This is a genomic window from Massilia sp. LMS1-1-1.1 (assembly GCF_040815535.1).
Classification (GTDB): domain Bacteria; phylum Pseudomonadota; class Gammaproteobacteria; order Burkholderiales; family Burkholderiaceae_D; genus Janthinobacterium; species Janthinobacterium aestuarii.
The window spans coordinates 112,082-167,808 of the sequence record NZ_JBFPNG010000065.1; the positions used below are offsets into that span (position 1 = coordinate 112,082).

The 55,727-nt window shown below is 62.8% G+C and carries 55 protein-coding genes and 1 riboswitch (2 of these 56 running past the window's edge); of the genes, 35 read left to right on the forward strand and 20 right to left on the reverse strand.

Translation table 11 applies throughout. From position 1 onward, the window contains the following. The 11 genes from MRBLMS1_RS27460 to MRBLMS1_RS27510 form a co-directional block, all read left to right on the forward strand. Positions 1–407, forward strand: the final stretch of a protein-coding gene (locus MRBLMS1_RS27460; protein WP_485883475.1) for a PAS domain-containing hybrid sensor histidine kinase/response regulator. The gene continues 1,498 nt to the left of window position 1, outside the view; 407 of the gene's 1,905 nt are visible here — the last part of the coding sequence; its start codon lies beyond the left edge, outside the window; it ends in the stop codon at positions 405–407. Between the two features lie 28 nt (positions 408–435). Beyond that, entirely contained in the window at positions 436–1,242 is an 807-nt protein-coding gene (locus MRBLMS1_RS27465) for a response regulator (protein ID WP_485883477.1), read from the forward strand. Between the two features lie 39 nt (positions 1,243–1,281). Next, positions 1,282–1,539, forward strand: coding sequence for a hypothetical protein (locus MRBLMS1_RS27470; protein ID WP_485883479.1), 258 nt, complete (start codon positions 1,282–1,284; stop codon positions 1,537–1,539). 83 nt (positions 1,540–1,622) lie between these two features. Next, positions 1,623–1,738: riboswitch (TPP riboswitch) on the forward strand. Between the two features lie 79 nt (positions 1,739–1,817). Next, positions 1,818–3,731 (forward strand): phosphomethylpyrimidine synthase ThiC, encoded by a 1,914-nt coding sequence (gene thiC / locus MRBLMS1_RS27475; protein ID WP_485883481.1) that lies wholly within the window; start codon positions 1,818–1,820, stop codon positions 3,729–3,731. Positions 3,732–3,742: 11 nt separating this feature from the next. Then, on the forward strand, positions 3,743–3,955 hold the full coding sequence (gene thiS, locus MRBLMS1_RS27480; RefSeq protein WP_485883483.1) for a sulfur carrier protein ThiS: 213 nt from the start codon (positions 3,743–3,745) through the stop codon (positions 3,953–3,955). Between the two features lie 15 nt (positions 3,956–3,970). Continuing rightward, entirely contained in the window at positions 3,971–4,762 is a 792-nt protein-coding gene (locus MRBLMS1_RS27485; RefSeq protein WP_070305799.1) for a thiazole synthase, read from the forward strand. 8 nt (positions 4,763–4,770) lie between these two features. After that, entirely contained in the window at positions 4,771–5,526 is a 756-nt protein-coding gene (locus tag MRBLMS1_RS27490) for a hydroxymethylpyrimidine/phosphomethylpyrimidine kinase (RefSeq protein ID WP_485883486.1), read from the forward strand. A gap of 10 nt (positions 5,527–5,536) precedes the next feature. Beyond that, on the forward strand, positions 5,537–6,148 hold the full coding sequence (thiE, locus tag MRBLMS1_RS27495; protein WP_139091724.1) for a thiamine phosphate synthase: 612 nt from the start codon (positions 5,537–5,539) through the stop codon (positions 6,146–6,148). A gap of 78 nt (positions 6,149–6,226) precedes the next feature. Continuing rightward, positions 6,227–6,859: an ANTAR domain-containing response regulator gene (locus MRBLMS1_RS27500; RefSeq protein ID WP_034749164.1), complete on the forward strand. Its 633-nt coding sequence runs from the start codon at positions 6,227–6,229 to the stop codon at positions 6,857–6,859. Positions 6,860–6,952: 93 nt separating this feature from the next. Further along, on the forward strand, positions 6,953–8,059 hold the full coding sequence (locus tag MRBLMS1_RS27505) for an S-(hydroxymethyl)glutathione dehydrogenase/class III alcohol dehydrogenase (RefSeq protein WP_152284325.1): 1,107 nt from the start codon (positions 6,953–6,955) through the stop codon (positions 8,057–8,059). A 183-nt stretch (positions 8,060–8,242) separates the two neighbouring features. Beyond that, the gene (locus MRBLMS1_RS27510; RefSeq protein WP_485883489.1) at positions 8,243–9,097 is read left to right on the forward strand and encodes a hypothetical protein; all 855 of its coding nucleotides are present in this window, start codon (positions 8,243–8,245) and stop codon (positions 9,095–9,097) included. Here MRBLMS1_RS27510 and MRBLMS1_RS27515 read toward each other — a convergent pair. Beyond that, positions 9,094–9,369: a hypothetical protein gene (locus MRBLMS1_RS27515; protein WP_485883491.1), complete on the reverse strand. Its 276-nt coding sequence runs from the start codon at positions 9,367–9,369 to the stop codon at positions 9,094–9,096. The genes MRBLMS1_RS27510 and MRBLMS1_RS27515 overlap by 4 nt on opposite strands. 108 nt (positions 9,370–9,477) lie before the next feature. On the opposite strand from MRBLMS1_RS27515, the gene MRBLMS1_RS27520 reads away from it, so the two are divergent. Next, positions 9,478–11,781: a UvrD-helicase domain-containing protein gene (locus MRBLMS1_RS27520; protein ID WP_070305791.1), complete on the forward strand. Its 2,304-nt coding sequence runs from the start codon at positions 9,478–9,480 to the stop codon at positions 11,779–11,781. 171 nt (positions 11,782–11,952) lie between these two features. Here MRBLMS1_RS27520 and MRBLMS1_RS27525 read toward each other — a convergent pair whose 3' ends face one another. The 3 genes from MRBLMS1_RS27525 to MRBLMS1_RS27535 form a co-directional block, all read right to left on the reverse strand. Beyond that, on the reverse strand, positions 11,953–12,744 hold the full coding sequence (locus tag MRBLMS1_RS27525) for a BPSS1780 family membrane protein (protein ID WP_485883494.1): 792 nt from the start codon (positions 12,742–12,744) through the stop codon (positions 11,953–11,955). Positions 12,745–12,746: 2 nt separating this feature from the next. Next, on the reverse strand, positions 12,747–13,703 hold the full coding sequence (locus MRBLMS1_RS27530; RefSeq protein ID WP_485883496.1) for a homoserine kinase: 957 nt from the start codon (positions 13,701–13,703) through the stop codon (positions 12,747–12,749). 83 nt (positions 13,704–13,786) lie between these two features. After that, the gene (locus MRBLMS1_RS27535) at positions 13,787–14,182 is read right to left on the reverse strand and encodes a hypothetical protein (RefSeq protein WP_034749142.1); all 396 of its coding nucleotides are present in this window, start codon (positions 14,180–14,182) and stop codon (positions 13,787–13,789) included. 292 nt (positions 14,183–14,474) lie between these two features. Here MRBLMS1_RS27535 and polA point away from each other — a divergent pair, with 292 nt between their 5' ends. The 4 genes from polA (at position 14,475) to MRBLMS1_RS27555 (ending at position 21,268) form a co-directional block, all read left to right on the forward strand. Next, positions 14,475–17,237, forward strand: coding sequence for a DNA polymerase I (gene polA / locus MRBLMS1_RS27540; RefSeq protein WP_485883498.1), 2,763 nt, complete (start codon positions 14,475–14,477; stop codon positions 17,235–17,237). A 141-nt stretch (positions 17,238–17,378) separates the two neighbouring features. Continuing rightward, positions 17,379–18,263 (forward strand): dienelactone hydrolase family protein, encoded by an 885-nt coding sequence (locus MRBLMS1_RS27545; RefSeq protein WP_485883500.1) that lies wholly within the window; start codon positions 17,379–17,381, stop codon positions 18,261–18,263. Between the two features lie 246 nt (positions 18,264–18,509). Next, a complete protein-coding gene (locus tag MRBLMS1_RS27550; protein WP_046683425.1) occupies positions 18,510–19,268 on the forward strand; it encodes a ZIP family metal transporter in 759 nt (252 codons plus the stop codon). A 263-nt stretch (positions 19,269–19,531) separates the two neighbouring features. Next, on the forward strand, positions 19,532–21,268 hold the full coding sequence (locus MRBLMS1_RS27555) for an ABC-F family ATP-binding cassette domain-containing protein (RefSeq protein ID WP_485883503.1): 1,737 nt from the start codon (positions 19,532–19,534) through the stop codon (positions 21,266–21,268). Positions 21,269–21,313: 45 nt separating this feature from the next. On the opposite strand, the gene MRBLMS1_RS27560 is transcribed toward MRBLMS1_RS27555, so the two are convergent. The 3 genes from MRBLMS1_RS27560 to MRBLMS1_RS27570 are packed head-to-tail and all read right to left on the reverse strand — an operon-like array spanning position 21,314 to position 24,265. After that, a complete protein-coding gene (locus MRBLMS1_RS27560) occupies positions 21,314–22,168 on the reverse strand; it encodes a sulfurtransferase (protein ID WP_485883505.1) in 855 nt (284 codons plus the stop codon). Between the two features lie 13 nt (positions 22,169–22,181). Next, positions 22,182–23,105, reverse strand: a complete 924-nt coding sequence (locus MRBLMS1_RS27565) for a DMT family transporter (RefSeq protein WP_128141297.1) — start codon at positions 23,103–23,105, stop codon at positions 22,182–22,184. Positions 23,106–23,164: 59 nt separating this feature from the next. Beyond that, positions 23,165–24,265 (reverse strand): aromatic ring-hydroxylating oxygenase subunit alpha, encoded by a 1,101-nt coding sequence (locus tag MRBLMS1_RS27570; RefSeq protein WP_485883507.1) that lies wholly within the window; start codon positions 24,263–24,265, stop codon positions 23,165–23,167. Positions 24,266–24,672: 407 nt separating this feature from the next. Between MRBLMS1_RS27570 and MRBLMS1_RS27575 the strand changes: the two genes are divergently transcribed. The 8 genes from MRBLMS1_RS27575 to MRBLMS1_RS27610 all read left to right on the forward strand — a co-directional run bounded on the left by MRBLMS1_RS27575 (position 24,673) and on the right by MRBLMS1_RS27610 (position 31,363). Beyond that, positions 24,673–24,924, forward strand: coding sequence for an exodeoxyribonuclease VII small subunit (locus MRBLMS1_RS27575; protein WP_046683420.1), 252 nt, complete (start codon positions 24,673–24,675; stop codon positions 24,922–24,924). Then, positions 24,921–25,832 (forward strand): polyprenyl synthetase family protein, encoded by a 912-nt coding sequence (locus MRBLMS1_RS27580; RefSeq protein ID WP_485883510.1) that lies wholly within the window; start codon positions 24,921–24,923, stop codon positions 25,830–25,832. The genes MRBLMS1_RS27575 and MRBLMS1_RS27580 overlap by 4 nt, the downstream gene beginning before the upstream one ends. Next, positions 25,833–27,701, forward strand: a complete 1,869-nt coding sequence (gene dxs, locus MRBLMS1_RS27585; RefSeq protein ID WP_485883512.1) for a 1-deoxy-D-xylulose-5-phosphate synthase — start codon at positions 25,833–25,835, stop codon at positions 27,699–27,701. Positions 27,702–27,892: 191 nt separating this feature from the next. Next, on the forward strand, positions 27,893–29,959 hold the full coding sequence (locus MRBLMS1_RS27590) for an FUSC family protein (protein ID WP_485883514.1): 2,067 nt from the start codon (positions 27,893–27,895) through the stop codon (positions 29,957–29,959). Positions 29,960–30,233: 274 nt separating this feature from the next. Then, a complete protein-coding gene (locus MRBLMS1_RS27595) occupies positions 30,234–30,431 on the forward strand; it encodes a hypothetical protein (RefSeq protein WP_485883516.1) in 198 nt (65 codons plus the stop codon). A gap of 65 nt (positions 30,432–30,496) precedes the next feature. Further along, complete coding sequence (locus MRBLMS1_RS27600) at positions 30,497–30,877, forward strand: glutaredoxin family protein (protein WP_034749103.1); 381 nt, start codon at positions 30,497–30,499, stop codon at positions 30,875–30,877. Positions 30,878–30,908: 31 nt separating this feature from the next. Then, positions 30,909–31,088 (forward strand): hypothetical protein, encoded by a 180-nt coding sequence (locus MRBLMS1_RS27605; RefSeq protein ID WP_034749100.1) that lies wholly within the window; start codon positions 30,909–30,911, stop codon positions 31,086–31,088. A gap of 86 nt (positions 31,089–31,174) precedes the next feature. Next, positions 31,175–31,363 (forward strand): hypothetical protein, encoded by a 189-nt coding sequence (locus MRBLMS1_RS27610; protein ID WP_046683416.1) that lies wholly within the window; start codon positions 31,175–31,177, stop codon positions 31,361–31,363. A 64-nt stretch (positions 31,364–31,427) separates the two neighbouring features. Here MRBLMS1_RS27610 and MRBLMS1_RS27615 read toward each other — a convergent pair whose 3' ends face one another. Further along, positions 31,428–31,982 (reverse strand): cob(I)yrinic acid a,c-diamide adenosyltransferase, encoded by a 555-nt coding sequence (locus MRBLMS1_RS27615; RefSeq protein WP_070290065.1) that lies wholly within the window; start codon positions 31,980–31,982, stop codon positions 31,428–31,430. A 151-nt stretch (positions 31,983–32,133) separates the two neighbouring features. On the opposite strand from MRBLMS1_RS27615, the gene MRBLMS1_RS27620 reads away from it, so the two are divergent. Genes MRBLMS1_RS27620 through glcF form a run of 3 tightly spaced genes read left to right on the forward strand, consistent with a single transcriptional unit; the run spans position 32,134 to position 35,944 of the window. Next, positions 32,134–33,624, forward strand: coding sequence for an FAD-linked oxidase C-terminal domain-containing protein (locus tag MRBLMS1_RS27620; RefSeq protein ID WP_128141300.1), 1,491 nt, complete (start codon positions 32,134–32,136; stop codon positions 33,622–33,624). 16 nt (positions 33,625–33,640) lie between these two features. Further along, entirely contained in the window at positions 33,641–34,711 is a 1,071-nt protein-coding gene (glcE, locus tag MRBLMS1_RS27625; RefSeq protein WP_485883519.1) for a glycolate oxidase subunit GlcE, read from the forward strand. A gap of 6 nt (positions 34,712–34,717) precedes the next feature. Continuing rightward, entirely contained in the window at positions 34,718–35,944 is a 1,227-nt protein-coding gene (glcF, locus tag MRBLMS1_RS27630; RefSeq protein WP_485883521.1) for a glycolate oxidase subunit GlcF, read from the forward strand. On the opposite strand, the gene MRBLMS1_RS27635 is transcribed toward glcF, so the two are convergent. The 4 genes from MRBLMS1_RS27635 to MRBLMS1_RS27650 form a co-directional block, all read right to left on the reverse strand. Continuing rightward, positions 35,937–38,045, reverse strand: a complete 2,109-nt coding sequence (locus MRBLMS1_RS27635; protein ID WP_485883523.1) for a putative bifunctional diguanylate cyclase/phosphodiesterase — start codon at positions 38,043–38,045, stop codon at positions 35,937–35,939. The two genes, glcF and MRBLMS1_RS27635, sit on opposite strands and share 8 nt — an antisense overlap. A 184-nt stretch (positions 38,046–38,229) precedes the next feature. Then, positions 38,230–38,715: a glutathione peroxidase gene (locus MRBLMS1_RS27640; RefSeq protein WP_128141304.1), complete on the reverse strand. Its 486-nt coding sequence runs from the start codon at positions 38,713–38,715 to the stop codon at positions 38,230–38,232. Position 38,716: 1 nt separating this feature from the next. Next, a complete protein-coding gene (locus tag MRBLMS1_RS27645) occupies positions 38,717–39,856 on the reverse strand; it encodes a PilT/PilU family type 4a pilus ATPase (RefSeq protein ID WP_181877967.1) in 1,140 nt (379 codons plus the stop codon). Positions 39,857–39,859: 3 nt separating this feature from the next. Beyond that, a complete protein-coding gene (locus MRBLMS1_RS27650; RefSeq protein WP_139091709.1) occupies positions 39,860–40,903 on the reverse strand; it encodes a type IV pilus twitching motility protein PilT in 1,044 nt (347 codons plus the stop codon). Positions 40,904–40,973: 70 nt separating this feature from the next. Between MRBLMS1_RS27650 and MRBLMS1_RS27655 the strand changes: the two genes are divergently transcribed. Then, the gene (locus MRBLMS1_RS27655) at positions 40,974–41,675 is read left to right on the forward strand and encodes a YggS family pyridoxal phosphate-dependent enzyme (RefSeq protein ID WP_485883526.1); all 702 of its coding nucleotides are present in this window, start codon (positions 40,974–40,976) and stop codon (positions 41,673–41,675) included. Positions 41,676–41,691: 16 nt separating this feature from the next. After that, positions 41,692–42,522: a pyrroline-5-carboxylate reductase gene (proC, locus tag MRBLMS1_RS27660; RefSeq protein WP_128141307.1), complete on the forward strand. Its 831-nt coding sequence runs from the start codon at positions 41,692–41,694 to the stop codon at positions 42,520–42,522. Positions 42,523–42,525: 3 nt separating this feature from the next. On the opposite strand, the gene MRBLMS1_RS27665 is transcribed toward proC, so the two are convergent. The 8 genes from MRBLMS1_RS27665 to MRBLMS1_RS27700 form a co-directional block, all read right to left on the reverse strand. Next, positions 42,526–43,242 (reverse strand): anti-sigma factor, encoded by a 717-nt coding sequence (locus tag MRBLMS1_RS27665; protein WP_485883529.1) that lies wholly within the window; start codon positions 43,240–43,242, stop codon positions 42,526–42,528. Beyond that, a complete protein-coding gene (locus MRBLMS1_RS27670) occupies positions 43,239–43,808 on the reverse strand; it encodes a sigma-70 family RNA polymerase sigma factor (protein ID WP_374106884.1) in 570 nt (189 codons plus the stop codon). Before MRBLMS1_RS27670 ends, MRBLMS1_RS27665 begins: the two co-directional genes overlap by 4 nt. A gap of 80 nt (positions 43,809–43,888) precedes the next feature. Continuing rightward, a complete protein-coding gene (locus MRBLMS1_RS27675; RefSeq protein WP_128141309.1) occupies positions 43,889–44,446 on the reverse strand; it encodes a DUF3455 domain-containing protein in 558 nt (185 codons plus the stop codon). A gap of 90 nt (positions 44,447–44,536) precedes the next feature. Continuing rightward, entirely contained in the window at positions 44,537–44,884 is a 348-nt protein-coding gene (locus MRBLMS1_RS27680; RefSeq protein ID WP_128141310.1) for a hypothetical protein, read from the reverse strand. Continuing rightward, positions 44,881–45,258 carry a phage holin family protein gene (locus tag MRBLMS1_RS27685; protein ID WP_485883532.1) on the reverse strand — a complete coding sequence of 126 codons (378 nt, stop codon included), beginning with the start codon at positions 45,256–45,258 and terminating at the stop codon, positions 44,881–44,883. Before MRBLMS1_RS27685 ends, MRBLMS1_RS27680 begins: the two co-directional genes overlap by 4 nt. A gap of 65 nt (positions 45,259–45,323) precedes the next feature. After that, positions 45,324–45,680: an ElaB/YgaM/YqjD family protein gene (locus MRBLMS1_RS27690; protein ID WP_072456840.1), complete on the reverse strand. Its 357-nt coding sequence runs from the start codon at positions 45,678–45,680 to the stop codon at positions 45,324–45,326. Positions 45,681–45,788: 108 nt separating this feature from the next. Then, a complete protein-coding gene (gene ubiA, locus MRBLMS1_RS27695; RefSeq protein ID WP_070305742.1) occupies positions 45,789–46,643 on the reverse strand; it encodes a 4-hydroxybenzoate octaprenyltransferase in 855 nt (284 codons plus the stop codon). A 58-nt stretch (positions 46,644–46,701) separates the two neighbouring features. After that, on the reverse strand, positions 46,702–47,640 hold the full coding sequence (locus MRBLMS1_RS27700) for a hydrogen peroxide-inducible genes activator (RefSeq protein ID WP_128141311.1): 939 nt from the start codon (positions 47,638–47,640) through the stop codon (positions 46,702–46,704). Between the two features lie 134 nt (positions 47,641–47,774). Between MRBLMS1_RS27700 and MRBLMS1_RS27705 the strand changes: the two genes are divergently transcribed. The 6 genes from MRBLMS1_RS27705 to MRBLMS1_RS27730 form a co-directional block, all read left to right on the forward strand. Further along, a complete protein-coding gene (locus MRBLMS1_RS27705; RefSeq protein ID WP_485883535.1) occupies positions 47,775–48,014 on the forward strand; it encodes a DUF3717 domain-containing protein in 240 nt (79 codons plus the stop codon). Between the two features lie 49 nt (positions 48,015–48,063). After that, positions 48,064–48,546: a D-glycero-beta-D-manno-heptose 1-phosphate adenylyltransferase gene (rfaE2, locus tag MRBLMS1_RS27710; RefSeq protein WP_035824719.1), complete on the forward strand. Its 483-nt coding sequence runs from the start codon at positions 48,064–48,066 to the stop codon at positions 48,544–48,546. 127 nt (positions 48,547–48,673) lie between these two features. Further along, on the forward strand, positions 48,674–50,158 hold the full coding sequence (locus tag MRBLMS1_RS27715) for a hypothetical protein (protein ID WP_485883538.1): 1,485 nt from the start codon (positions 48,674–48,676) through the stop codon (positions 50,156–50,158). Further along, the gene (locus MRBLMS1_RS27720; protein ID WP_139091702.1) at positions 50,155–51,624 is read left to right on the forward strand and encodes a hypothetical protein; all 1,470 of its coding nucleotides are present in this window, start codon (positions 50,155–50,157) and stop codon (positions 51,622–51,624) included. The genes MRBLMS1_RS27715 and MRBLMS1_RS27720 overlap by 4 nt, the downstream gene beginning before the upstream one ends. Positions 51,625–51,669: 45 nt before the next feature. Continuing rightward, positions 51,670–52,110: a hypothetical protein gene (locus MRBLMS1_RS27725; RefSeq protein WP_070305732.1), complete on the forward strand. Its 441-nt coding sequence runs from the start codon at positions 51,670–51,672 to the stop codon at positions 52,108–52,110. A gap of 34 nt (positions 52,111–52,144) precedes the next feature. After that, positions 52,145–55,727, forward strand: partial view of a tubulin-like doman-containing protein gene (locus MRBLMS1_RS27730; protein ID WP_485883540.1) — the 5' portion only. It continues 116 nt past the right edge of the window; the window shows 3,583 of its 3,699 coding nt (coding positions 1–3,583); its start codon is at positions 52,145–52,147; its stop codon lies off the right edge, out of view.

The window sequence follows — 55,727 nt, forward strand, 5'->3', positions numbered from 1 at the left end:
GCACCTTGCTGTACGTGGAAGACAATCCCGCCAACCTGGCGCTGGTGGAGCAATTGATTGCCCGCCGCAGCGATTTGAAGCTGCTCACGGCCATCGATGCGCACCTGGGCATCGACCTGGCGCGCACGTATCAGCCGGACGTGATCTTGATGGACATCAACCTGCCCGGCATCAGCGGCTTTGGCGCCCTGCATATCCTGCACGACGATCCGCTGACGAGCCATATTCCCGTGATGGCCCTGTCGGCCAATGCTGTGCCGCGCGACATCGAGAAGGGCCTGGAAGCGGGCTTCTTCCGCTACCTGACCAAGCCGATCAAGGTCGTCGAATTCATGGATGCGCTCGACGTGGCCCTGCACCATGCGGCCGCGCACGGCCTGGCCGACGACATTCACGCAGTACGCTAATTCAGCATTTATTTTTAGGAATACCGCCATGCTTCAAGCCACCGAGATCCTGAACGCCAGCATCCTCATCGTCGATGACCAGGAGGCCAATGTCATGCTGCTGGAACAGGTGCTGCGCAATGCCGGTTATACGCGCATCACGTCCACCATGGACCCGCAAGCCGTGCGGGCGCTGCACCAGCAGCACCGCTACGACCTGATCCTGCTCGACTTGCAGATGCCGGAAATGGATGGCTTCGAAGTCATGGAAGGCTTGCGCGACATCGAGGCGGGCAGCTATCTGCCCGTGCTGGTGATCACGGCCCAGCCCGGCCACAAGCTGCGCGCGCTGCAAGCGGGCGCCAAGGATTTCGTCAGCAAGCCGTTCGACCTGGTGGAAGTGAAAACGCGCATCCACAACATGCTGGAAGTGCGCCTGCTGTACCAGAAGCTGGCCGAATACAACAAGTCGCTCGAGCAGATGGTGGAAGAACGCACGGCGGAGCTGCGCGAAAGCGAAGCGCGCTTCCAGCGTTTCACGGAACTGTCGTCCGACTGGTACTGGGAACAGGATGCGCAGGGCAATCTGACGCGCTTTTCCGGTCCCGTGGCTGAAATGCTGGGTATCGGCAGCGAGGCAGAGCCGCAGCGCTGGAATGCCGCCGAGCGCGCCTTGCTCGACGCAAAAATTGCCGCGCGCGAACCGTTCCTCGATTTCATCTACAGCCGCGCCAACCTCGACGGCAGTACGCAGTACCTGCAAGTGAGCGGCGAACCGATGTTCGACAATGGCAGCCGCTTCATCGGCTACCGCGGCATCGGCCTCGATGTCACGGAGCGCCATCGCGGCGCCTGATTTATACTTGCTGCTATCCATATCCACTAGGAAAGCATCATGGCTGACAAATTAACGCCGCAATACTGGTTCCCCGCCAAGACCTATGGCTGGGGCTGGGGCTTGCCCATCACGTGGCAGGGCTGGCTGGTGTTCCTGGCCGCGCTGGCGCTGTTCGCCTGCGGCGCCTTCCTGTTTCCGCCGCAAACCATGCTGGTCGGCTACATCGTGTATGAAGTGGCCATCGTTGCCGTGCTCATTTTCATCTGCCAGCTGAAAGGCGAACCGACCAGCTGGCGCTGGGGCAAGAAGAAGTAGAGCGATGTACAAAGACGACACCTGCAAGAAATCATCTGGCCGCGCGGCGTGAACCGCGTATAATTGGCTCGCTGCCGCAAGGCGGCAAACGCTAGGGGTCCTGCCTTTCGCTGTGGAAACACAGTGCAAGCGCGGGTGAGAAATACCCTCCGAACCTGATCTGGATAATGCCAGCGAAGGGAAGCTTTAGGATGAACGCACCCCGCCTTTCCGCGTGCGCGCAGCCGAACCTCCTTAGCTGGCTCCAGGCTTAAAAATAGTCTAGCCAAGGAGCCAAAATGAACGCCAACCCGAAATTCCTCTCCGCCACCGCCACGGTCGACGAAGCCGCCATCGCGCCGCTGCCCAATTCGCGCAAGATCTATGTTGAAGGCAGCCGCCCCGACATCCGCGTGCCCATGCGCGAGATCAGCCAGTCCGACACGGAAGCGTCGTTCGGCGGCGAAAAGAATCCGCCGATCTACGTCTACGACACGTCCGGCCCGTACACGGACCCGGACGTGCAGATCGACATCCGCTCGGGCCTCGATACGCCGCGCCTGCCGTGGATCGTCGAACGTGCCGATACGGAAGAATTGCCGGGCCCGACCTCCGACTATGGCATCGCCCGTCTGGCGGACCCAAAACTGGCCGAGCTGCGTTTCAACCTGCACCGCAAGCCGCGCCGCGCCATTGCCGGCAAGAACGTGACGCAGATGCATTACGCGCGCCAGGGCATCATCACGCCGGAAATGGAATACGTCGCCATCCGCGAAAACATGCGCCGCCAGGAATATTTGCGCGAGCTGAAAGCGTCCGGTCCCATGGGCGAGCGCCTGGCCGACCTGATGGGCCGCCAGCATCCGGGCCAGTCGTTCGGCGCCAGCATCCCGGCCGAGATCACGCCGGAATTCGTGCGCGAGGAAATCGCCCGCGGCCGCGCCATCATCCCCGCCAACATCAACCATCCGGAAGTCGAGCCGATGATTATCGGCCGCAATTTCCTCGTGAAAATCAACGCGAATATCGGCAACTCGGCCGTCACCTCGTCGATCGGCGAGGAAGTGGAAAAGATGACCTGGGCCATCCGCTGGGGTGGCGACAACGTGATGGATTTGTCCACAGGTAAACATATCCACGAGACGCGCGAATGGATCGTGCGCAACAGCCCCGTGCCGATCGGCACCGTGCCCATCTACCAGGCCTTGGAAAAGGTCAATGGCAAGGCCGAAGACCTGACGTGGGAAATCTTCCGCGATACCCTGATCGAGCAGGCCGAGCAGGGCGTCGACTACTTCACCATCCACGCGGGCGTGCTGCTGCGCTATGTGCCGATGACTGCCAAGCGCCTGACGGGCATCGTGTCGCGCGGCGGCTCCATCATGGCGAAATGGTGTCTGGCGCACCACCAGGAATCGTTCCTGTACACGCATTTCGAGGAGATTTGCGAAATCATGAAGGCGTACGACGTGTCGTTCTCGCTGGGCGACGGCTTGCGTCCCGGCTCCATCTACGACGCCAACGACGAGGCGCAGCTGGGCGAACTGAAAACCTTGGGCGAGCTGACGCAAGTCGCCTGGAAGCACGACGTGCAAGTGATGATCGAAGGCCCGGGCCACGTTCCGATGCAGCTCATTAAAGAAAACATGGACTTGCAGCTGGAACAGTGCGGCGAAGCGCCGTTCTATACCCTGGGGCCATTGACGACCGATATCGCTCCCGGCTACGACCACATCACCTCGGGCATTGGCGCGGCCATGATCGGCTGGTATGGCACGGCCATGTTGTGTTACGTGACGCCGAAGGAACATCTGGGCCTGCCCAACAAGGCGGACGTCAAGGACGGCATCATCACCTACAAGATTGCGGCGCACGCGGCCGACCTGGCCAAGGGCCATCCGGGCGCGCAAATCCGCGACAACGCCCTGTCGAAAGCCCGCTTCGAATTCCGCTGGGACGACCAGTTCAATATCGGCCTGGACCCGGACAAGGCGCGCGAATTCCACGATGAAACCTTGCCCAAGGATTCTGCCAAGGTGGCGCATTTCTGCTCCATGTGCGGCCCGCATTTCTGCTCGATGAAGATCACGCAGGAAGTGCGCGAATACGCGGCCGGCATGGGCATCGCGGAAGACAAGGTGCTCAAGCAGGGCATGGAAATCAAGGCCATCGAATTCATCAAGAACGGTGCCGAGCTGTACCGCAAGGTCTGAGGGAGAGCGTGATGCCTGCATTCATCAACATCACGCTCAACGGCGCACCGCACCAGGTGCCGCCGGGGCAAACCCTCGACCAATTGATCGCCACCCTGTCGCTGGAAAACCAGGCGCTGGCGCTGGCCGTCAACCGCAATGTCGTGCCGCGCAAGGCGTGGCAGGGGCAGGTCTTGCAGGTACAAGACCAGGTTGAAATAGTACGCGCCATCGGCGGCGGCTGAACTAAGGAAAAAGCAATGAACAGTAATAACAACGACCTGCTGACCATCGCAGGAAAACAGTATCAATCGCGCTTGCTGGTCGGTAGCGGCAAGTACAAGGATTTGCCGCAGACGCGCGAAGCGACGGATGCGGCCGAGGCACAGATCATCACGGTGGCGATCCGGCGCGTGAATATCGGGCAAGACCCGAACGCGCCCAGCCTGCTCGATGTCGTGCCGCCCGACCAGTACACGATTTTGCCGAACACGGCTGGCTGCTACAACGCCAAAGACGCCGTCTACACCCTGCAACTGGCGCGCGAGCTGCTGGGCGGACGCAATCTGGTGAAACTCGAAGTGCTCGGTGACGAGAAGACCCTGTTCCCGCACATGCCGGAAACGTTGATCGCGGCCGAGGCGCTGGTCAAGGATGGTTTTGACGTGATGGTCTACTGTAGCGACGACCCCATCCAGGCGAAGATTCTGGAAGACATCGGCTGCGTGGCCGTCATGCCGCTGGCGTCCCTGATCGGCTCGGGCATGGGCATCTTGAATCCGTGGAATTTGTCGCTGATCATCGACCAGGCGAAAGTGCCGGTGCTCGTCGATGCCGGCGTGGGCACGGCTTCCGATGCGGCCATCGCCATGGAACTCGGCTGCGATGGCGTGCTGATGAATACGGCCATTGCCGGCGCGCGCGACCCCGTGCGCATGGCGCATGCGATGAAGCTGGCCGTGCGGGCCGGGCGCGAAGCATTCCTGGCGGGACGCATGCCCCGTAAATTTGCCGCGTCGCCGTCGTCGCCGATGGCGGGCCGCCTGGCGTGACGGTGCCGATGCGCCACACTGTGCTCGTGTTTGCCGGCGCCGATCCGTCGGGTGGCGCCGGCATCGCCGCCGATATCGTGGCCATTGCGGCGCAGGGCGCGCATGCCTTGCCCGTCATCACGGCGCTGACGGTGCAGGACAACGACAGGGTCTTTGGCGTCGAGCCGGTGGCGCCAGAATTGCTGCGCCGGCAGGCGCAGGCGCTGATCGACAAGATGGCGATTCATGCCGTCAAGATCGGCATTCCCGGCAGCGCCGCGAACGCGGCCGTCATCGCGCAACTGATCGCGCAATTGCGGCTGATTCGCTCAAGCTTGCCAGTCGTGCTAGACCCCGTGCTGGCCAGCGGCCATGGCGACGTGCTCAGCCGGGACGGCGCCGTGCTGGCGCTGGCGCCCTTGCTGCCGTTGACGACCATCATCGTACCGAACGGGCCGGAAGCGCTGGCTCTCGGCGGCGCAGACAATTTGCTTGCGCAAGGCTGTGAGAACGTGCTGGTGACGGGCGGCCACGGCGAAGGCGAGGTGATCGTCAACCGCTGGTTCGATGGTGCTGGCAGCGAGCGCGAGTGGCGCTGGCCGCGCCTGCCCGGCGAATTTCACGGCAGCGGCTGCACTTTGGCGTCTGCCATCGCGGCGCGCCTGGCGCAAGGCATGCCGATGCAAGAGGCGCTCGATGGCGCGCAACGTTATTGCCATGCGGCCCTGGCCGGCGCGTTTGCGATTGCGCCTGGTCAGTTGATGCCGCAACGATTCATTCAATAAGGAAAATATCATGCGTGGACTGTATCTGGTCACCCCGAACTGGGACGACACCGACCGCCTGCTCGACGTGAGCGAGCAAGCCTTGCAGGAGGGCGTGGCCTTGCTGCAATACCGCCACAAGAGCGCGGAAGCGGAGCAGCGGCGCGAGCAGGCGGGCGCCTTGCTGGCGCTGGCCCGCAAGTATGGCGTGCCTTTCATCATCAACGACTTCATCGAGCTGTGCGAAGAGCTCGACGCGGACGGCGTGCACGTGGGCGGCACGGATGCGTCCGTCGCGCAGGTGCGCGCGCGCCTGGGCAAGGACAAGATCGTCGGTGCCTCGTGCTATGGCGACATGGCCCTGGCACGGACGGCGGAGGCGGGCGGCGCCAGCTATGTGGCCTTCGGCGGCTTTTATCCATCGCTGGTGAAAAAGTACCCGGTGACGACGCCGCTCGACATCGTGCTGCAGGCGAAACGCGAGATCGCCTTGCCGTGTGTGGTGATCGGCGGCATGACGCCGGAGAACGCCGCGCCGCTGGCCGCGCGTGGGGCCGACATGGTGGCGGCCATCAGCAGCGTCTACCAGGCGGACGATGTAGATATTGCGGTGCAGCAATTCAATCATTTGTTTGCGGCATGAACAGTGGCGTGCAAGGCTGGATTGGGGGAATAATCGGCATATAATAAGAGCATCATTCATTACCGAGGTCCCCCACCCATGAGTCAGCCAGCCGCCGCGAAACGCCTTATCCTGATCGTTGACGATGACCAGCTCCTGTTGGAGTTCCTCGGCGAAGTCCTGCGCCATGCCGGCTACGAAACAGCCCTGGCCCATTCGGCCGAAGTGGCGCTGCAGCTGATCGCTCAGCGCGAGCCGGACCTGGCCTTGCTCGACATCCACATGCCGGGCATGTCCGGCCTGGAACTGGCCAAGCGCCTGCATGGCGAAACGGCCGTGCCGTTCATGTTCCTGTCCGGCAGCGGCGACAGCGAATCGGGCAAGCAGGCGGCCGCCTACGGCGCCGTCGGTTACGTGGTGAAACCCGTCGACGAGGGCCGCTTGATGCCGGCGTTCGAAGCGGGCCTGGCGCGCGCCGATGAAATCCGCCAGCTGCGCCGCACGGAGCTGAACCTGAACGCGGCGCTGGCCGCCGGCCGCGAAACGAGCCTGGCCGTGGGTTTACTGATGGGCAAGTTCCAGACGGACCGCAACACTGCTTTCGAAGTGCTGCGCGACCATGCCCGTTCCAGCCGCCGCAAGATCAATGAAATCGCCAGCCAGCTGCTGCTGGCCGAGGAAACCCTGAACGGCTTGCACGGCGCCTTTTTGAACCGCGCAAAAACCAAGTAAGCGTTTTCCTGGCGCCTGCTTTGCTATGATGTGGCGATACGGCGCGCTGGCGCGCCCGGTTCAACCATACACAGCACACACCACAGGACACACATGAAAACCAAAGCAGCGATTGCATGGAAGGCGGGCGCGCCTTTGACCATCGAGGAAGTCGACCTGGCCGGCCCGCGCGAGGGCGAGGTACTGGTCGAGATCAAGGCCACGGGCATTTGCCATACCGATTACTACACTTTGTCGGGCGCCGATCCGGAAGGTATCTTCCCGTCCATCCTGGGCCATGAAGGCGCCGGCATCGTCGTCGACGTGGGCCCGGGCGTGAAAAGCCTGAAAAAAGATGACCACGTCATTCCCCTGTACACGCCGGAATGCCGCCAGTGCAAATTCTGCCTGTCGCAAAAAACCAATTTGTGCCAGTCGATCCGCTCGACCCAGGGCCGTGGCCTGATGCCGGACGCGACCTCGCGCTTTTCTATCGACGGCAAGCCGATCTTCCACTACATGGGCACGTCCACGTTCTCGAATTACATCGTCGTGCCGGAAATCGCCCTGGCGAAGATCCGCGAAGATGCGCCGTTCGACAAGGTCTGCTACATCGGCTGCGGCGTCACCACCGGTGTGGGCGCCGTGCTGTTTACGGCCAAGGTGGAAGCAGGCGCCAATGTCGTCGTGTTCGGCCTGGGCGGCATCGGCCTGAATGTGATCCAGGCAGCCAAGATGGTCGGCGCCGACAAGATCATCGGCGTGGACATCAACCCGGCGCGTCAGGAAATCGCACGCAAGTTCGGCATGACGCATTTCGTCAACGCCAACGAGGTGGAAAATGTGGTCGACACCATCGTGCAGCTGACGGACGGCGGCGCCGATTACAGTTTTGAATGCATTGGCAACACCACCACCATGCGCCAGTCGCTCGAGTGCTGCCACAAGGGCTGGGGCCAGTCCATCATCATCGGCGTGGCGGCGGCCGGCCAGGAAATTTCCACCCGTCCATTCCAGCTGGTGACGGGACGCGTGTGGAAAGGTTCCGCCTTCGGTGGCGCACGGGGACGCACGGACGTACCGAAGATCGTCGACTGGTATATGGAAGGCAAGCTCAACATCGACGATTTGATCACGCACCGCCTGAAGCTCGACGACATCAACCAGGGCTTCGACCTGATGAAGAGCGGAGAATCGATCCGCTCCGTCGTGCTGTACTAATACATTACGCCGTACCACGGCGTTTTGCGGAGGCTGCGGCCTCCGTTTTTTTTGCCCGGCGTTCCATCCATCGTCCGTGTCTGCCATCCAGGCAGGTCTTTTTGCAGCCTGTCGCACCGCGCTGGAGCCGTGCTCCATCCGCCGCTAAAGTCAATGCTCTACTACTTTTGCGACGAGGCAGCCATGTCCACTTCCTACCGTTTGATCCTCAGCCTGGCCGGTATCCTGCTTGGCGGCAGCGCGCTGGCCGTGCAACCGCCGCAGCCGCCCGCGCCGCCTGCCCCGCCGGCCGCACCCAGCGTGCAGGTCAGCCGTTCGATCGACAAGGGCGAAAGCTATGCGCTCGTCGACGGCGCCACGGATAGCGAGGGCGTCATCGTCGTCGACAGCGATATTCACTCGCAGCAGGTGGAAAAGCTCAAGCGCTCGATCAAGGGACCGTTCCTGTGGTTCCGCGACCAGGGGCAGGCCTATGTGCTGCAGGATGCGGCCTTGCTGGGCAAGGTGCGTACGGCATGGCAGCCTTCGAAACAGATCGGCAAGGAGATGAGCGCGCTCGGCGATCAAATGGGCGCGCATGGCAAGGCCATGGGCGAAATGGGCCGCAAGATGGGCGCGCGCAGTCTGGAAAAAGGCAGCGCGCGCGAGTCGGAACAGCTGCGCGTGCTGGGCCGCCAGCAGCAGGAGCTGGGCCGCAAGCTCGGTGACGCCTCGCGCCGCCAGGCGCTGGCAACGAGCGACGCGGCGCGCCGCGCGGCCGAGCGCGACGTGGAGCGCCTGCAGCAGCAGATGGAAGATGCGCAGGAAGAGATGGAAGAGATCAACGACCGCATCGCCGACGTGCACGAGCGCGAGGCCGAGAAAGTGGAGCAGATGTCGCGCCAGATGGAGCAGCGCAGCAAGCCGATGGAAGCGCTGGGCAAACAAATGGGCGACCTGGGCCGCCAGCAGGAAAAAGTCGTCAAGATCGCCGACAAGACCACGCGCCAGGTAATCGCTCAGGCGCTCAGCGAAGGCAAGGCGAAGCTGGTGCGTTAGCCTCTATGCCAGGTGGCGGCCACGGCGCGGTATTGCGCCGGCAACCGCTCCCTGGCATCGTCCTCGCTGGCATGCACGTCATCCTGCACTGTTTCCCATTGCGCGTCGCAGCTGAAACGGTAGACGCGCGCTTCGTCTGCGTAGCGGCACACGGCCAGGCCGTGGATGGCGGTGGGGGCGCCACCATGCTCATTGGTGACATGGCCGAAGGGCTGGTCGGACCAGGCCCAGGCCAGTACGCGGGCGCCGTCGAGGTGGGGCGGTGGTGTCATGGTATACAGGCTGCGGTGTCGGGATGGTGATTGTAGCGCGCGTGGGTAAAATGCCGCGACCGCTGGACAAATGCACAGTATTTTTAGCCATGCCGGTATAATCACGGGATGCAAAATCTTCTTCACAACCTCAATCCCGAACAATTGGCTGCCGTCACCTTGCCGGCGCAGCATGCGCTGATCCTGGCGGGCGCCGGTTCGGGCAAGACCCGCGTGCTGACCACCCGCATCGCGTGGCTGATCCAGACCCAGCAGGTATCGCCGCCCGGCATCCTGGCCGTGACGTTTACCAATAAAGCCGCCAAGGAAATGCTCACGCGATTGTCGGCCATGCTGCCGATCAATACGCGCGGCATGTGGATCGGCACCTTCCACGGCCTGTGCAACCGCCTGCTGCGCACGCACTACCGCGACGCCGCCTTGCCGCAAACGTTCCAGATCCTCGATTCTCAGGATCAATTGTCGGTGATCAAGCGCTTGTTGAAGGCAAACAACATCGATGATGAGAAATTCCCGCCGAAGACGGTGATGTATTTCATCAACAACGCCAAGGACCAGGGCTTGCGCGCCACGGACGTGGAAGCGTACGACGCGCACGAGCGCAAGATGGTCGAGCTGTACCAGCTGTACGACGACCAGTGCCAGCGCGAAGGCGTCGTCGATTTTGCGGAATTGCTGCTGCGCACGTATGAATTGCTCAGCCGCAATCAACCGCTGCGCGAACATTACCAGGCCCGTTTCCGCCATATTCTGGTGGACGAGTTCCAGGATACGAATAACCTGCAATACAACTGGCTCAAATTGCTGGCTGGCCACGGCAGCCGCGATGGCGGCGCCCTGTTTGCCGTCGGCGACGATGACCAGAGCATCTACGCGTTCCGCGGCGCCAACGTGGGCAATATGAGCGCCTTCGAGCATGAGTTCCAGGTCAAGAACTTGATCAAGCTCGAGCAGAACTACCGCTCGCATGGCCACATCCTCGACAGCGCCAACGTGCTGATCGCGAACAACAGCAAGCGCCTGGGCAAGAATCTGCGCACGGACGCGGGCCATGGCGAGCAGGTGCGCGTGTATGAAGCCAGTTCCGACTTGCAGGAAGCGCAGTGGATCATCGAAGAGGCGAAAAGCCTGATCGCCGATGGCGCTTCGCGCAGCGAAATCGCGATCTTGTACCGCTCGAACGCGCAGTCGCGCGTGATCGAACATGCGCTATTTTCGGCCGCGATTCCGTATCACGTGTATGGCGGCCAGCGCTACTTCCAGCGCGCCGAGGTCAAGCACGCGATTGCCTATTTGCAATTGATGGACAATCCGCACAACGATTCGGCCTTCTTGCGCGTGGTCAATTTCCCCACGCGCGGCATCGGCATGCGCTCGATCGAGCAATTGCAGGCCGCCTCGGAACAGTACGGCATTTCGCTGTACGCCTCCGTGCCGTATGTGGCGGGCAAGGCGGGCAGCGTGTTGGCCGGCTTCGTCAAGCTGATCGAAGGCGTGCGCTTTGAAACGCAGCAATTGTCCTTGCCGGAAATGGTCAGAGTGGTGCTGGAAGCGAGTACCTTGCTCCAGCATTACCAGAACGAAAAAGAAGGCGCCGACCGCATCGAGAACTTGGAGCAGATGGTCAGCGCGGCCAGCCAGTTCATTTCCGAGGAAGGTTTCGGCCAGGGGGCACCGGCCCATCTGGGCCCTGCCGCCCAGGCGCAGTCGGGCGCGCCCGTCGTGAACCAGGATGGCATCGAAATCCTCGACGCGGACGCGCCGCTGCCGGCCGTGATGTCGCCGCTGTCCGCCTTCCTGTCGCACGCGTCGCTGGAAGCGGGCGATAACCAGGCGCAGGCGGGCCAGGATGCGCTGCAGATGATGACGGTGCACTCGGCCAAGGGCCTGGAATTCGACAATGTGTTCATTACCGGCCTGGAAGAGGGCCTGTTCCCGCACGAAAGCAGTTCGAAGGAAGACAATGGCGTGGAAGAGGAACGCCGGCTGATGTACGTGGCCATCACGCGCGCGCGCAAGCGGCTGTACATGAGCTTTTCGCAGACGCGCATGCTGCATGGCCAGACGCGCTACAACATGAAATCGCGCTTCTTCGACGAATTGCCGGAAGAATCGCTGAAATGGCTGTCGCCGAAGGTGCAGGCGAACTGGTTCGGCAACCGCAAGTCGGCCTGGGATGAGGCGCCACGTGTGGTCAGCCTCGGTTCGGATAATGCGATTGCGCAAAAGATCGCGCAAAAAGCCACGGGCGGCGGCTGGCGCATCGGCGAATCCGTGGCGCACGCCAAGTTCGGCGAAGGCGTGATCGTCAATATTGAAGGCGGCGGCGGCAATGCGCGCGCGCAAATCAATTTCGGACAGCACGGCATGAAGGTGCTGGACCTGGGGATTGCGAAGCTGGAACGGCTGTGACGGCCATCCGTCACCAACGCGGGCGCTAACAATGTTGTCGCATTACGCGTGGCCTTCGGCCCCGCTAATCCGACTTACTGGCCGGTCGCGTAGGTCGGATTAGCGAAGCGTAATCCGACACCATTGTCGGCCTCGCAGCGTCAGATTACGCGGCCGACCGGTGTCTGGCGATCACTCGCCGGTCTTGTCCAGCGACACCGTCTTGCTCTCATCGACGGGCAGGCCGAAGATCTGGCGGTAGGCGGCATAGAACGAGCAATGCATGATGATGGTGAGTATCATCGACAGCGGCATCATCAGTTGCATCATCAGCTGCGTGCGGCCAAAGATGACGGCCAGCAACTGGCTGGTGACGATGCTGATGGCGAACCAGGTGGCGGCGAAGACGATGAAGGCCGACAGCGAACGCCAGACGGCGAAAAAGCTGAAGAACAGGGCCTTGCCCAGGCTGACTTGTTTCCAGTAGATCAGCGGCGCGGCAAAGCAGAAGGCCATGGCGGCCGGCACGTACAGCACGATGGCCAGCAGGATGCCGAGGCCCAGGCGCGATTCGGGGATGGCGGCGCGTGCCGCTTCTTCCGTCAGTTGCCCGGTGACCAGTTTCCACAGCAAACCATCGTCCACCAGGGTCGAGGCGCCGATGGCAACGATGGCCATCAGGATGTACAGCACGCCCAGGCCGAACAGGGAAGGAAACGCGGGCTTGCGGAAGCCCGAGATCAGCAGGCTGGGCAGGACGCGCTTGCCCTGGTCGATATTCAGGCAGCCTTGCACGAAGGCGACGGAAAACACGGGGACCAGGATGACGGGCAGCAATTGGCCGAGCACGGGCACGATGCTGACGGCCAGCATGCAGAACATATAGCCGAGAAACAGCATCGACATGCCGCCAGGTTGCTTGCGAAACAGGCCAAAGCCTTGTTTCACCCATTGCCAACCTGTACTTGCAGGTAATTTTTCCATATTTAAAACAGTTCCGGAGCAGGTGTGGCGATACGTTCGCGCAGAATGCGTTCGAAATGCGTGGGATCGTGCGGGGTCAGCATTTCCGCTTCGCGCGGCTGGTAATAATCGTACAGGCGCGACAGCCAGAAGCGCAGCGCGGCGGCGCGCAGCATCGGTTGCCATGCCGTTTGTTCTTCGTGCGTAAACGGGCGTACGGCCTGGTAGGCGTCGAGCAGGGCGCGCACGCGCACCGTGTCGAGCACGCCCGTGGCCAGGTCCACGCACCAGTCGTTGACGGTGACGGCCACGTCGAACAGCCACGTGTCGCAGCCGGCAAAATAAAAGTCGAAAAAGCCCGTCAGTTGCTCGCCGTCAAACATGACGTTGTTGCGGAACAAGTCGGCATGTACGGGACCGCGCGGGATGGCTTTATACGTATCGCAGGCAGCAAAGGCGTCCTGGAAATGGATTTCCGCGCGCAGCAAGTGCGCTTTGGCATCGTCGAGGTGATGCAAGACCAGCGGTGTGGTGGAGTTCCACCAGTCCAGTCCCCGCAAATTCGGCTGCTGCAGGGGGAAATCCTGCGCCGCCAGATGCATTTTCGCCAGCATGGCGCCGACGGCCGCGCAATGCACGGCTTGCGGCGCCATCTGCGAGCTGCCGTCGAGTTTGCTGACGATGGCGGCCGGCTTGCCTTGCAGGGCCGTCACCAGTTCGCCGTCCGCATTGGCGATCGGCGCCGGCACCAGTACGCCCCGGTCCGCCAAATGGCGCATCAGTTGCAGATAGAACGGCAATTGCTCGAAGCTGAGGTTTTCAAAGATCGTCAGCACGTACTCGCCGCGCTCCGTGCTCAGGAAAAAATTGCTGTTTTCGATGCCGGACGCGATGCCCTTGAGCGCCAGAGGTTTGCCGAGTGGAAACTGCGTGATCCACTGGCCGATATCGTCCAGGTGTAGCGCGGTAAAAACTGCCATGGGAAAGAGGGGAATGGTCTAAAAGGTCAAAAAAAGCCGGCTGCCCCGCAGATGGCCGGGGCAGGGCAGAAGAGAGTGGCTGCTTACTTCGCTGGTGCGGGTGGTGCTGGCGCGTCCGCTGCCTCTTCATCGCGTTGTTTCTGTTTCTTCTTGCCCAGGTCAAATTCCAGCACTTTCCATTGCGGGCCGCGCAAGGCGTTGCCGTTGGCCTGGTCGCCACCGGCGGCCGGCTTCATGTAATAGGTGCTGCCGCCGCTCGTGACTTTGACTTCGGACGTCACGCCCGCTTCGCGTTTTTCGGTGATTTGCTGCTTGGCCGCCGCTGGCGCCACGGTGATCGGTGCTTCGCCCATTTCCTCGATACGTTCGAGCTGGGGTGGCGCGTCGCTCGGTTTGGCCGGCGTCTGGGCGCTGGCAATGGCTGAACATGCCAGCAGGGGCAGGGCGAGGAATGTCCAGAGTGTCGATGTACGCATCATGATGGGTTCGCTTCCATGTGTGGGGCTGCAGCGCGTGCAGTGGTGTAATGCCGTCAATTTATCTATAAGGCATTGTAACAAACTGGTAGGCAATGCTGTTTAATTGCGCCGAAATGGCTGGCAACGGCAGCCCGCGCGCCCGCACGGACCCGCCAGCTTGCTGAAAACGCCAGGAACGGCACGCGTGGCGGCCGGTGGCGCGGCCTTAAACTCTGCGATAATTGTGCGATATTCCGCCCGTCCGCCGCTGTTTCTTCCCGGCTGGCGCGGCTCACCTTATTTTATTGGCATTATGCAAAACACCCTGCTGTTAGTCGACGGTTCCAGTTACCTTTATCGTGCCTTCCATGCGCTGCCCGACCTGCGCAGCCCGGATGGCTATCCCACGGGCGCCATGCACGGCATGGTCAACATGCTGCGCCGTTTGCGCGCCGATTACCCGGCCGCCTACATCGCCTGCGTGTTCGATGCCAAAGGGAAAACTTTCCGCGATGACATGTATCCCGAGTACAAGGCCACGCGCGCTTCGATGCCGGACGACCTGCGCTTGCAGATCGAACCGATCCACGAAGCCGTGCGCGCCATGGGCTGGCCTATCCTGATGGTCGACGGCGTGGAAGCGGATGACGTGATCGGGACTTTGGCCGTGCAGGCGGCAGCGGCCGGCATGAACGTGGTGGTGTCCACGGGCGACAAGGACCTGGCGCAGCTGGTCAACAGCCAGGTGACCCTGATCAATACCATGAGCAATGAAAAGCTCGACGAAGCGGCCGTGCTGGTCAAATTCGGCGTGCCGCCGAACCGCATCATCGATTATCTGTCGCTGATCGGCGATACGGTCGACAACGTGCCGGGCGTATCGAAATGCGGTCCGAAGACGGCCGTCAAATGGCTGACCTTGTACGACAGCCTGGAAGGCGTGATGGAAAACGCGGCCAGTGTGGGCGGCGCCGTCGGTGAAAACCTGCGCACGGCCCTGCCATGGTTGCCGCAGGCGCGTGCCTTGATCACCGTCAAGACCGATTGCGATTTGTCCGGGCACATGACAACAATCGCCGATTCGCTGGTGGCGAAACACGAAGACAAGGAAGCGCTGCTGGCTTTCTTCAACCGCTACGGCTTCAAGGCCCTGCTGCGCGAACTGGGCGCGGCGCCGCCGCCGATGTCTCCCGTTGGCGCACCGACAGTTGCCGGTGCCACCATCGCGAATACGACGGGCGACATGTTCGCCGATGCCGCGCCAGCAGTCGAGGCCGTGTATGAAACCGTGCTGACGGATGAGCAGCTCGACAAATGGATCGCCCTGATCGATGCGGCGCCCTTGACGGCTGTTGACACGGAAACTACGTCGCTGGAACCGATGACGGCGCAGATGGTCGGCATTTCCCTCTCCGTTGCCGAACATGCCGCCTGCTACATCCCGCTGGCCCACGATTACGCGGGCGCGCCGGAACAGTTGACGCGCGAACACGTGCTGGCGAAACTGCGCCCGTGGCTGGAAGATGCAAACAAGCCCAAGCTGGGCCAGAACCTGAAATACGACAGCCACATCTTCGCCAACCATGGCGTGACCCTGCGCGGCATCGCCCACGATACTTTGCTCGAATCGTATGTGTTCGAATCGCACAAGAAGCACGACATGGACAGCCTGGCCCTGCGCCACCTGAACTACACGACGATCCCGTTCGAGGACGTGTGCGGCAAGGGCGCCAAGCAGATCACCTTCAATCAGGTGGAAGTGGAGCAGGCGGCGAAATACGCGGCAGAGGATGCCGACGTCACCTTGCGCCTGCACAATGCCATGTGGGGCAACGTGGCGGGCGATGTCAAGCTGACCTTCATCTATGAAAAGATCGAGATGCCGACGGCCGTGGTCTTGCAAAAGATCGAGCGCAACGGCGTGCTGATCGATGATGAATTGCTCAACATCCAGTCGGCCGAGTTGGCCGTGAAAATCCTCGAACTGGAAAAGAAGGCCTATGAACTGGCTGAGCAGCCGTTCAACCTCGGTTCGCCCAAGCAGATCGGCGAAATCTTCTTTGAAAAGCTGAAACTGCCGGTGGTCAAGAAAACCCCGACGGGCGCGCCTTCGACGGATGAAGAAGTCTTGCAAAAGCTGGCCGAGGATTATCCATTGCCCAAAGTGCTGCTCGAATACCGCGGCATGGCCAAGCTGAAGTCGACCTACACGGACAAATTGCCGAAGATGATCAACGTCACGACGGGCCGCGTGCATACGAACTATGCGCAAGCCGTGGCCGTGACGGGGCGATTGGCGTCGAACGACCCGAACTTGCAGAATATTCCCATCCGCAGCGCGGAAGGCCGCCGCATCCGCGAAGCCTTCATTGCGCCGCCCGGCAGCCACATCGTCTCGGCCGACTATTCGCAGATCGAATTGCGCATCATGGCGCATATCTCGGGCGACGAAGCCATGTTGCGCGCGTTTGCCGACGGCATCGACATTCACCGCGCCACGGCGGCCGAGATCTTCGGCGTGCCTGCCGCGGAAGTGCAAAGCGAGCAGCGCCGCTACGCCAAGGTCATCAACTTCGGCCTGATCTACGGCATGAGCGCGTTCGGCCTGGCCGGTAACCTGGGCGTGGACCGTACGGCCGCGCAAAGCTATATCGACCGCTACTTCGCGCGTTTTTCCGGCGTGAAACAGTACATGGAAGACACGCGCCAGCAAGCGAAGGCGCGCGGCTACGTGGAAACCGTGTTCGGCCGCCGTTTGTGGCTGCCGGAAATCAACTCGCCTAACGGCCCGCGCCGCCAGGGCGCCGAACGGGCGGCGATCAACGCGCCGATGCAGGGCACGGCTGCCGACCTGATCAAGCTGGCCATGATCGCTGTGCAAGGCTGGCTGGAAACGGACAATTTGCAGACGAAGATGATCATGCAGGTGCACGATGAGCTGGTGCTGGAAGTGCCGGATGCGGAACTGGAACTGGTCAAGCGCAAGCTGCCGGAACTGATGGCCGGCGTGGCCGCACTGAAGGTGCCGCTGACGGCGGAAGTAGGCGTTGGGCGCAATTGGGACGAAGCGCACTGATGCGGTGTCGGCTTACGCGGGGCATGCCCCGCTAAGCCGACCTACGTGCCGATCAAGAGTGACGAGCAGTGACCGTAGGTCGGCTTAGCGCGCAGCGCGTAAGCCGACATTTTTTGTCAACACATCCTTCAGGAGAAACGCATGAGCGACATGATCACCGATTGTGAAAGTTTGCTGGGCCAGAGCAGCTTGTCCGGGCCGGATGGCCGGCGTGGTTTCCTGAAAGTGGCGCTGGGAACGGGCTTTGCCGTGGCCGTGCTGCCCGTGGCGGCGCAAAACGTCATCAAGACGGATTCCGCCGGGCTCGTCACGGGCAGCATGTCGGTGATGGTCGATGGCCAGGCCGTGCCCGTGTACGCGGCCCAGCCGGAGGGTAAAACGGGTTTGCCCGTGGTACTGGTCATTTCGGAAATCTTTGGCGTGCATGAGCATATCGCCGACATGGCGCGCCGCTTCGCCAAGCAGGGTTATCTGGCGCTGGCGCCCGATCTGTTCGTGCGCCAGGGCGATCCGACCAAGGTGGGCAGCATTCCGGAGTTGATGAAAGGCATTATCGCCAAGACGCCGGACGCGCAGGTGATGACGGACCTCGACGCCGTTGTGGCGTGGGCGAAACAGAATGGCGGCGACACGAGCCGACTGGGCATTACGGGTTTCTGCTGGGGCGGGCGCATCACGTGGCTGTACGCGGCGCACAATCCGGCCGTCAGGGCGGGCGTGGCCTGGTATGGCCGCCTCGTGGGTGAGCCCACTCCCTTGCAGCCGAGCAACCCCATCAATATCGCTGCCACCTTGAAGGTCCCCGTGCTGGGCTTGTATGGCGGCAAGGACACGGGCATCAGCCAGGAATCGATCGCGAAGATGACGGACGCACTGGCCAAGGGCGGCAACAAATCGGAGTTTGTCGTATATCCCGATGCGGGTCACGCCTTCAATGCCGATTACCGCCCCAGCTATGTGGCGGCCGATGCGAAAGACGGCTATGCGCGTTGTTTAGCCTGGTTCAAGCAGCACGGCGTGGCGTGACGACGCAACAGAAAAACACCGCATTTCCCGGAAGTTAACGCGAAAGGCGCACCGGGCTGTAAAATGCCCGCTGCGCGCCAATGCAGTACAATTGCATCTTCATCGCGCGACGCTGCCGCCAAACGCGCAAAAAATTAAACAATAGATAACAACGCATTCATCAGGCCAGACGCCAGCATCGCGGGCGCCAGTGACCCGGCGCCATTTTGAGGTAAGAAAATCATCGATCCCGTCCTTATATCCATTTTGCTCGCGACCACGATCGCGGGCGTGTTGAGCATTACCGCGGCGGCGATCTTTTCGTTTGCATTCCTGTCCAAAGTGGTCGAGCGCATGGTCAGCTTGTCCGTTGGCATCATGTTGTCGACGTCCCTGCTGCACGCCTTGCCCGAAGCGTTCGAATCGCAGGCGGACCCGCGCACCCTGTTCGCCACCCTGCTGGCGGGCTTGCTGGCCTTCTTCATGCTGGAAAAATTCGCCATCCTGCGCCATTCGCACCACCACGAAGGCGATGGCCACCACCATGCGCACGGCCACGACAAGCACGAGGCGGGCAAGGCCGGCTGGATGATACTCGTTGGCGATGGCATGCACAATTTTACGGACGGCATCCTGATCGCCGCCGCCTTCCTGGCCGACCCGAAGCTGGGCCTGGTGACGGGCCTGGCCATCATCGCGCATGAAATCCCGCAGGAAATCGGCGACTTCATCGTGCTGCTCAACGCCGGCTTCTCGCGCCTGCGCGCCTATATCTTCAACCTGCTGTGCAGCCTGATGGCGGTGGCGGGCGGCCTGCTCGGCTATTTCACCCTGGACCGCGCCAGCAATCTGATTCCTTACGTGCTCGTGTTCGCCTCGTCCGGCTTCATCTACATTGCCTTGAGCGATCTGATGCCGCAGATGCAGCGCCGCGCCACCCTGCGCGAAACCATTCCGCAAGTGCTGTTGATCGCGCTGGGCGTGTGCATCGTGCTGTTCCTGACGCACAAGCGCCACGGCGGTTGATGTACTGACTGTGTGGGTGTAGTATTGCCTTTCTGACTAACTTGCACAGAAAGGAGGAAAATATAATGGAAGAAAACTTGTTGCTCGCCTTGTGGCGCGCACGCTCTTTAAGCGCATTTGTCCGCTCTTGCCCACGTTCTATCGCGCTGCGATAACCTGGCCAGAGCAAAGTTACCCTCCTAGACGAGTCCTTTCCTGGTACTCCGTTGTCGTTAGCGCTCCTGTTAACGCGGATGCTTGCATCCCGAACAAAGACAAGAGCCATGACTACCCTTATCTCGACACAAGCTTTACAGCTGGACACCCACGACGGTTTCCTGTTCAACGAACTCGCCTTTACCTTGCGCCAGGGCGACCGCATCGGCCTGATCGGCCACAATGGCTGCGGCAAATCCACCTTGCTGGGCTTGCTCAGCGGCACGCGGGAAGCGACATCCGGCACCATTCATTACGCCCGTGCCTGCCGCTTGCAGCACGTGGAGCAGCATTTGCCGTCAGAACTTGCCAGCCTGAGCCTGTACGACGCCTTGCTGGCGCCCGTGCTGGACCAGCCGGAACTGCATTGGCGTGTCGACAGCCTGCTGGCCGAACTGGGCTTCGACCAGGAAACGGCGCAAGTGCCCGTGCATTCTTTATCCGGCGGCCAGCACACGCGGTTATTGCTGGGGCGCGCCCTGCTGCAGGAGCCGAACGTGCTGCTGCTCGATGAGCCGAGCAATCACCTGGACTTGCCATCCTTGCTGTGGCTCGAGCAATTCCTGCTGGCCTGGCGCGGCGCCTTCATCCTCGTCTCGCACGACCAGCGCCTGCTCGACAACGTGGCCACGCGCAGCTGGATCTTGCGCGATAGCCGCCTCTACGACTTCGACCTGCCGTGCGGCCCCGCGCTGGCGGCGCTGGCCGAAGCGGATGTGGCCGCGGCCGCCCGCCATGCGGCCGAACAGAAGGAAATCGACCGCCTGGCCGTCAGCAGCACCCGCCTGGCCCTGTGGGGCAAGGTCTACGATAACGTCGGCATGGCGCGCAAGGCCAAAAGCATGCAGCGGCGCATCGACAAGCTGCAGGATGAACAGTCGTTCGTCAGCGAGGGCGCGCCCTGGCGCTTGAGCTTGCGTGGCAAGGCGCTGGCGGCCGACCAGCTGCTGGCGCTTGATGGCCTGGACGTGCGCGCCGTGCCCGCCTCGCCGCTGCTGTTCCACGTCGGCCAGCTGTGGCTGAAACCGGGCGACCGCATCGCCTTGCTGGGCGCCAACGGCAGCGGCAAGTCGTCCCTGCTGCGCCTGTGCTGGCAAGCGATACAGGCACAGGAGGAGCGCAGCGACTTGCGCTACCACCACGCCGCCAACATCGGTTACTACGACCAGTCGCTCAAGCAACTGGCCGATGACGCCGACCTGCCTGACGCCCTGTATCCGTTTGCCGTGCAAAACGAGGCCGCGCGCAGCCAAGTGGCGCGCAAGCAGGCCTTGATCTCGGCAGGTTTTCCCTATGCGCGCCATGGCCAGACGGTGGCGACCCTGAGCGGCGGCGAGCGGGCGCGGCTGCTGTTCCTGGGGTTGTCGCTGGCCAGCTACCATTTGCTGCTGCTGGACGAGCCCAGCAACCACCTGGACATGCAGGGCAAGGCGGAATTGGGACAAGCCTTGCGCGGCTTTGCGGGTGGCTGCTTGCTGGTATCACATGACCGCGACCTGATCGAGACGGCGTGCAACCGTTTTTGGGTGGTGGCCGATGGCCAGCTGGAAGAGTGGCCCGATGCGGCCAGCGCGTATGCACGGCTCAGTGTGGAAGATGGGCAGGCGTTGACGCCCGTGCCGCGCGTGGAGCATGCATCTGCGGTACTGGCGGACGTCGACGTGCAGCTGGAACGCTTGTGCGAACTGGAGCAATTGCTGGCGGAAGACCTGGCCCGCAAGCCGCGCCACCAGAAGCCGGCCAGCCAGCAGGCGTGGCTGGCGGAACTGGAACGCTTGAATCAGGCGCTGGGGATAACGTCGTAGTTATCCACTGGTAAAAGGTGGCGGACCATCTGGTCCGCCATTTTTTTATTCAGTGCCCGTCGCTACAGGCCGCGCCGGATCGGCGCACCATTCGCTCCACGAACCGGGATACAGGGCCGCGCCCGGCAAGCCGGCCACTTCCAGGGCCAGCAGGTTGTGGCAAGCCGTCACGCCGGAGCCGCATTGCAGGATGGCGGTTTGCGGTGAAGCGATCAATGCGCTGAAGTCGCGCTGCAGTTCCTCGGCGCTCTTGAAACGGCCGTCCGCTTGTAAATTATCTTTGAAGAAACGGTTTTTCGCACCGGGGATGTGGCCGCCCACGGGGTCGATGGTTTCGTTTTTGCCGCGATAGCGGTCGGGCGCGCGCGCGTCGATGACGGTCAACGCCTGGGTTTCCAGGTTGGCGATGACGTCTTGCACGCTGACCGTGCGCGTCAGGCTGGTTTTTTCCGTGATGTTACCGACAGGGCGGGGCGCTACCGGCGTGACTAGCGGCAAACCTTGCGCCTGCCAGGCGGCCAGGCCACCGTCGAGCACGGCGACGGCAGGATGGCCGAGCCAGCGCAGCAGCCACCACAGGCGGGCGGCGAACATGCCGCCCTGGCCGTCATAGGCGACCACTTGCGTGTCGTCATTGATGCCCCAGCCGCGCAAGGTGGCCAGCAGGGCGTTGCGGTCGGGCAAAGGATGGCGTCCCGTAAAGTCCGCTCCGCGCGCCGTCTTGGGGCCGGACAGGGCCGTATCGATATCGGCGAACTGCGCGTTCTGGATGTGGCCGGCGGCAAACGCGTCGCTGCCAGCATTGGGGTTAAGCAAGTCGTGGCGACAATCGAGGATCACCCAGTTGCTGTCGTTCAGGTGGCTGGCCAGTTCGCTGGCCTGTATCAAGGTGGTGTACATCGGGAACGCTCCTTTACACTTCGCTGGCAATCGGATCCGTGCGCGCGATCGCCGCGCCACGGGCCGTGTTGCGGGTATTGTAATAGGTTGCCGCGATGCCCGAAGCGAGAATGATACCGATGCCGGTCCAGCCGTGCCAGTCGAACAGGTCGCCGAAGATCATCACGCCCCAGAAGCTGGAAAAGACGATGCCCGTGTATTGCAGATTTGCAACCACGAGGGTCTTGCCCAGGCGATACGCGCGCGTCATGGCCATCTGCGCCATGGTGGCGCACAGGCCGATGGCGGCCAGCAAGCCGATGCCATAGGCGCTCGTGTGCGCATGCCAGACGACGGGGCCGCCGCCGGCGCTGGCCACGTGGCCGATCACGCCAGCGAGGAAATTGACGACCGAGAAATAAAACACGACCCTGTATTCGGGCTCGCCCAGCAAGCCCAGCTTGCGCACCTGCAAATAGGCGAGGGCAGACAGCATGCCGGAAATCAAGGCCGTAATGGCGCCGGCCAGCTGGTCCGTTTCGAACACCGGTTGCAGCAGCAGGGTCACGCCGACAAAGCTCATGGCAATGGCCGCCACCAGCGGCCACTCGACCTGTTTCATGCCTTTCCAGAAGCCGCCGGCCAGCAGGATCACGGCGATCCAGATGGGCGCCATGTAATTCAAGGTCATGGCCGTGGCCAGCGGCAGGATGGCGATCGCATAAAACCACAGCCACAGGGCGATCACGCCCACCACGCCGCGCCACAGATGCTGTCCCGGCATTGTGGTTTTGAAGCTGCCACCCTGGTAGAGGATGGTGCAGCTCATGACGATCATGCCGATGATGCCGCGGTACATGACGATTTCGGACGTCGAATACATATCCGACGCCAGTTTGACGCACACGCCCATGATGGCGAACATGAAACTGGCAAACAGCATCCATAACGATTGCATTGGATTCCCGGGAAATGAGAGGATAAAAAAAGGGCCGCGCAATGCGGCCCTTCTGCTAATTACAGCTCGATATTATTGCGGTACCACTCGTGGAAATGCTGCATGCCGTCTTCCATGGGCGACTGGTAAGGACCCACTTCGCTCACGCCGCGGGCCATCAGGGCCTTGCGGCCGGCATCCATGCGCAGGGCGATTTCATCGTCCTCGACGCAGGTTTCCATGTAGGCAGCCCGTTCCGCCTCGACGAAGTCGCGCTCGAACAACACGATTTCTTCCGGGTAATAGAACTCCACCACGTTGCGCGTCTTTTGCGGGCCATCGGGCCACAGGGTCGAGACGACCAGCACGTGCGGATACCATTCGACCATGATATTCGGATACAGGGTCAGCCAGATGGCGCCATACGGCGGCGCTTCGCCGCCACGGAATTGCAGCACCTGCTCCTGCCATTTCTTGTAGGCAGGCGAACCGGCCTGCTGCAAGCCGCGGTGCACGCCCACCGTTTGCACGCTGTAATCCTTGCCGAACTCCCAGCGCAGGTCGTCGCAGCTGACGAAGCTGCCCAGGCCCGGGTGGAACGGTTCGACGTGATAATCCTCGAGGTACACTTCGATGAAAGTCTTCCAGTTGTAGTCGCACTCGTGGATTTCCACGTGGTCGAACATGTAGCCGGAAAAATCGAGGTCTTTCGAGACGGACAAATCTTTCAATTTTTCCATCACGTTGTAACCGTTTTGCTCGAACAGCAAGCCATTCCAGCTTTGCAGCGGCGTTTTCGACAGGTTCAGGCACGGCGTCTCGGGGAAATGCGGCGCGCCGATCAGTTCGCCCTTGAGGTCGTATGTCCAGCGGTGCAGCGGGCAGACGATATGGTTCGCGTTGCCGCGGCCGTTGTACATCAGCGCCTGCCGGTGGCGGCACACGTTGGACAGCACTTCGATGCCGTTGGCGTTGCGCACGAGCATGCGCCCCTCGTTCTCAGACGCCAGGGTCGCAAAATCGCCGGTTTCCGGCACCATCAGCGCATGCCCGACATAGCGCGGGCCGGCTTGGAACAATTGCTGCATTTCACGCTGCAACAGCGTTTCGTCAAAATAGACGTGGACCGGAAGTTGCGCGTTTGAGCGCGCCAGCTTGGCGTGAGTAGCCAGATCGGACATCCCAACCCCCCATAAATGTACAACGGTCAGCAGTGCCCCAGGCCCTTGCCTGGACAACCGCTACAGAGAGAAAGAATCCGCAAAGACCTGAATTCAAATTTGTTGAAACGGTATTTCGGACAGAACCGGCGATTATAGCGCGTATCGGCCTCGGCATTGCCAAAACCCCCCGGTAAATAGGCTACTTTAATGAGAAACATTGTCATTTGGCGCGCAATACCCGGTAGAGAGGGGCGATTGCGCTAAAATCCACTGCCAATCTGGCAACGCTATTGACTTTGAGCGCGCTGATTGCGCTTTAGTTTTCACTTAATAGTGTGGTTTGTTCTAAAATAACGCTTCTATGCTGGCCGGGAGTCCCCGGCGTCTCCCTACAAGCCCCTCGTGCCACGAAGAGATCTGAGTCTATGTCGAAGAAATTAACTGCCGCTGCCGCAGCGCCGGCCTCGTTTGAAGAGGCGATGGCGGAACTGGCGCAGCTGGTAACGCAAATGGAAGCGGGCCAGTTGCCGCTGGAAGCATCGGTCGCGGCGTATCAGCGCGGCTCGGAATTGGTCAAGTATTGCGCTACCCAGCTCGATAGTGTCGAAGCGCAGGTGAAAGTATTGGAAGGCGACATGTTGAAACCGTTCGTGGATGCGGGCGAGGCCGCCCAATGATGGCCAGCGTATCGCAAGACGGCGTGACCTTCGGCGACTGGATGCAAGCGACTCAGTCCGGCGTGGAAAGCCGGCTCGACCAGTTCCTGCCGGCGGCGGAGGCGGTACCGCACAAGCTGCACGCTGCCATGCGCTATGCGCTGCTCGGTGGCGGCAAGCGCGTGCGCCCGCTGCTGGTGATGGCGGCAGGCGAACTGTTTGATGCGGATCAAGATACTCTCGCGCGCGCAGCTTGCGCGCTGGAAATGATTCACGTGTATTCCCTCGTGCATGACGATATGCCGTGCATGGATGACGATGCCTTGCGCCGTGGCAAGCCCACCGTGCACATCGCCTACGATGAAGCGACGGCCCTGCTGGTCGGCGACGCGCTGCAATCGCAGGCGTTCATGCTGCTGGCCGACGGCGCGGCCATTCCTCCGGCGCGGCAAATGGCCATGCTCAAACTGCTGGCGCATGCCTCGGGTTCGGCAGGCATGTGCGGCGGCCAGGCGATCGACCTCGACAGCGTCGGCCTGGCCTTGACCTTGCCGCAGCTGGAACAGATGCATCAGTTGAAAACGGGCGCCTTGCTGCGCGCGGCCGTGATCCTCGGCGCGCTGGCCGGCAAGGACTTGACGCCAGACGAGATGACGGCGCTGAACGCGTATGCGCGCGCCGTCGGACTGGCGTTCCAGGTGGTCGACGACGTGCTCGATGCCACGGCCGATTCGGCCACCCTGGGCAAGACGGCAGGCAAGGATGCGGCCGCCAACAAGCCGACTTACGTATCGATACTGGGGCTGGAACCATCGAGAGCCCTGGCAGAACAATTGCGGTGCGACGCCCATGCGGCGCTGGCGCCATTCGGGGACAAGGCACGCCGTTTGCGCGAGCTGGCGGACCTGGTCGTGCAGCGGAAGGCATAAATGAAACTGTTAGAAACCATCAATGAACCAGCGCAAGTGCGCAAGCTGGCCCGCTCGCAACTGGTGCCGCTGGCCCAGGAATTGCGCAGCTTCCTGCTCGACTCCGTTTCCAAGACGGGCGGCCACCTGTCGTCCAACCTGGGCACGGTCGAGCTGACCGTCGCGCTGCATTACGTGTTCAACACGCCGCACGACCGCATCGTGTGGGACGTGGGCCACCAGACCTATTCGCACAAGATACTGACGGGCCGCCGCGAGCGCATGCATACCTTGCGCCAGAAAGATGGCATTTCCGGCTTCCCGAAGCGCGACGAAAGCGAATACGACACCTTCGGCACGGCGCACTCGTCGACGTCGATCTCGGCCGCGCTGGGCATGGCGCAGGCCGCCAAGATCAAGGGCGACCCGCTGCACGCGATCGCCGTGATCGGCGACGGCTCGATGACGGCCGGCATGGCCTTCGAGGCGATGAACAATGCTGGCGTGCAGGAAGACGTCAACCTGCTGGTGATTTTGAACGACAACGACATGTCGATTTCGCCACCCGTGGGCGCGCTGAACCGCCACCTGGCGCGCTTGATGTCGGGACAGTTCTATGCTGCGGCGAAAAATGTCGGCAAATCGGTGTTGCCCGGCCCCGTGCTGGAACTGGCGAAGCGCTTTGAGGAGCACGCCAAAGGCATGGTCGTGCCCGCCACCATGTTCGAGGAATTCGGTTTCAATTACATCGGCCCCATCGATGGCCACGACCTCGATTCGCTGATCCCGACCTTGCAAAATATCAAGCAATTGAAGGGCCCGCAATTCCTGCACGTGGTCACCAAGAAGGGCCAGGGCTACAAGCTGGCCGAGGCGGAACCGATCCTGTACCACGGCACGCCGAAATTCAATCCGGCCGAAGGCATCAAGCCGGCCACGGCGCCGGGCAAGATGACGTACACGGAAGTGTTCGGCAACTGGCTGTGCGACATGGCCGCGCACGACAAGCGCCTGGTGGGCATCACGCCGGCCATGCGCGAAGGCTCGGGCATGGTCAAGTTCGAACAGCAATTCCCGAACCGTTATTTCGACGTCGGCATCGCGGAGCAGCATTCCGTGACCTTCGGTGCGGGCCTGGCCTGCGAAGGCTTGAAACCCGTCGTGGCCATCTATTCGACCTTCCTGCAGCGCGCCTACGATCAATTGATTCACGATGTGGCCCTGCAAAACCTGGACGTGACGTTCGCGCTGGATCGCGCCGGCCTCGTGGGCGCCGATGGCGCCACGCACGCGGGCAACTACGACATGGCGTTCCTGCGCTGCATCCCGAACATGGTCGTCATGGCCGCGTCGGACGAAAACGAATGCCGCCAAATGCTCACCACCGGTTACCATTATCCTGGTCCGGCCGCCATCCGCTATCCGCGCGGCGCCGGTGCTGGCGTGGCCATCGTGCCGGAACTGACCAGTATTGACATCGGCAAGGGCGAGATCAGGCGCCACGGCAAGCGCATCGCCATCCTGGCCTTCGGCTCCATGGTGGCGCCGAGCGTGGCGGCGGGCGACAAGCTCGACGCGACGGTGGCCAACATGCGCTTCGTCAAGCCGCTCGACGTGGCGCTGGTGAAACAGCTTGCCGCGGAACACGATTACCTGGTGACGGTGGAAGAGGGCTGCATCATGGGCGGCGCCGGCTCGGCCGTGGCCGAAGCCCTGGCTCTTGAAGCCATCGTCAAGCCGATCCTGATGCTGGGCTTGCCCGACACCTTCATCGACCACGGCGACCCTGTGCAGTTGCTGAAAAGCGTGGGCCTGGACGCCGCCGGCATCGCCGCGTCGATTGAGCAGCGCTTTGGCGGCAGCCAGCCGCGCCTGGCTGTCGTCAGCTAAGTTTGCCTGCATAAAGAGAAGCGGCACTGCGGTGCCGCTTTTTTTTCGTCGACAGGAATTTTACGCTGCACTGCAACATTTTCCGCCGGGGAATGCTACGATGACGCTTTGATACCCTTTCAAAGTTCAACTTGTATTTCAGGAAATTTCACCGCCGTTCGCGCGCACTGGTCGGCCGCTGGCTGACGGGCATGCACGCCTATACCGACAAGCTGGCGCAGCGCCGTCCCCTGTGGATGGTCAGCCTGGCCATCGATGAAACGAATCTGTCCGAGGGCTTGCGGGCCGCGTGCGCCTCGAGCGCCATGCTGCTGCTGGGCCTGCTGTTCGACCACCCCGATTTTTCCTGGGCCGCCATCGGCGCCTTCTGGACCTGCCTGGCCGACGCGGCCGGCACGCGGCGCATGCGCTTCGTCTCGATGGTGGGCTTCGGCTTGCTGTCGACGGTCGCTGGCGGCCTGACTGCGCTGGCGGCCGGCCATGGCGTGGTGGCGGCGGCCATCGCCGTGCTGCTGTTTTCCTGGGCCGGCGCGCTGGCGCGCATCTGGGGCGCGGCCACGGCGCAAGTGGCCATCCTGGCGGCCACGGCTTGCGTGGTGATGGTCACGCATCCATTGGAATCGATGACGCAGACGGCGCCTTTCCTGGGCCTGTACATGTTCGGCTGCCTGTTTGCCACCGTGCTCAGTTTTACGGTCTGGCGCATCCACCCGTTTAGCCCGGCCCGACGCGCCATCCGCGCCGCATATTCGCGCCTGGCCGGCATCGCGCGCGACAATGCGCGCTTCCTGGAACAGGGCCCGGCATTGCCGGACGCGGCCGCGCATGGCGCCAGCTACCGCTCGCAGGCGCGCGCCGCGCTGGAAGCGGCGCGCGTGGCGCTGGCCGCCGTGCCGCCCGCGCGCGCGGGACGCAGCGCCCTGTACGACAACCTGCTGCTGGCGCTCAGCGACGCCGAGCGCATCTTCGCCTATCTGATCGCCGTCACGCATACGTGCGAGCGCGAGCAGCAGCGCCTGCGCCAGGACCCGCGCGCGCGGCGCAGCCTGGAAGTGATGGCCGTGCTGCTGCGCCGCCTGGGGCAAGCCGTGCAGCGCCAGCCGGAAACGCCGCCCCTGGCATTGCAGCGCCGCCTGGCGGGCTGCGGACGGCGCCTGGAAGCGGCGCTGGGCGCCTTGCTGCCGCTGCGCCTGAACGTGGACTTCATGGAACTGGGCTTGCCGCGCGCGACACAGCTGCCGTGGCGCGAGGCGGCCTTCCTGGCGCTGGGGCAGGCGTGGCAAACGGCGAAAGTCAACGCCACGCCGCAGTCGCTGAGCTGGCGCCATGCGGCGCGCGTGTCGCTGGCGACGACGGCCGGCTTCCTGCTGGTCGAAGCCTTGCAGATTCCGTTCGGCTACTGGGCCACGATGGCGACGTTATTGATCTTGCAGCCATCCGTGTCGACCACCTGGCCGCGCGGCATCGAGCGGGTCGCGGGCAGCGTGCTGGGCGCCGTGCTGGCCGTGCTGATCGGCCTGTTCATTTACACGCCGCTCGGTATTTCGCTGGTGGTGTTTCCCCTGATCGTCGCCACCATGGCCTTGCGCCGTGTCAGCTACAGTCTGCACGTGCTGTTCATGACGCCCGCCTTCGTGCTGGTGGCCGACTATGCGGCGCCGGCCAGCGAGATGGTGTATGCGATGAGCCGCCTGGGCAACAATGTGCTTGGTTGCGTGCTGGCCCTGCTGGCCACGTTTTTCCTGTGGCCGGACCGCGAGGCGGACGACCTCGACCAGCGCCTGGCGAAAGCCGTGTCGGCCAACCTGAAATACCTGCTGGCCGTGCTGGCGGCGGGTGGACGCTGGGACAGCGCGATTGCGCGCCTGCGCCGCGAGGCGGGACTGGCCAGTAATAACGCGGAGCAAGTGCTGCAGCGCTTGCGTATCGAGCGCCGCCTGGACCGCAGCAGCGGCGTGGGCCTGGCGGCCCTGCGCACCTTGCCGCTGCTGCGCCGCGTGGCGGGCAGTACGGCGCGCATCAGTTTGAGTCCCCAGGCCGAGCCGGCGCCGCCCGAATTGCAACGGTGGATTGCCGCCGTCAGCGGGGAAATCGATGCGCTGCTGCGTGGTGAAGCCGATGCCAGCGCGCCCGGCCCGTGCGCGGCCGAGGGCTTGACGGCCCTGCAAGCCGATGCGGTGGCGCAGGTGCAGTTGCTGCGCGGCTTGCTGCGCGAGCATGTGCAGGCCGTCGATAGCGCGGTGACTTCTTCGCACTGAAGCGTAGCCGCTCGGCCGGTTGCGCCCGCAACCGGCCTTTTCCTGCTTGCGGCGCCAATATTGTATAGACGTTTGGCGCCTGCCAATCTCTCCAAAATCCACATTTCATGGGCTTTTCCAATATATTTTCCAAACTGGAAATTTATCGGAAGGAAACGTTGACTCTAAAATAAGTGCGGTCTATATTCGATTTCTCAGGATGTAAATTCTAAAAAGTAATAAGCATGCAATCGTAAGTGGCCTTCCTTTTTTCACGTCAATCGAAAGGTAGAAAATGTTCAAAAAGATCGCACTTTTCCTGTTCGCCGTCGGCATCAGCGCATCCTATTCGGTGGGGGCGGCCGGCAACAGCTTGAGCGACTGCCAGCGCGAGTGTTATGGCGCCTTTACCGATTGCCTCGATTCTGGCCACTCCAGCAACACCTGCAAGGCATTGTTAAATGCATGCAAGGCCGAATGCGGCGTGAATTAAGAAACCGGGTGTGCCGGGGTGGAACAATTGCCCCGGCTTGGAGGTAACGATGTCAAGGTGGCTTCATGATGCAAAAGAAAATTAAAACCATCGCCATGTATGGCTTGATACTGGCCGCCGGCCTGGGCAGCGGTTATGGCCTGTCCTTGTTGCCCGGCTTGCTCAAGTCGAATTACACCGAGGGCAATTACGCCGCGTATTTCCCGAATGCTCAGACGAAGGTGGTGCTGTACGGCACGGACTGGTGCGGCTATTGCGCCAAGACGCGCGCCTACTTCAAGGAAAACAAGATCGAATTTGTCGATCTCGATATCGAGAAATCCCCGGAAGCAAGAAAAGCCCATGAAGCACTGGGCGGCGGCGGCGTACCGGTGGTGTTGATCGGCAACCGCAAGATCCAGGGTTTCAATGCGGGCGCGCTGGAGGCAGCGCTGAAGAAAATCTGACGTTCCCACTTGTTAACTTGAAAGGCTGACCATGTTCAAAAAGATTGCCGCTTTCCTGTTTGCCGCCGGCACGGCCCTGTCCTTCAGTGTGCACGCGGGCAGCCCCGATTGCACCTTTGTCTGCGAACGCAACATGCTCGATTGCGTGGAGTTCGACCAGCCAGCTTGCATGCAGCAGTACAAGGAATGCCTGAACCAGTGCCTGCGCTAGGAACGCGCTGACGGAGTGTGGATGGCGCGTAAGAGACGGCGCGCCATGGATGTCCGTGATCGTCTGTCAATTCAACAGGAGTGCTTATGTTCAAAAAGCTCGGTTTCTTTTTGTTTGCCATGGGCGTCAGCGCCTCGTATGCCATGGCCAGCAGTACCGCCGACATTTCGGAATGCCAATCCGAGTGCTATATGGCACTCGATGCCTGTGTCATGGAATTCAGTGTTCCTTCATGTGTCCGTGCCAATAAAGCCTGCCTTCAGGCATGCGGTTAAGTCACAGCCTGTCAGCCGGATAGAGCACGGCGATGCTGTTTGACAGGCATCGCTTTTTTTCATCTCATCCCCGCGTGCGGTCATGCCGCCACAGCACGTCGCTGCCGCCGGCAAAGCGGTTGAGCACACGCGACAGCACGAACAGCAGGTCCGACAGGCGGTTCACGTACTGGCGCGGATGCTCGTGCAGGGGCTCCGCATTGGCCAGCGCAACGATGCTGCGCTCGGCGCGGCGGCACACGGTGCGGCACACGTGCGCGAGCGAGGCGGCGCGCGAGCCGGCCGGCAGGATGAATTCGGAGAGGGCAGGCAAGTCCGCATTGTATTTCGCCAGCAGGTCATCGAGGCGCAGCACGTGCTCTTCCTTGATCAGCTGGTAGCCGGGGATGCAGATTTCTCCGCCCAGGTCGAACAAGTCGTGCTGGATGGCCACCAGCTCCTCGCGCAAGGCGTCGGGCATGGCTTCGCACAGCAGCAAGCCGATATTGGAGTTCAGTTCGTCCACGTCGCCCATGGCGTGGATGCGCGCGCTGTCCTTGCTGGTGCGGCTGCCGTCGCCCAGGCCGGTGCTGCCATTGTCGCCCGTGCGCGTGGCGATTTTCGAAAGTCGGTTGCCCATGATGCGGATCCTGTAAAGAAGAATGGGGGCAGCATACGACACTGCGCGCCGCCCGGCGCCGGATTTGCGGGCAAATCGGACAAAAAATGTGGTGCGCGCCACTTTTGTGCTTACAATCGTTGCACGCCCATGCCCATTTGTCTCCCATCTTATGCTCAATGCTGCCCCTGAATCCGGATTGACCGCCGCGCGCCAGCAAGCCGTCGTCGCGGCCCTGCTGGCCGTGCTGCCGGCCCGCTGCGTGCTGTCCGACGCGGAAGACACGCGCCCGTACGAATGCGATGGCCTGGCCGCCTACCGCCAGTTGCCGATGGTGGTGACCTTGCCGGACACGGAAGAACAGGTTATCGCCATCCTCGGCGTCTGCCGCGAACTTGGCGTGCCGATCGTGCCGCGTGGCGCCGGCACGGGCTTGTCGGGCGGCGCCTTGCCCATTGCCGATGGCGTGGTGCTATCGACGGCGCGTCTGAACCGCATCGTGCGCGTCGATGCGTATGCGCGCACGGCCGTCGTGCAGCCGGGCGTGCGCAACCTGGCCATTTCCGAAGCGGCTGCGCAATATGCCTTGTATTACGCGCCCGATCCCTCGTCGCAGATTGCCTGCAGCATCGGCGGCAACGTGGCGGAAAACTCGGGCGGCGTGCATTGCCTCAAATACGGCTTGACCGTGCATAACGTGCTGCGCGTGCGGGTCGTCACCATCGATGGCGACGTGCTGGAACTGGGCGGCGAATGCCTGGATTCTCCGGGCCTGGATCTGCTGGCCGTCTTCATCGGCTCCGAAGGCATGCTGGGCATCGTCACGGAAGTGACCGTGAAACTGATACCGAAGCCGGCCACGGCGCGTGTCATCATGGCCTCGTTCGGCGACGTCGTCACGGGCGGCAATGCCGTGGCCAACGTGATCGCCGCCGGCATCATCCCGGCCGGGCTGGAAATGATGGACCAGACGTCGTCGCGCATGGTCGAACCGTTCGTCAAGGCCGGCTACGACATTGACGCGGCCGCCATTTTGCTGTGCGAGGCGGACGGCACGCACGAAGAAGTGGAAGAGGAAATCGCCCGCATGACGGCCGTGCTGGAAGGGGCGGGCGCCAGCGCGATCGCCGTCTCGCAGTCGGAAGCGGAGCGCATGAAATTCTGGTCCGGCCGTAAGAACGCCTTTCCCGCCGCCGGTCGCATCTCGCCCGATTACTACTGCATGGACGGCACCATCCCGCGCAAAAAACTGGCGGAAGTGCTGACGGGCATCGCCGCCATGGAAACGACGCATGGCTTGCGCTGCGCGAACGTGTTCCACGCGGGCGACGGCAATCTGCATCCATTGATTCTGTTCGACGCGAACATGCCCGGCGAATTCGAGCGCGCCGAAGCGTTTGGCGCGGACATCCTGGCCCTGTGCGTGGCCGTGGGGGGAACCATCACGGGCGAACATGGCGTGGGCATGGAAAAGATCAATTCCATGTGCGTGCAGTTTACGCGCGCCGAACTCGATGCCTTCTTTGCCGTCAAGCGCGCCTTCGATCCCCATACCTTGCTGAACCCGGACAAGGCGATTCCCACCTTGAACCGCTGCGCCGAATTCGGCAAGATGCATGTAACGGCGGGGCGTTTGCCGTTCGCCAACCTGCCCCGTTTTTAATTTTCCGGAGACCCCTTTGCAAGCGATAGCGGAACAATTCAGGCAGCAGATCCTGGCGGCCAGCGCGGCGGGCAAGCCCTTGCGCCTGCGCGGCGGCGGCACGAAGGACTGGTATGGCCAGCAGCTCGAAGGCGAGGTGCTCGACACGCGCGCCTATGCGGGCATCATCGATTACGAACCGACGGAGCTGGTGATCACGGCCCGCTGCGGCACGCCGCTGGCCGAGATCGAGGCGGCGCTGGCCGCGCGCAACCAGATGCTGGCCTTCGAGCCGCCGCACTTCGGCCCCGGCGCCACGGTGGGCGGCGTCGTCGCCAGCGCCTTGTCCGGCCCGCGCCGGGCCAGCGCGGGCGCCTTGCGCGATTTCGTGCTGGGCGCCGTGCTGATGGATGGCCATGGCGAACGCCTGGCCTTCGGCGGACAGGTGATGAAGAACGTGGCCGGCTACGATGTCTCGCGCCTGCTGGCGGGGTCCCTGGGCACCCTGGGCCTGATCCTGGAAGTGTCGCTGAAGGTGCTGCCCTTGCCGCTGCGCGAAGCGACGTTACGCGTGGCCTGCGCTGAAATCGCCGCCTTGCGCATGCTCAATGAATGGGCGGGCAAGCCGCTGCCGATATCGGCCAGCTGCTGGCACGATGGCGTCTTGAGCGTGCGCCTGTCCGGCGCCGAGGCGGCCGTGTCGGCGGCCCTGCAATCATTGAAAGGCGAAGTGCTGGCATACGATGACGCGGCCGCCTTCTGGCTGGCCGTGCGCGAGCAAACGCATGATTTCTTTGCGGGCGCGGGCAGCCTGTGGCGCTTGTCGCTGCCGCCGCACGCCAGCGCCATGATTTTAAAAGGGCGCCAGCTGATCGAGTGGGGCGGCGCGCAGCGCTGGCTCAAGCTCGACGGCGACGCCGATGCCGCCAGCAGCGCGCACATCCGCCAGGCCGTGGCGGCCGCGGGCGGCCATGCGACGCTGTTCCGTGGCGGCGACAAGGCCGTGAGCGTATTCCATCCGCTGGCGCCGGCCGTGGCCACCATCCACCAGCGTCTGCGGCAGGCTTTCGATCCGGCCGGCATCTTCAACCCGCACAGAATGTATTGAGCGCGCATGCAAACCAATCTCGCCGATTTCATCAAGAATACGCCGGCAGGCGACGAAGCCGAAGCCATCTTGCGCGCCTGCGTGCATTGCGGCTTTTGCACGGCCACCTGTCCCACTTATCAGCTGCTGGGTGACGAACTCGATGGCCCGCGCGGACGCATCTATTTGATCAAGCAAGTGCTCGAAGGCGCGCCCGTCACGGCCAAGACGCAGACGCACCTGGACCGCTGCCTGACCTGCCGCAACTGCGAGTCGACCTGTCCCTCGGGCGTGCAGTACGGGCGCCTGGTCGACATCGGCCGCAACGTCGTCGAGCAGCGCGTGCAGCGCCCCTTGCGCGAACGCGCCTTGCGCTTCGCGTTGAAGGAAGCCTTGCCGCGCCGCTGGCTGTTTACGCCCGTGTACAAGGCGGGACAGGCGCTGCGCCCGCTGCTCTCAAAAAGCTTGCAGGACAAATTGCGCCCGGGTGCGCAAGCCGGTGCATGGCCCGCGCGCCAGCACGCGCGCACCATGCTGCTGCTCGACGGCTGCGTGCAGCCGGCCATGTCGCCGAACATCAACGCGGCCACGGCGCGCGTACTCGATGCCTTGGGCGTGCAACTGATCGTCGCGCCGAAGGCGGGCTGCTGCGGCGCGCTGCGCCATCACCTGAACGACCAGGACGCGGCGCTGGACGACATGCGCCGCAATATCGACGCCTGGTGGCCGTATGTGGAAAGTGCGGAAGCCATCGTCATGACTGCCTCCGGCTGCGGCGCCACGGTCAAGGAATATGGCCATTTGCTGGCGCACGATGCGCAGTATGCGGAGAAGGCGCGGCGCATCGCGGCGCTGACGCGCGATCTGTCCGAGATCATGCCGGCGTTTGAAAACGAGCTGGTGGCGCTGCTGCAAGGGCGCATCGGCAAAAGGGTGGCGTATCACCCGCCGTGCACCCTGCAGCACGGCCAGCAGGTGCGCGGCAAGGTGGAGCAGGTCTTGCGCGCCGTCGGCGTCGACGTGCGCCTGTGCGCGGACAGCCATTTGTGCTGCGGTTCGGCGGGCTCGTATTCGATCCTGCAGCCGGCACTGTCGCAGCAGCTGCGCGACAACAAGGTGGCGAACCTGGAGGCGTGCGAGCCGGAGATGATCGTGTCGGCCAATATCGGCTGCCTGAGCCATTTGCAGTCGGGTACGGAGACGCCCGTGCGGCACTGGATCGAGCTGATCGACTCGGCCTTGACGCCTACATAGGCACTTCGCTGTACTGCGCGATGCGCCATTGGGGCGCCGGCACGAAGTTGGCGGCCCACTCCAGCACGGCGTCGGCCGGCATGGGGCGGGCGATGCCGTAGCCTTGCGCCAGATCGCAGCCCAGCTGGATCAATCGCGCGCCATGTTCGATGCTTTCCACGCCTTCGGCGATCACCGTCAGGCTGAAGGAGCGGGCCAGGCCGATGACGGCGCGCACCAGGTGCAGGTCGTCGCGGTCGTTGAGCATATTACGCACGAAGCTCTGGTCGATCTTGACGATATTCGCCGGCAGGCGTTTCAGGTATGACATCGACGAGTAGCCGGTGCCAAAATCGTCGAGGGCAAACGTGATGCCCAGCGCCTGGCAGGCGCGGATGATGCGGCGTACGTCTTCGATGTCGTGCAGGGCCGACGATTCGAGGATTTCCAGTTCCAGCATGCTGGCGCGCACGCCGGGAAATTCGCCGAGGATGGTTTCCAGGCGTGAGACGAAGTCCGGTTGCTGGAAGTGGCGCGCCGCGATATTCACGCTGACCACCCAGTGCTTGCCGCCAGCCACCCAGCGCTGCATCTGCCACAGGGCCTGGCGCAGCACCCATTCGCCGATGTCGATGATCAAATCCGTCTGTTCCACCAGCGGCAGGAATTGCGCGGGCGCCAGTATGCCGCGGCGCGGATGCTGCCAGCGCAGCAGCGCTTCCATGCCCACCACCGTGCCGGCGCGCATGTTCACCTTGGGCTGGTAGTACAGCCGCAGTTCGCCATTGATCAGGGCGTGGCGCACTTCCGTGCGCTGGTTGTGGTGGGTGCGCACTTCTTCATCGAGATTCGTGTCGAAGAAATGGTACTGGTTGCGCCCCGTCAGCTTGGCCTGGTAGACGGCGTGGTCGGCATGGCGCAGCAGGCTTTCCGTATTCAAGTCCTTGCCCGCGTAGACGGCGATGCCGGCGCTGGCCGTCATGTGCAGCGCCTGCTGGTCGCACTGGTAGGGGCGGCTCAGTTCCGCCATCAGCTGCGTGACGTTTTGTTCGATGCTGGCGATGCTGGCCTGGCCGCACAGCAGCATGACGAATTCATCGCCGCCCAGGCGCGCCGCGTAGTGGACCTGGCCCGTAAAGCCGTGCAGGCGGCCGGCCACCTGTTTGAGGATTTCATCGCCGGCCTCGGCGCCGTAGCGGTCGTTGATGGCCTGGAAGTGGTCGAGGTCGAACAGGCAGACGGCCAGCAGGCGCTGGCGTTCGCGCGCGAGGAACAGTTCCTGTTCGAAGCGGGCGGCCAGCGCGGCACGGTTGGGCAGACCCGTCAGCACATCATTGTAGTTTTGCCAGGACAGCTTTTGCAGCGCCTGCTGCATGTGCACGGTTTCGTTCAGTTGCTCGCCCAGCTGGCGCTGGCTGGTTTTCAGCGAGGTCAGCAGTTCTTCGATATCGCCGGCCATGCCATTGAACGACTGCGACACGGCTTGCGCCTCGGGTGTGGCGCCCGCCGCCAGGCGCACGGCGAAGTTGCCGTCGCGGAAGCGGTCGGTCGCTTGCACGAAGCGCGCCAGCAGCTTGCGGTGCGTGGCCAAGATCAAGCCCAGCAGCACGAAGACGAGCACGATATTGATGCCGCTGAGGACGGCCTGCTCGCGCACCCTGAGCCACACTTGCGCCAGTGGCAGGCCTGGCGTGTAGTGCAGGTCGAGGATGCCGTCGCCGCCGTCCGGCAGCGCCACCGTCAGGCGGCTGCGGATGGCCGTGATGCCGGCCAGGCGCGCGAACCATGTAGGCACCGTGGCCAGCGTGCCGGCCAGCTTGCTGTCGGCCAGTACTTCGACATGCCCGCCCGCCGTGTCCCAGCGCGCGGAAACGAGGCTGCGGTTCAGCGGCAGGGCGCTGCGCAGCACTTGCCGGACGCTGTCGTGCATCGCGTGGCTGTCCGCGTGCACGGCCAGCGGCAGCACGCTATTGGCGAGGAACAGGTCGAGTTGCCGCGCATCGCTCTGGTAGCGCGCATTGGCCAGCGCCGTTTCCGTGCCGAGCAGGGCGTGATAGCGAACGGCGGAAACGGCGAGTATCAGGAAGAAAATAGGAAGAAAGAGGCGGGAATAAATTCCCATCCGCATCCATGAAGATAATATTTTCCCAAAGACTGGCATCGTTTTTTGATCGATATCTGCGAATAATTATGCAAACATTATCACCGAAATTTGCTATTGGAAACACAATATTGATATCAAGCATGAAATAAGTGCGGATTGATTGATTTCGGCAATTATTGTTTTTAATCAAACCGTCAAATTGCTATTCCTGTAGCAATTGCCGAATGTCGTCCGCCAGGCTGGCCGGTTTGCTGGCCGTCGCGTAACGGCGAAATACGCTGCCATCCTTGCGCACCAAAAACTTGGTGAAATTCCATTTGATCGACTGCGTGCCCAATATGCCGGGCGCCGCCTGTTTTAATTGAGCAAATACGGGATGCGTATGCGGGCCATTCACGTCGACCTTGGCAAACAGGGGAAAGGTGACGCCGAAGTTTTTCTCGCAAAAGGCGCCGATTTCCGCATTCGATCCCGGTTCCTGCTGGCGGAATTGATTGCAGGGAAAACCCAGCACGACCAGCCCTTGGTCGTGAAATTCGCGGTACAGCGCTTCGAGCCCCTGGTATTGCGGCGTGAAACCGCAGGCGCTGGCCGTGTTGACGACTAGTAAAACCTTGCCTTTGTATTGCGCCAGGTCGACCGGCGTGCCGTCCAGCGCCTCGGCTTGGAAATCGTGGATGCTGGTCATGTCAGAGGAGTCCCAGTTTGGTGGCGCCCGTTTGCGGGGCGGGTTCCGGCGCCGTTGCGCCCTTGAGTTTGATTGTCAGGCGCAGATCGTTGACGGAGTCCGCATTGCGAAGCGCGTCTTCATAGCTGATGGCGCCCGCTTCGTGCAGGTCGAACAGGGCCTGGTCGAACGTCTGCATGCCGTGCTCGCGCGATTTTTTCATCAATTCCTTGATCTCGTGCACCTGGCCCTTGAAGATCAGGTCGCTCATCAGCGGCGAGTTGAGCAGGATTTCCAGCGCCGCCTTGCGCCCGCCGCCGTCCTTGTTGGGAATCAGGCGCTGCGAAATCATGCCCTTCAAATTCAGCGACAAGTCCATCAGCAACTGCTGGCGCCGCTCTTCGGGGAAGAAATTGATGATGCGGTCCAGCGCCTGGTTGGCATTGTTCGCATGCAGGGTGGCCAGGCACAGATGGCCCGTCTCGGCAAACGCGATGGCGTGGTCCATGGTGTCGCGGTCGCGGATCTCGCCGATCTGGATCACGTCGGGCGCCTGGCGCAGGGTGTTTTTCAGGGCCGTGGCCCAGTCGTCCGTATCGACGCCCACTTCGCGCTGGGTGACGATGCAGTTGCCGTGCGGATGGATGAATTCCACGGGGTCTTCGATGGTGATGATGTGGCCATGGCTGTGCGCGTTGCGGTGGCCCACCATGGCGGCCAGGGTGGTCGACTTGCCGCAGCCCGTGGCGCCCACCATGATGACGAGGCCCCGCTTGCTCATGACGATGTCTTGCAGGATGGCCGGTAAACCGAGCCCATCGAGGGTGGGGATGGCGGTATTGATCAAGCGCAAGACCATGCCTGCCTGACCCATCTGCACGAAGGCGGACACGCGGAAACGTCCGAGGCCGTCCGGGCTGATGGCGAAATTGGCTTCGCGGCTGGACGCGAACTCGGCCGCCTGGCGTTCGTTCATGACGGCGCGCACGTAGCCGGCCGCCTGCTGCGCGTCGAGCGCGCCGCCCGCCAGCGGCGTCAGCTTGCCGTCGAGCTTGATGGCGGGAGGAAAGCCGGCCGTGATGAACAGGTCCGAGCCGCCCCGTGCGCGCATCTGCGCCAGCAGCGCGTGCATGGCGCCATAGTGTTCGTGCGTCGTCTGCATGGCTTATCCGGGGAAGTTTTCAGGAGCCTTGGCGGCCGAGCGGGCCGTCTCGGCCGAGATCGTACCGCGCCGCACCAGGTCGGACAGGCACTGGTCCAGCGTTTGCATGCCCACGTTGCTGCCTGTCTGGATGGCTGAATACATTTGCGCCACTTTCGCTTCGCGGATCAGGTTGCGCACGGCCGGCGTGGCCAGCATGATTTCATGCGCGGCCACGCGGCCCATGCCATCTTTAGTTTTCAGCAGGTTTTGCGAAATGACGGCTTGCAGGGATTCGGACAGCATGGCGCGCACCATTTCCTTTTCCTCGGCGGGGAAGACGTCGATGATGCGGTCGATCGATTTCGCCGCCGACGAGGTATGCAGGGTGCCGAACACGAGGTGGCCCGTTTCGGCCGCCGTCAGCGCCAGGCGGATGGTTTCCAGGTCGCGCAATTCGCCCACTAAAATCACGTCCGGGTCTTCGCGCAGGGCCGAGCGCAGCGCGTTGCTGAACGAATGCGTGTGCGAACCGACTTCGCGCTGGTTGATCAGGCATTTCTTCGGTTCGTGCACGAATTCGATCGGGTCTTCGATGGTCAAAATATGGTGGTTCAGGCGCTCGTTGACGTGGTTCACCATGGCCGCCAGGGTGGTCGACTTGCCGGAACCGGTCGGCCCCGTCACCAGCACGAGGCCCCGTGGGCGCATGGCCAGCTCGCCGAAGATGCGCGGCGCGTTGAGGTCTTCCAGGGTCAGCACCTTTGACGGAATCGTGCGCAGCACGGCCGAGGCGCCCCTTTCCTGGTTGTAGGCGTTGACGCGGAAGCGGGCCAGGCCGGGAATTTCGAACGAGAAATCGCATTCCAGCGCTTCTTCATACGCCTTGCGCTGGCTGTCGTTCATGATGTCGTAGATCATGCTGTGCACTTCCTTGTGCTCGAGCGGGGGCACGTTCAGGCGGCGCACGTCGCCGTTGACCCGTATCATCGGCGGCAGGCCGGAAGACAGGTGCAGGTCGGAAGCCTTGTTGCTGACGGAGAAAGCGAGTAGTTCGGAGATGTCCATTTATAATCCCTGTGCCTGCATTGATGGGCTGGCGCACTGTGCCGCCGCCCCTATACACTAGAAAATGATTATGTCCACAATCGAACAGAACTTGCAAGCCGTGCGCGAGAGTATTGCGCAGGCCGCCGCTGACGCGCAGCGCGCCCCGGCCGACGTGACCCTGCTGGCCGTCTCGAAAACCTTCGGCGCGGATGCCGTGCTGGACGCCATGCGCGCGGGCCAGGCGGCGTTCGGCGAAAATTATCTGCAGGAAGCGCTCGACAAGATCGCCTTTGTGAAGGCGGCCGCGCCGCAGCACGCGCCGGCATGGCATTTCATCGGCCCCATCCAGAGCAACAAGACGCGCCCCATCGCCGAGCACTTCGACTGGGTGCATACGGTGGAGCGGGAAAAGATCGCCACGCGCCTGTCCGAGCAGCGCCCGGCCGGCTTGCCGGACCTGAATATCTGTCTGCAAGTCAATATCAGCGGCGAGGCCAGCAAGAGCGGCGTGACACCGGCCGAACTGCCGGCGCTGGCGCATGCCGTGGCGCAATTGCCCCGTTTGCGCTTGCGGGGCCTGATGGCCATCCCCGAGCCGGAAACGGAGCTCACGCTTCAGCGCGCCGCCTTTGCGCAATTGCGCGCGCTGTACGAACAATTGAAGGCCGAAGGGCTGGCGCTCGACACCTTGTCGATGGGCATGTCGGCCGACTTGCGCGCCGCCGTGCTCGAGGGCGCCACCATCGTGCGCGTGGGCAGCGCCATTTTCGGTTCCCGCAACTATTCCTGATGAAGAGAGAACAAGCATGACGACAGAATTGAATATCGCATTCGTGGGCGGCGGCAACATGGCCGCGGCCCTGATCGCCGGCCTGGCGGGTAAATTGACCCTGGGCGGCAACATCCACGTGATCGACCCGCACGCGCCGGCGCTGGAAAAACTGCAGGCGCAATTCGGCGTCACGACGGCCACTGCCGCCGGTGACGCGCTGCGCGGCGTGGACGTGATCGTGCTGGCGGTGAAACCGCAAAGCATGCGCGAAGTCGCGGCGCAATTGCTGCCCTTCCTCGACGGGGAGCGTGCGCCATTGATCCTGTCGATCGCGGCCGGCATCCGCGCGCAAGACCTGTCGCGCTGGCTCGGCGATTACCCGGCTATCGTGCGCTGCATGCCGAACACGCCGGCCCTGATCGGCATGGGCATCACGGGCATGGTGGCCAGCAGCGGCGTCAGCGAAGAACAGAAAAAGACGGCGGATGCCATCCTGCGCGCCGTCGGCCAGACGGTCTGGCTCGACGATGAAGCGAAGATCGACCCTGTCACGGCCGTGTCCGGCAGCGGTCCCGCCTATGTGTTTTACTTTATCGAAGCGATGCAGCAGGCGGCGGCCGAATTGGGCTTGACGCCCGAGCAGGGGACGCAGCTGGCGATTGCCACGTTTACGGGGGCGGCGCAGCTGGCGGCGAACTCCAGCGAACCGGTGTCCTTGCTGCGCGAGAGGGTCACGTCGAAAGGCGGCACGACCTACGCGGCCCTGACCAGCATGGAAGAGAGCGGCGTGAAGGCGGCCATCGTCAAGGGCATCAAGGCGGCCGCGCAGCGCGGACGCGAGATGGGGGACGAGCTGGGCAAATAAACGCTACATCACCTTGACGGCGCGGCCGATATACAGGATCGGCCCAGTCGGCCTGCCTGTCGGCGAGCCTGTTTGCGGTTCCAGCGTGATTTCAAACAGTTGATCGGGCTGCAGCGGCGGCAGCTTATCCAGGGTCAACTTGAGGCTTTGCCCCGGCTTGACCAGGCCCAGCGAGACGGGCGCGCCCCAGTCCTTGCCCTTGGTCCAGAATTGCAGGGCTTTTTGCTGCGGCACGGCAGTCGGACCCAGCGGGATCAGGCTCAGGTCGCGGCTCTTGCCGCCGCGTCCGCCCGCCTGCACGATCCAGCCCGGCGATTTATCCTGCGGCGCCACCAGCACCACCAGATAGCCGGGTCCGCTGGGCGCTTGCAATTGCGTAGTGACCAGCACGGCCAGCGCGGCCGTCGCCGCCAGGCCGCCGCCGGCCAGCAGTCTCCAGAAGGCCAGGCTGTTCCACCACGCTTGCCAGCCGCCCGCTTGCCGCACGGCTTTCGGCGTGAACAGGCTGGCACTGATGCGCGGCCACAGCTGGGTCGAAGGCGTTTCGGGCGGCGCCAGCGTGGTCAACGGCAGCAGACGCTGTTCCCAGGCATCGACGGCGTCGCGCAGGGCGGCGTCGCGCGGCAAACGCTGTTCCACTGCCGCGCGTTCGGCCAATTCCAAGGTGCCCAGCACGTATTCGCTGGCCAGCCGTTGCAATTCCTCGTCGCTGTTGATCATTGCATGCACTCCCGCAGGGCGGCCAGGCCCCGCTTGACCCAGGCCTTGACGGTTCCCAGCGGCGCTTGCAGGCGCTGCGCGATTTCGCTATGGGAACAGCCATCGACGTAGGCGTACAGGATGCTATTGCGTTTGGGCTCGTCCAGGTGGCCGAGGCAATCGTGCAGCTTGCCCAAGTCCGCCTGGTCGGCATAGGCCTCGCCCGTATCATGGCTTTGGCGTTCGTGCAGCAGGGTTTCCACGGTATCCTCGTCGGCTGACAGTTCATGGGCGCGGGCACGCGCCACGTCCAGCGCCTGGTGCCGCACCACCACATAGATCCAGCCCTTGCCGCTGCCGCGCGTGGCGTCGAAACTGCCGGCGCGGCGCCAGATATTCAGGAAGGCGTCGTGCAGCACGTCTTCGGCCAAGGCCCGCTGGCGCACGATGCGCAGGGCCACGCCCAGAAGATAGCGGCTTTCCTGCTGGTACAGGCCATGCAATGCTTGCTGCTCGCCCCTGGCGCAGGCGCGCAGGGCGGCATCGTAATCGTAAGGGGCGGCGTGGGCTGGCAAGGTTGGGGCAATCGTCAAGGTTTAACGGTTAGCAAGTTTTCAATGCCGAGTATAGGCCAGAAACCAGCTTGCCAACCGTCAACGCCAGGTATTTATACGGCTTTCCAGAAGATATAGTCGGCCTGGTAGGGCACCCATTGCTTGGCGCCGATCGACTCCATGCCGCAGGGGCTGCTTGGCGCCACGCCGCCGCTGGTGGCCACGCGCTGGATGTAGCTGACGCCCTGCATGGCGCCGCTGCCCGTGGCCGGGTTGGCTTTTACCAGTTGATACGGGATGTTGCCCGCGCCGGCCGGCGCCACGGCCACTTGTGTCGCCGTCACTTTCGAGCCATCGAGGTTGGCCCAGGTGGCAGGAGGACCGACATACGTACCCACTTTCATGCCGCTGCGGTCGTTCAGAGCCGCGTCCGGTCCCACGAAGACCCATTCATGGCCCGTCATGTCTTTCTTGGCCTTGCATTCGTAGGCGATCTTGCCCACGCCCACCGTCTGCATGGCCACCTGGTGGCCATCGGGCACTTTCACGGCGTTCGGCAATTGTTCCTGCGAATAGCGCGCGCTCATGGGGGCGCAGGCGGCCATCAGCAGGGCGGCGCACAGCACGGTGAGGGAAGGGGCGGTATGGCGTGGGGCGATGGTGGCAAGCATGGCAAACTCCTGGTAGTTGGCTCAACCGGCTGGTTGATACCATTACTACGCAGGGGTTTGCTATTTGGATGCAGCCAGGAAAAAAATATTTTATTCCGGTGTTTCTTTCTTGCTGAAACGCTGCGCCAGCGCCAGCACGACGGGCATGGCGGCCGTGGCGTGCTTGAGCAGTGCGCCGCTGGCCCGCATCAGCGGCAGGAAACGGCGCGGACGCACGAGCAGCAGGCCCAGCACGGCGCCCCCTATCATCAGGGGAATTTTGAAGCGCGTGGCCAGGGTATGGCGCAGATTGCCGCCCGTCAGCGGTTCCATCAATTGCCGCGTTTGCACGCTCAGAGCCAGGCGTTGCAGCGCGCATTCGGCCAGCAGCGCATCGCGCCGCTGCGCCAGGCTGGCGGCCGTATGGACGTGCGACAACTTGGTGGGATGCGTGGTCATGGCCGCTCCGATCCCCGGCGTGCCAGCAGTTGCAGCTCGTCCAGGTCTTTGTTCAGTTCGGAAAGTGTGAAGGACAGCAGTTTCGGCTTGCTGCGGAAACTGGCGCGCACGCCCAGCAGGGTGGCGATGGCGGCAATGATGAAGACGGCGGCCGTGATGGCGATGGCGGCGATGCGGTGCGTGTCCCAAAATAATACGATGACGAGGAACACGATCAATACCAGGCCGACGAACAGGCACAGCAGTGCCAGCATGGCCAGGGCCAGATAGGACAGGAAGCGCAGCGACTCTTCTTCCATTTCCACTGCCGCCAGGGCCAGACGGGTCTGGACGATGGCGGCGAGGGTCGCTGCGACTTGGGCGACATGGTGCATGATAGCCATATGCTGCCTTTCGCGTCAGGAGACGGCCTATGCCGTCGGTGCTGCGTCGGTACTAACTAGCGGCGTGACGAGGAAAGCAGCAGGCCGAACAGTACGCCCACGACGGCGCCCGCGCCCACGGCTTTCCATGGATTGTCCTGCACGTACTCGTCGGTGACCTTGGCCGCCTTCTTGGTCCGTTCGAGCAAGTCTTCTTCCAGCTTGATCAAGTCTTTCTTGGCCGTTTCCAGGGTGGCGATGAACTTGTCCTTGACGGCTTTCACATTCTCGCCCGTCTGATCCTTGGCGCCGTCGAGCCAGCCTTCCGCTTCATTGATGACGGTTTTCAAGTCGCCCGCCAGTTTGTCGCGGGCCTTGTCGGCGTCGGCGAGGATGCTGTCGCTGCTGGATTTTCCGGTATGTATCGAGCTCATGTATTACCTCATGGAAGTGAAACTGCACAGTGAAATACCAGTGTAGGCAGCTGCGGCCAGGCTTGTCTTGCGCCGCCTCAAGGGCTGCCGCGGCGCCAGAGTTATTGCTTAACGGAAAGCAAAGTCCAGCACCACGCCCGCAAACACCGCTGCTCCTAGCCAGTTATTATGCCGGAATGCCGCAAAACACGGCATACGCTCGCGTGCGCGGATCAGGGTGTAGTGGTAAACGGCGCATCCGGCCGCAACTACCAGGCCCGCGACGAACCAATAACGCAAGCCCAGGTACCAGCCGCAGCCCAGCCACAGCAGCAGGAAAACGGCATAGCAAAACATGACGATGGCCACGTCGTAGCGGCCGAAGGTGATGGCCGACGTCTTGATGCCGATTTTTAAATCGTCGTCGCGGTCGACCATCGCGTATTCCGTATCGTAGGCCACGGCCCAGAAGACATTACCTAGCAGCAGCAGCCAGGCGACGACGGGCACGGAATCCGTGATGGCGGCAAAGCCCATGGGAATGCCGAAGCCGAAGGCGATACCGAGATACGCTTGCGGAATGGCAAAGAAGCGCTTGAAGTAGGGATAGGTGCCCGCGATGATGACGGCGGCCACGGACAGTTGCTTGGTCAGCGCATTCAGGGGCAGGATCAGGCAAAAGGCCAGCACGGTCAGTACGCCGGCCACGGCCAGCGCTTCCTTGCCGCTGATGCGTCCGCTGGTGATGGGGCGCTCCGCCGTACGCTTGACGAATTTGTCGATATCCTGGTCGGCGTAGTCGTTGATGGCGCAGCCTGCCGAACGCATCAGGAAAGTGCCGAGAGTAAAGATGAGCAGCAGCCGCCAGTCCGGCACGCCCTGCTGCGCCAGCCACAGCGCGCACAGGGTAGGCCACAGCAGCAATACGGTACCGATAGGCTTGTCCAGCCGTATCAGGCGGAAATACAGCGCCAGCTTGTTCATGGAAGACTCGATCTTGTTGAAGAGAAAGGTCGATTATCGCAAATAGTATGTAAATGTACTATTCGTCGTCTTCGCACAAGGGAGTGATGCCAGGCAAGTTGCAGCTGGCGATGGCCGCGCACAGGGCGTCGATGGCGGCCTTGCGCGTAAAACTCTTGCGCCACAACATCACCACCCGGCGCGATGGCACGGGGGCGGCGAATGGCCGGTATTCGAGCATGCCGTCGGTGGCGTGCATATTGGCGACGGAGGCGCGCGGCAAGACCGTCAGGCCGATGCCGCTGGCCACCATGTGGCGGATGGTTTCCAGTGAGGAACCTTCAAACGTGCGCTGCATGCCGTTGCCGGGCGAGGAAAAACGCGCCATTTCGGGGCACACTTCCAGCACCTGGTCGCGGAAACAGTGGCCATTGCCCAGCAACAGCATGGTTTCCGATTTCAAATCCTGCGCGGCGATTTTGTCACGCGCCGTCCACGGATGCTGGCGCGGCATGGCGACGACGAAGGGCTCGTCATACAGTTCCTGCATCGCCATGCCATGGTCGGGCAGGGGCAGGGCCATGATTGCCACGTCCAGTTCGCCCTGGCGCAGCAATTCGAGCAGGCGAACCGTGAAGTTTTCCTGCAAGATCAAAGGCATCTGCGGTACCTGGTCTATCATGGCCTTGACCAAGGGCGGCAGCAGATAGGGGCCGATCGTGTAGATCACGCCCAGGCGCAGGGGGCCGGCCAGCGGGTCCTTGTTTTGCTTGGCGAGTTCCTTGATGGCGGCCGTCTGTTCCAGCACGCGTTCGGCTTGCGCGATGATCTGCGCGCCCAGGGGCGTGACGGAGATTTCCGCGCCGCCCCGTTCGAACAGGACGACGCCCAATTCGTCTTCGAGTTTCTTGATGGCCACTGACAGGGTGGGCTGGGCAACGAAGCAAGCTTCGGCGGCATGGCCGAAGTGCTTCGCTCGCGCGACTGCAACGATATATTTCAGTTCAGTCAGTGTCATAGGTTGATTGAAACACAGGAAGTACTTACTTGCAATGAATGAAAGGTGGCGCAAACGTGAAACTGTGGCGCCGATGGCGTATTGTAGCGGATCGCCCCCTATAATGCGGGACCGGGCGGCGGAGGGAGAGGGTGATGGAACTGCAGATGCAGACGCTGGAAGCGGCGATCAATTACTGGCGTGCCAGGCAACCGGCGCACGGCAATGAATATGCGCTGTCGCCGCCCGTCAGCCGTCTGGCCGGCGTGTATGCGCTGATGATTTACCACCGGCAAGATCGCATTGCCGAAGAGGACCTGGAACCGGCGATCCTGGCCTTGATCGATGCCTGGCGCCGCGATGCCGGCGGCATCCAAAGCGATAGCCACGCCTGATTGCGGCCCTTTTATTGCGACCCTATTAATAACCCAACAAGAGATATCCATGCCTGACTTTGAAAACAAACTGTGTGGTCGTGACGAACTGCGCGCCCGCGCCGCGGCCCTGCCGAAACCGGTGGTGGTGACGAACGGCGTGTTTGATATTTTGCACCGCGGCCACGTGACGTATCTGGCGCAGGCGCGCGCGCTGGGCGCTTCGCTGATCGTTGCCGTGAATACTGATGCTTCAGTGAAACGTCTGGGCAAGGGCGACGACCGTCCCCTGAACAACTGCGAAGACCGCATGGCCGTGCTGGCCGCGCTGGAAGCGGTGAGCCTGGTCGTGCCATTCTCGGAAGACAGCGCCCTGGAAGTGGTGCAGGACATCGAACCGGAAATCTATGCCAAGGGTGGCGACTACGACATGGCGGCCATTCCGGAAGGCAAAGCCGTGCTCGCGTATGGCGGCCAGGCTGTGGCCATCGATTTCGAGCATGACCGCTCGACCACCAAGCTGTTGACGAAAGTGCGGACGCAGCAGGGCTGAGGAAGCTCGTCAATGTTTCCATACAGATAAAAAGACGTTACTATGAGAACTGCCAGGGCTGCGACTTCGTTTCGACCGCCCCAGCACGTTACACCGTCTGATATGCATTGCTTGTCATAGAAAATAAATGGATCATAAAACTTCTGGGGATTGGCCACTGCCCTCCGGCGCCTGGTACGTCGATGACGAGGGCGCGTGGAGCATGCAGCGCAGCGCGGACGGCCAGAACGTCTCGCCCTTGGTGAGCCATGCCGATATCGGCAAGCTGATGCTGGCGCGGCGCCTGCCCGCTGCCGCCGACGCGCCCGTGCGCCAGTTTCCGCCCGAATTCTCGTTCGACCCCGTTTCGGGCGCGGCCTTGCAAGTGCCGCCCGACACTTCAATTACCCCGCCGTGGGTGCCGCCCTATGGCGCACACCCCGTCAGCGACGTGCCGCCGGCTGGCCCGGCCGGCTTGCGCCAGGCCAGCGTGCCGCTGAAACTGGCCGACCAGCGCGTCCGCGAAGAGCATGCGCAAGCCGATGCCTCGCTGCCCATGCCGCCGCCCGGCGAATACGAATTCTTTTCCGCCCAGTTCGGCACCAGCGCACCCGCGCTGCTGGCGCTCGACCCGCGCAAGGCCGTCCTGCACGCGTGGCTGCCCGCCTCGAAACGCTGGCTGGCGCTGGACCCCGACTATGGCAGCCTGCTGGCTGAATCGGATCTGGCCCACGGCGCCTGGCGCGCCGAGCTGGTGCCGGAGTTCAATAGCGTGCTGGTCTTGCCGACCAGCCACGGCCTCGCCTGCATCCGCCCCGACGTGCCGTCGCTGACCTACGTGGTCGAGCACGTGGGCGGCGCGCCGTGCATTGCCAGCCCCGTCTGGTTCCAGAACCGGCTGTGGGCACCGCTGCGCGACGACGATGGCCGCATCCGCTTCGTCAACCTTGACGCCGCGCAAAAGCCGGGCAGCGACGTGCTGCTCGACGGCATGGTCGACCTGGGTACCGTCAGCGCGCCCGTCGCCTACAACCGCATGGCCGTGTGGCCGTGCGCCAACGGCCAGCTGCGCTTGCAGCTGCAGCCGGACGGCAACGTGGCCGCCTCGTTCACCCCGTGGCCCGAAGGGCTGGTGCCGCATTTTGAATTCGGCAGCCCCTACGTGTCGCGCGACGGTGGCCTGTGGCAGCTGTGCTTCGAGCGCAGCCGCGGCACCTATGTCTACGTGAAACTGGGCGCGCAGGCCGAACGGGCCGACGCGCTGGCACCGCGCCTGTGTTCGGGCAGCTTCAATTACCGCTTCGCCACCAAGCTGAAAACGGCGCCGTGGGAAGAACCGGAACACGGCGACGATGGCGGCAAGAACCAGGCCGTCATGCCGCTGCTGGAATCAAGCGTTGGCAACAGCGTCTTTGGCGTGAAGTTCGCCACCAGCGCCGGCCTGTCGAGCGTGCTGCGCTCGAACGAGCGTCTGGCGGCGCAGCTGGTGCAGGACGACGAGTTGCGCGAAACCGTATTCCATACGTTCGCCGTCAGCGAGCCGTGGCGCTTGCGCCTGTTTGTCCATGAAGGCATGCTGTGGGCGTATCACCCCTTGCTGTCGCGCATCGATGGCTGGGCCTTGCAGGCATGAAAGCGCGCGTCCTGATTGCGGCCTGCGCCGCCTTTTTCGCCACCGCCAGCGTGCAGGCGGCCGGCATCCAGCAAGCCTTTCTCGTGCAAAACTCGGGCTGGATGGAGCCGTTTTATACGGATGAGCAGTCGCAACTGAAAGCCCTCGTGGGCGCCGTGGCGCAGGCCGCCACGAACCCGTCTGATAAAGTTTATACGCTGGCCTTCAGTCAGAGCAGCGGCAGCAATGTGTCGCCCGCGCTGATCGGGCAGGGACAGGGCGGCGCCGGCGTGGCGGGCCAGCTGGCCAATCTCGGCCTGGCGCGCAAGAGCGCCGGCGGCGCGCTGGCCGACACGGATTTCCAGGAAGCCGTCACCAAGACCATCACGGGCCCGTTCCAGTCCGCCTCCGGTATCGTGTGGATTTTTACGAATAACAAGAACAGCCCGAACAACGACAGCCAGACGGCCGAGCGCAACCGCGACTTTTACCGGCTGCTGCATCTGGAACCGTCGATCACCAAGACGGTGGTGTTTCCGCTGCGCATGCCCGTGCAGGGCAAGCTGTACAGCGCCAAGGGCCTGATGGTGTATGCGCTCGCGTATGGCCAGCCCGCGTCGGAGGCGTTGAACCGCATCCTGGCCGAAGGGCGGCTGTCGCAAGTGCTGACGCGCCCGCCCGCGCGCCTGAAACCGGTGGACCAGGATGCCGTGCGCATCGTGCCCCAGTCCGTCAAGAACAGCGCCAATGTGCACGCCAGCCTGGGCCGTGACGGGCGTACCATCGTGCTCGACGTCGATGCGGCGAAGCTGCTGCCGCAAGTGGTGCTGCAGGCGTCGCTGCAAAACATGTTTTTCCCGTACGTGATCGATAGCGCCAAGGTGCACGCCAGCCTGGCCGGCCAGAACGCGCCGCTGCATGTTGCGCCGGATCAAATCCGCCAGCTGCAGCCGGGTGCCAGCCAGTCCGTGCAAGTGCAGTTTGCGCTGCCGATGGCGCAGATTCCATCGCCGTGGTCGGCGCAGGCGATCGCCGCCATGGGCAAGCAGGTGATGCTGCCCATGCAGGCGCAAGTGGGCCTGTCGGAACAGCGGCTGGCGCTGGCGTCCAGTTTTGGCAAGGATTTGCAGGAACTGTTCCCTGGCGACCCGATCTCAAGCATGTTTACGCCGCCCGACAGCGTGCGCGCCTCGCAGGCAACGATACCGCTGCTGGTGCGCATCCAGTATCCGCTGCTGCCCGTGCTGGTGATACTGGGCGGCGTCCTGGCGCTCGTGCTGGGCTTGCTGGCGCTGGGCCTGGTCGGCACGCGCGCCACGCGCTACAAGGTGATGGCCGATGGCGTGCAGCGCCAAGTGCTGTTGAAACCATTCAAGAGTGTGCAGATCCGCGATGATGACGGCCGCGACATTGGCGACCTCAAGCGGGGCCTGGGCAAGCCGGCCGTCGTGCGCGTGGCCGAGGGCCATACCCTGAGCCTGGCCTGAACACAGATTCCTTTTTAAACTAGTCAAATCCACCAGAGGCATACCATGGCGCAAGACACTCCCAAAGACAACGCAGGTTTTACTTTGCCAGTTCCGGCGTCCGCGCCGCCTGCCGCCGATGCACCGGCTGCCGGCGCTGCGGCCACTACGGCCACCATCGAGCCTGCGCCCGCGCTCGATCCTGCCAGCACGACCGATACCTCGTCGCGCGATACCTTGATCGGCGGCGTCGTGCTGTTGCTGCTGTTCATCGCCTTTTTCTTTGCCAAGAATGCCTATGCGAATGGCCTGGTCGCCAAGCGCGTGCCGCCGAACAAGGCCAATGCCTCGGGCTGGTGGCTGTTCATCTTCCTGGCCAGCCTGGCGACCGGCGTCGTGCTGGCGGCCGTGAACGCGCATAAATTCCTCGCGCCACTGTTCATGGGACCGCTGGTGCTGGTGGGCCTGGTCGCCCTGTTGCTGACATTTACCTCAAGCCGCCGTTAAGCACGCCGTAACACGCTTTATCCAAGGAATCACCATGGCAGAGAACCTGAACCAAACCATCACCGGCGGCGCCAGCGAGCGCAAGCAGGACAAGATCATCGAACTGCGCCCGACCCTGTTCATCGGTATCGGCGGCACGGGCATGCAGGTGCTGATGCGCGTGCGCCGGCGCGTCCTCAACACCCTGTGGGGCGGCGCGGGCAACCGCACACGCATCGAGGGCTTGGCCGACTTTCCCATCGCGCAATTCATCCATTTCGACCTCGACAATGGCGCCGTGATCGAAAGCGGCGAGTCGCAGGCGAAGGACTTGCAGTTCGACCAGGTGAAGTTCACGGACGATGACAAGGTGGTCGAATCGTTCGACATGGACAAGTACAGCCGTGATGAAGATTCCCTGGAAAAATATCCGCACATCAAGGAATGGCTGCCGTTGACGCCGCAGCGCATCCGCGAATTGCGTTTCGACATGAGCAGCGGCGCCGGCCAGATCCGCGCCGTCTCGCGCCTGTATTTCTTCGACAAGTACGCGAAGATCCGCGACAAGATCCGTTTAAAGTTGAAAGCCCTGAAGGCGGGCCTGTCGCACGAGCGCCAGCTGGCCGAGCTGGGCTTGCGCATGGAAACGAATCGTTTCCGCATCGTCATCGTCGGCTCCGTGGCGGGCGGCACGGGTTCCGGTTCCTTCCTTGACATGGGCTTGCTGGCGCGCTGGCTGGCGCGCAGCGAAGTGGGCGCGGCCGACGTCGAGCTGATGCTGTTCTTGCCGACCGGCTACACCAAGGCCAACAAGGACCGGGTCGAGGCCAATGGCTATGCGGCGCTGATGGAGCTGGAATCGGCCATGATGGGCAACAAGGGCTACGTGGGCCGCTGGGATGCGTACGACCGCCCGGAACTGACGCGCGAGCCGTACAGCGAGGTCTACCTGATCGATTCGGGTAACCTGGCCCAGCAGCACACCAAAGATGTCAGCGACGTCTACCACATGGTGGCCGATTCGCTGTTCGAGGATTTCGCCTCGGCCGACTTCGCGCGCGCCAAGCGTTCGATCGCCGTCAACCAGGCGCAGCACAAGAACTCGCTGTACAACGCGCCCGTGCCGCAAGACCGTTTCGGCGACATGCGGCTGTATTTCTCGAAGCGCTTTTCCTCGTTCGGCATGGCCGTGCTCGACACGCGCCAGGAAGCGGCGCGCGACGAGCGGGCCCACCGCTGGGCCGGCGCCATGCTGCAGGCGTTCTTTGGCGTGGGCGGCACGGATGCGGGCGCCAACCGCGCGACGGATACGCAGCGCGATAATTTCCTTGCCGCCAATATGTTCCTGAAGGGCACGCCGTTCAGCGACTTTCCCGAGTTTTCCGACAAGAGCATCGAACTGAAGCGTTCCAGCGGCGACTTCATCGATTTCCGCGTCGTCGACGAATTGCTGGAAGACCGCCACGGCCATTTGCTGGCCGGTGTGGAAAACAGGGTCAATACGCGCATCAACGATATCCGCACGGGCTTTGACCGCAGCGAATGGCCGGCGCAGGTGCGCGACGCCATGAAGCACCTGGAACGCGACGCCGTGCGCGACCAGGATTCCACGGCCGACACGACGGAAGACCGCATCAGCAAGCGCCGCCGCGAAGTGCTGGAAGACGTCAAGAAAGTCGTGCGCGACCAGCTGTATGGTTACCTGGACAACAAGGAATTCGGCGGCCTGGAATACGTGCTGTCGCTGGTGGAACAGATCAAGGACCGCATCGAGGCGCCGGGCAGCGGACTGACGGCGCAGATCGGCAACAATGCCGAGCGCTACCGCGAAATCAAGGAAGCCGTGCGTTCGCGCGAATACGAGCGCCTGCTGAATAACCTGGAGCAGACGCGCAGCACCTTCGGCTTCCTCAGCAACGGCGAAAAGCAGGCCGGCGTGGTGATGGATCATTTGCGCACTGAAATGGCGAATGCCTTGAAGTTCCATCTGCGCGCCAAGGCGGCGGACGAGTCCGTCGTCCTGCTGGGCGAACTGTCGCGCTGGCTGGGCAACCGGGTCGGCGTCGACGCGCAAGGCCGCGCGCAGTGGAATGGCTTGGTGGGCGAGCTGCAGACAGGCCGCGAAGGCGTGCTGGCCATGCTGGCGGAACTCAAAACGGCGAATACGATTTTGCAGAAGGACCTGGACAAGGAACACGCGACCCTGATCGTCATTCCCGTCACGGAAAAAGACATCGCGTTGCCATCGGCGGCCACCTTGCGCCAGTGGGCCGATGAAGCGTTCAAGGACATGGGCGGCTCGAAAGCGCTGTTCCCCATGCTGGGCGAACCGGCGCAACGGGGCTTGATCCTGGCCAAAGTCACGCGCATGGCCGAGAACATGATTGCCACGACGAGCCTCGTGGAAGGCGCGACAAGCACGCCCGACCCCCTGTTCGAGGCGCTGGAACAGATGGATGTGTCCGAACGCCTGGACCGCTTCCGCAAGCTGCTGGCCTGCTCGATGCCGTGGATCGACGCCAATATGGCGGGCGACTTCACGGTCGTGTCGGACCAGTTCAAGTGCGTGATCGGCGTGGCCAATGCGGCCGCCTTCAAGGCCAAATTCGGTGCCGAGCTCGAATCGTGCGTGCCGACCCAGGTGGGCATCACGGTGAGCCAGCTGGAAATCGTCGAGACGGGCATCCGCGGGCGTGCCGTCTGCTATTGCGAACTGGCCGGCGTGCCGATGACGGTGCTGCGGGGCCTGGAAGGCTGGCGCACCAGTTACCGCAAGGAAGGCGACAACGACAAGGCGCCGACCCACACGCACATCGATCCGACGCAATTCACGCACCCGATCGCGCCGAACACGGACGAGATGAAGCGCCTGGCGGAAGACTTCGGCGAATTCCTGCAAGCGATCATGCTGGGCGTGCTGACGCGCCACACGGGCCGCGTCGTGCCGCCGGGCCAGTACCAGTTTGCCGTCGAGCCGGGCGACTTGCGCCGCATCGGCAATGAACGGGCCATCCGCCAGAACGGCATGCCCGCCTCGTACGAGAAAAATATCGCCCTGCGCATCGAGGAAAAATTGACGGCGCTTGATGCCGTGCAGACGGCCGCCATGGTGGCGCTGGCAAAATACTATGAACGCACCGTGTATGCGCCCAAGCTGGTGGCGCAGGCCGATGGTTCGCAGCTGCCGTACGTCGGTTTTGGCAGCGCCATTTCCGCCGAAGTGGGCGCGCGCCTGCGCGAGTCGGCGCGCCGCAAGGGCATGGCCAGCGATGAGCTCGACCGCACGGTGCAAACCCTGCTGGGCCGCCTGAAGGAATGGGCGAACGTTATCGGCGACTCCGACAGCGATGCTTATGACTGGGAAGTGCGCGAGCCGGAAGCGGACGGCCAGCCACGCCTGAAATATGCGATCAAGGCGGAAATGCTGGAAGCGGGGCGCCTTGAGCAATTGCTGCGCCCGGCCGGCGCGGCCGCTGCTCCGGCGGCAGCCGTGTTCGGCATGGCGCCGCCACCGCTGGGCGGCATGCCCCCGCCGCTGGTGGAATACCAGTATTTCCTGGGTATTAATGGCCAGCAGCAGGGACCGTTCACGGCCCAGCAGATCGTGCAATACGTGCAGGCGGGACAGGTTGCACCAG

Excerpts from the sequence above, each read along its gene's own strand:
- MRBLMS1_RS27465 (WP_485883477.1), top strand. The coding sequence starts at position 436 with ATGCTTCAAGCCACCGAGATCCTGAACGCCAGCATCCTCATCGTCGAT.
- MRBLMS1_RS27470 (WP_485883479.1), top strand. The coding sequence starts at position 1,282 with ATGGCTGACAAATTAACGCCGCAATACTGGTTCCCCGCCAAGACCTAT.
- thiC (WP_485883481.1), top strand. The coding sequence starts at position 1,818 with ATGAACGCCAACCCGAAATTCCTCTCCGCCACCGCCACGGTCGACGAA.
- thiS (WP_485883483.1), top strand. The coding sequence starts at position 3,743 with ATGCCTGCATTCATCAACATCACGCTCAACGGCGCACCGCACCAGGTG.
- MRBLMS1_RS27485 (WP_070305799.1), top strand. The coding sequence starts at position 3,971 with ATGAACAGTAATAACAACGACCTGCTGACCATCGCAGGAAAACAGTAT.
- MRBLMS1_RS27490 (WP_485883486.1), top strand. The coding sequence starts at position 4,771 with ATGCGCCACACTGTGCTCGTGTTTGCCGGCGCCGATCCGTCGGGTGGC.
- thiE (WP_139091724.1), top strand. The coding sequence starts at position 5,537 with ATGCGTGGACTGTATCTGGTCACCCCGAACTGGGACGACACCGACCGC.
- MRBLMS1_RS27500 (WP_034749164.1), top strand. The coding sequence starts at position 6,227 with ATGAGTCAGCCAGCCGCCGCGAAACGCCTTATCCTGATCGTTGACGAT.
- MRBLMS1_RS27505 (WP_152284325.1), top strand. The coding sequence starts at position 6,953 with ATGAAAACCAAAGCAGCGATTGCATGGAAGGCGGGCGCGCCTTTGACC.
- MRBLMS1_RS27510 (WP_485883489.1), top strand. The coding sequence starts at position 8,243 with ATGTCCACTTCCTACCGTTTGATCCTCAGCCTGGCCGGTATCCTGCTT.
- MRBLMS1_RS27515 (WP_485883491.1), bottom strand. The coding sequence starts at position 9,369 with ATGACACCACCGCCCCACCTCGACGGCGCCCGCGTACTGGCCTGGGCC.
- MRBLMS1_RS27520 (WP_070305791.1), top strand. The coding sequence starts at position 9,478 with ATGCAAAATCTTCTTCACAACCTCAATCCCGAACAATTGGCTGCCGTC.
- MRBLMS1_RS27525 (WP_485883494.1), bottom strand. The coding sequence starts at position 12,744 with ATGGAAAAATTACCTGCAAGTACAGGTTGGCAATGGGTGAAACAAGGC.
- MRBLMS1_RS27530 (WP_485883496.1), bottom strand. The coding sequence starts at position 13,703 with ATGGCAGTTTTTACCGCGCTACACCTGGACGATATCGGCCAGTGGATC.
- MRBLMS1_RS27535 (WP_034749142.1), bottom strand. The coding sequence starts at position 14,182 with ATGATGCGTACATCGACACTCTGGACATTCCTCGCCCTGCCCCTGCTG.
- polA (WP_485883498.1), top strand. The coding sequence starts at position 14,475 with ATGCAAAACACCCTGCTGTTAGTCGACGGTTCCAGTTACCTTTATCGT.
- MRBLMS1_RS27545 (WP_485883500.1), top strand. The coding sequence starts at position 17,379 with ATGAGCGACATGATCACCGATTGTGAAAGTTTGCTGGGCCAGAGCAGC.
- MRBLMS1_RS27555 (WP_485883503.1), top strand. The coding sequence starts at position 19,532 with ATGACTACCCTTATCTCGACACAAGCTTTACAGCTGGACACCCACGAC.
- MRBLMS1_RS27560 (WP_485883505.1), bottom strand. The coding sequence starts at position 22,168 with ATGTACACCACCTTGATACAGGCCAGCGAACTGGCCAGCCACCTGAAC.
- MRBLMS1_RS27565 (WP_128141297.1), bottom strand. The coding sequence starts at position 23,105 with ATGCAATCGTTATGGATGCTGTTTGCCAGTTTCATGTTCGCCATCATG.
- MRBLMS1_RS27570 (WP_485883507.1), bottom strand. The coding sequence starts at position 24,265 with ATGTCCGATCTGGCTACTCACGCCAAGCTGGCGCGCTCAAACGCGCAA.
- MRBLMS1_RS27575 (WP_046683420.1), top strand. The coding sequence starts at position 24,673 with ATGTCGAAGAAATTAACTGCCGCTGCCGCAGCGCCGGCCTCGTTTGAA.
- MRBLMS1_RS27580 (WP_485883510.1), top strand. The coding sequence starts at position 24,921 with ATGATGGCCAGCGTATCGCAAGACGGCGTGACCTTCGGCGACTGGATG.
- dxs (WP_485883512.1), top strand. The coding sequence starts at position 25,833 with ATGAAACTGTTAGAAACCATCAATGAACCAGCGCAAGTGCGCAAGCTG.
- MRBLMS1_RS27590 (WP_485883514.1), top strand. The coding sequence starts at position 27,893 with ATGCACGCCTATACCGACAAGCTGGCGCAGCGCCGTCCCCTGTGGATG.
- MRBLMS1_RS27595 (WP_485883516.1), top strand. The coding sequence starts at position 30,234 with ATGTTCAAAAAGATCGCACTTTTCCTGTTCGCCGTCGGCATCAGCGCA.
- MRBLMS1_RS27600 (WP_034749103.1), top strand. The coding sequence starts at position 30,497 with ATGATGCAAAAGAAAATTAAAACCATCGCCATGTATGGCTTGATACTG.
- MRBLMS1_RS27605 (WP_034749100.1), top strand. The coding sequence starts at position 30,909 with ATGTTCAAAAAGATTGCCGCTTTCCTGTTTGCCGCCGGCACGGCCCTG.
- MRBLMS1_RS27610 (WP_046683416.1), top strand. The coding sequence starts at position 31,175 with ATGTTCAAAAAGCTCGGTTTCTTTTTGTTTGCCATGGGCGTCAGCGCC.
- MRBLMS1_RS27615 (WP_070290065.1), bottom strand. The coding sequence starts at position 31,982 with ATGGGCAACCGACTTTCGAAAATCGCCACGCGCACGGGCGACAATGGC.
- MRBLMS1_RS27620 (WP_128141300.1), top strand. The coding sequence starts at position 32,134 with ATGCTCAATGCTGCCCCTGAATCCGGATTGACCGCCGCGCGCCAGCAA.
- glcF (WP_485883521.1), top strand. The coding sequence starts at position 34,718 with ATGCAAACCAATCTCGCCGATTTCATCAAGAATACGCCGGCAGGCGAC.
- MRBLMS1_RS27635 (WP_485883523.1), bottom strand. The coding sequence starts at position 38,045 with ATGGGAATTTATTCCCGCCTCTTTCTTCCTATTTTCTTCCTGATACTC.
- MRBLMS1_RS27640 (WP_128141304.1), bottom strand. The coding sequence starts at position 38,715 with ATGACCAGCATCCACGATTTCCAAGCCGAGGCGCTGGACGGCACGCCG.
- MRBLMS1_RS27645 (WP_181877967.1), bottom strand. The coding sequence starts at position 39,856 with ATGCAGACGACGCACGAACACTATGGCGCCATGCACGCGCTGCTGGCG.
- MRBLMS1_RS27650 (WP_139091709.1), bottom strand. The coding sequence starts at position 40,903 with ATGGACATCTCCGAACTACTCGCTTTCTCCGTCAGCAACAAGGCTTCC.
- MRBLMS1_RS27655 (WP_485883526.1), top strand. The coding sequence starts at position 40,974 with ATGTCCACAATCGAACAGAACTTGCAAGCCGTGCGCGAGAGTATTGCG.
- proC (WP_128141307.1), top strand. The coding sequence starts at position 41,692 with ATGACGACAGAATTGAATATCGCATTCGTGGGCGGCGGCAACATGGCC.
- MRBLMS1_RS27665 (WP_485883529.1), bottom strand. The coding sequence starts at position 43,242 with ATGATCAACAGCGACGAGGAATTGCAACGGCTGGCCAGCGAATACGTG.
- MRBLMS1_RS27675 (WP_128141309.1), bottom strand. The coding sequence starts at position 44,446 with ATGCTTGCCACCATCGCCCCACGCCATACCGCCCCTTCCCTCACCGTG.
- MRBLMS1_RS27680 (WP_128141310.1), bottom strand. The coding sequence starts at position 44,884 with ATGACCACGCATCCCACCAAGTTGTCGCACGTCCATACGGCCGCCAGC.
- MRBLMS1_RS27685 (WP_485883532.1), bottom strand. The coding sequence starts at position 45,258 with ATGCACCATGTCGCCCAAGTCGCAGCGACCCTCGCCGCCATCGTCCAG.
- MRBLMS1_RS27690 (WP_072456840.1), bottom strand. The coding sequence starts at position 45,680 with ATGAGCTCGATACATACCGGAAAATCCAGCAGCGACAGCATCCTCGCC.
- ubiA (WP_070305742.1), bottom strand. The coding sequence starts at position 46,643 with ATGAACAAGCTGGCGCTGTATTTCCGCCTGATACGGCTGGACAAGCCT.
- MRBLMS1_RS27700 (WP_128141311.1), bottom strand. The coding sequence starts at position 47,640 with ATGACACTGACTGAACTGAAATATATCGTTGCAGTCGCGCGAGCGAAG.
- MRBLMS1_RS27705 (WP_485883535.1), top strand. The coding sequence starts at position 47,775 with ATGGAACTGCAGATGCAGACGCTGGAAGCGGCGATCAATTACTGGCGT.
- rfaE2 (WP_035824719.1), top strand. The coding sequence starts at position 48,064 with ATGCCTGACTTTGAAAACAAACTGTGTGGTCGTGACGAACTGCGCGCC.
- MRBLMS1_RS27715 (WP_485883538.1), top strand. The coding sequence starts at position 48,674 with ATGGATCATAAAACTTCTGGGGATTGGCCACTGCCCTCCGGCGCCTGG.
- MRBLMS1_RS27720 (WP_139091702.1), top strand. The coding sequence starts at position 50,155 with ATGAAAGCGCGCGTCCTGATTGCGGCCTGCGCCGCCTTTTTCGCCACC.
- MRBLMS1_RS27725 (WP_070305732.1), top strand. The coding sequence starts at position 51,670 with ATGGCGCAAGACACTCCCAAAGACAACGCAGGTTTTACTTTGCCAGTT.